This is a genomic window from Allocatelliglobosispora scoriae, from assembly GCF_014204945.1.
Lineage (GTDB): Bacteria > Actinomycetota > Actinomycetes > Mycobacteriales > Micromonosporaceae > Allocatelliglobosispora > Allocatelliglobosispora scoriae.
Window position 1 is genome coordinate 627,642 of record NZ_JACHMN010000002.1, and the last position, 57,671, is coordinate 685,312.

General features: G+C 69.4%; 42 protein-coding genes (2 of these 42 cut by a window edge). 20 read left to right on the forward strand and 22 right to left on the reverse strand.

What is annotated here, in order from left to right; translation table 11 throughout:
- On the reverse strand, positions 1-2,000 hold the 5' end (the start) of the coding sequence (locus F4553_RS08660) for a GDSL-type esterase/lipase family protein (protein WP_184834279.1). Its footprint begins 2,638 nt before the window's first position; 2,000 of the gene's 4,638 nt are visible here — the first part of the coding sequence; its start codon is at positions 1,998-2,000; the stop codon falls past the left edge of the window.
- Positions 2,001-2,120: 120 nt separating this feature from the next.
- Here F4553_RS08660 and F4553_RS08665 point away from each other — a divergent pair, with 120 nt between their 5' ends.
- The 3 genes from F4553_RS08665 (at position 2,121) to F4553_RS08675 (ending at position 8,643) form a co-directional block, all read left to right on the forward strand.
- The gene (locus tag F4553_RS08665; RefSeq protein ID WP_184834281.1) at positions 2,121-2,846 is read left to right on the forward strand and encodes an AfsR/SARP family transcriptional regulator; all 726 of its coding nucleotides are present in this window, start codon (positions 2,121-2,123) and stop codon (positions 2,844-2,846) included.
- A gap of 148 nt (positions 2,847-2,994) precedes the next feature.
- Positions 2,995-5,607, forward strand: a complete 2,613-nt coding sequence (locus F4553_RS08670; protein ID WP_184834283.1) for a hypothetical protein — start codon at positions 2,995-2,997, stop codon at positions 5,605-5,607.
- A 3-nt stretch (positions 5,608-5,610) separates the two neighbouring features.
- Entirely contained in the window at positions 5,611-8,643 is a 3,033-nt protein-coding gene (locus tag F4553_RS08675) for a hypothetical protein (RefSeq protein ID WP_184834285.1), read from the forward strand.
- 26 nt (positions 8,644-8,669) lie between these two features.
- Here the strand turns inward: F4553_RS08675 and F4553_RS08680 are convergent, their stop codons facing one another.
- From F4553_RS08680 to F4553_RS08715, 8 genes are all read right to left on the reverse strand, one after another.
- Positions 8,670-10,031 (reverse strand): erythromycin esterase family protein, encoded by a 1,362-nt coding sequence (locus F4553_RS08680; protein ID WP_184834287.1) that lies wholly within the window; start codon positions 10,029-10,031, stop codon positions 8,670-8,672.
- Positions 10,032-10,135: 104 nt separating this feature from the next.
- On the reverse strand, positions 10,136-11,614 hold the full coding sequence (locus F4553_RS08685) for a glycoside hydrolase family 99 protein (RefSeq protein WP_221469823.1): 1,479 nt from the start codon (positions 11,612-11,614) through the stop codon (positions 10,136-10,138).
- Positions 11,615-11,628: 14 nt separating this feature from the next.
- Positions 11,629-14,433: a PQQ-dependent sugar dehydrogenase gene (locus F4553_RS08690; RefSeq protein ID WP_246466243.1), complete on the reverse strand. Its 2,805-nt coding sequence runs from the start codon at positions 14,431-14,433 to the stop codon at positions 11,629-11,631.
- A gap of 89 nt (positions 14,434-14,522) precedes the next feature.
- A complete protein-coding gene (locus tag F4553_RS08695) occupies positions 14,523-16,640 on the reverse strand; it encodes a ThuA domain-containing protein (RefSeq protein WP_184834298.1) in 2,118 nt (705 codons plus the stop codon).
- A gap of 103 nt (positions 16,641-16,743) precedes the next feature.
- Positions 16,744-19,611: a ricin-type beta-trefoil lectin domain protein gene (locus tag F4553_RS08700; RefSeq protein WP_184834300.1), complete on the reverse strand. Its 2,868-nt coding sequence runs from the start codon at positions 19,609-19,611 to the stop codon at positions 16,744-16,746.
- Between the two features lie 377 nt (positions 19,612-19,988).
- Entirely contained in the window at positions 19,989-23,069 is a 3,081-nt protein-coding gene (locus tag F4553_RS08705; RefSeq protein ID WP_246466685.1) for a glycosyl hydrolase family 95 catalytic domain-containing protein, read from the reverse strand.
- A 231-nt stretch (positions 23,070-23,300) separates the two neighbouring features.
- On the reverse strand, positions 23,301-24,410 hold the full coding sequence (locus F4553_RS08710) for a sensor histidine kinase (protein WP_184834302.1): 1,110 nt from the start codon (positions 24,408-24,410) through the stop codon (positions 23,301-23,303).
- Entirely contained in the window at positions 24,407-25,063 is a 657-nt protein-coding gene (locus F4553_RS08715; RefSeq protein ID WP_184834304.1) for a response regulator transcription factor, read from the reverse strand. The genes F4553_RS08710 and F4553_RS08715 overlap by 4 nt, the downstream gene beginning before the upstream one ends.
- 117 nt (positions 25,064-25,180) lie before the next feature.
- On the opposite strand from F4553_RS08715, the gene F4553_RS08720 reads away from it, so the two are divergent.
- On the forward strand, positions 25,181-26,425 hold the full coding sequence (locus F4553_RS08720; RefSeq protein ID WP_184834306.1) for a serine hydrolase domain-containing protein: 1,245 nt from the start codon (positions 25,181-25,183) through the stop codon (positions 26,423-26,425).
- A gap of 53 nt (positions 26,426-26,478) precedes the next feature.
- On the opposite strand, the gene ligA is transcribed toward F4553_RS08720, so the two are convergent.
- Complete coding sequence (gene ligA, locus F4553_RS08725) at positions 26,479-28,617, reverse strand: NAD-dependent DNA ligase LigA (protein WP_184834308.1); 2,139 nt, start codon at positions 28,615-28,617, stop codon at positions 26,479-26,481.
- Positions 28,618-28,853: 236 nt separating this feature from the next.
- Between ligA and F4553_RS08730 the strand changes: the two genes are divergently transcribed.
- The 3 genes from F4553_RS08730 (at position 28,854) to F4553_RS08740 (ending at position 33,368) form a co-directional block, all read left to right on the forward strand.
- On the forward strand, positions 28,854-30,044 hold the full coding sequence (locus tag F4553_RS08730) for an acyl-CoA dehydrogenase family protein (RefSeq protein WP_184834310.1): 1,191 nt from the start codon (positions 28,854-28,856) through the stop codon (positions 30,042-30,044).
- Positions 30,045-30,067: 23 nt separating this feature from the next.
- A complete protein-coding gene (locus F4553_RS08735) occupies positions 30,068-31,651 on the forward strand; it encodes a GMC family oxidoreductase (protein ID WP_184834312.1) in 1,584 nt (527 codons plus the stop codon).
- A 193-nt stretch (positions 31,652-31,844) separates the two neighbouring features.
- Positions 31,845-33,368 (forward strand): cellulose binding domain-containing protein, encoded by a 1,524-nt coding sequence (locus F4553_RS08740; RefSeq protein ID WP_184834314.1) that lies wholly within the window; start codon positions 31,845-31,847, stop codon positions 33,366-33,368.
- Between the two features lie 261 nt (positions 33,369-33,629).
- Here F4553_RS08740 and F4553_RS08745 read toward each other — a convergent pair whose 3' ends face one another.
- Together F4553_RS08745 and F4553_RS08750 are read right to left on the reverse strand one after the other, a co-directional pair.
- Positions 33,630-34,073 carry a lamin tail domain-containing protein gene (locus F4553_RS08745; protein ID WP_184834316.1) on the reverse strand — a complete coding sequence of 148 codons (444 nt, stop codon included), beginning with the start codon at positions 34,071-34,073 and terminating at the stop codon, positions 33,630-33,632.
- Positions 34,074-34,210: 137 nt separating this feature from the next.
- Positions 34,211-34,996 carry a GNAT family N-acetyltransferase gene (locus F4553_RS08750; protein ID WP_184834318.1) on the reverse strand — a complete coding sequence of 262 codons (786 nt, stop codon included), beginning with the start codon at positions 34,994-34,996 and terminating at the stop codon, positions 34,211-34,213.
- Positions 34,997-35,090: 94 nt separating this feature from the next.
- On the opposite strand from F4553_RS08750, the gene F4553_RS08755 reads away from it, so the two are divergent.
- On the forward strand, positions 35,091-36,125 hold the full coding sequence (locus F4553_RS08755) for an ABC transporter permease (RefSeq protein ID WP_184834320.1): 1,035 nt from the start codon (positions 35,091-35,093) through the stop codon (positions 36,123-36,125).
- Between the two features lie 42 nt (positions 36,126-36,167).
- The gene (locus tag F4553_RS08760) at positions 36,168-36,884 is read left to right on the forward strand and encodes a hypothetical protein (protein WP_184834322.1); all 717 of its coding nucleotides are present in this window, start codon (positions 36,168-36,170) and stop codon (positions 36,882-36,884) included.
- 12 nt (positions 36,885-36,896) lie between these two features.
- Here the strand turns inward: F4553_RS08760 and F4553_RS08765 are convergent, their stop codons facing one another.
- Positions 36,897-37,193: a hypothetical protein gene (locus F4553_RS08765; RefSeq protein ID WP_184834324.1), complete on the reverse strand. Its 297-nt coding sequence runs from the start codon at positions 37,191-37,193 to the stop codon at positions 36,897-36,899.
- 165 nt (positions 37,194-37,358) lie between these two features.
- Here F4553_RS08765 and F4553_RS08770 point away from each other — a divergent pair, with 165 nt between their 5' ends.
- The gene (locus tag F4553_RS08770) at positions 37,359-38,213 is read left to right on the forward strand and encodes a helix-turn-helix domain-containing protein (protein ID WP_184834326.1); all 855 of its coding nucleotides are present in this window, start codon (positions 37,359-37,361) and stop codon (positions 38,211-38,213) included.
- A gap of 22 nt (positions 38,214-38,235) precedes the next feature.
- Positions 38,236-38,442, forward strand: a complete 207-nt coding sequence (locus F4553_RS08775) for a DUF397 domain-containing protein (protein WP_184834328.1) — start codon at positions 38,236-38,238, stop codon at positions 38,440-38,442.
- Positions 38,443-38,800: 358 nt separating this feature from the next.
- On the opposite strand, the gene F4553_RS08780 is transcribed toward F4553_RS08775, so the two are convergent.
- Positions 38,801-40,978, reverse strand: coding sequence for a discoidin domain-containing protein (locus tag F4553_RS08780; RefSeq protein WP_184834330.1), 2,178 nt, complete (start codon positions 40,976-40,978; stop codon positions 38,801-38,803).
- A gap of 185 nt (positions 40,979-41,163) precedes the next feature.
- Positions 41,164-41,985 (reverse strand): DUF1996 domain-containing protein, encoded by an 822-nt coding sequence (locus F4553_RS08785; protein ID WP_184834332.1) that lies wholly within the window; start codon positions 41,983-41,985, stop codon positions 41,164-41,166.
- A gap of 731 nt (positions 41,986-42,716) precedes the next feature.
- Between F4553_RS08785 and F4553_RS08790 the strand changes: the two genes are divergently transcribed.
- From F4553_RS08790 to F4553_RS08815, 6 genes are all read left to right on the forward strand, one after another.
- The gene (locus F4553_RS08790; RefSeq protein ID WP_221469825.1) at positions 42,717-43,295 is read left to right on the forward strand and encodes a nucleotidyltransferase domain-containing protein; all 579 of its coding nucleotides are present in this window, start codon (positions 42,717-42,719) and stop codon (positions 43,293-43,295) included.
- A gap of 123 nt (positions 43,296-43,418) precedes the next feature.
- Positions 43,419-43,769: a YciI family protein gene (locus F4553_RS08795; protein WP_184834336.1), complete on the forward strand. Its 351-nt coding sequence runs from the start codon at positions 43,419-43,421 to the stop codon at positions 43,767-43,769.
- 156 nt (positions 43,770-43,925) lie between these two features.
- Positions 43,926-45,812: a CASTOR/POLLUX-related putative ion channel gene (locus tag F4553_RS08800; RefSeq protein WP_184834338.1), complete on the forward strand. Its 1,887-nt coding sequence runs from the start codon at positions 43,926-43,928 to the stop codon at positions 45,810-45,812.
- Positions 45,813-45,888: 76 nt separating this feature from the next.
- Complete coding sequence (locus F4553_RS08805; RefSeq protein WP_184834340.1) at positions 45,889-46,254, forward strand: hypothetical protein; 366 nt, start codon at positions 45,889-45,891, stop codon at positions 46,252-46,254.
- Positions 46,206-46,886 (forward strand): hypothetical protein, encoded by a 681-nt coding sequence (locus tag F4553_RS08810; protein ID WP_184834342.1) that lies wholly within the window; start codon positions 46,206-46,208, stop codon positions 46,884-46,886. Before F4553_RS08805 ends, F4553_RS08810 begins: the two co-directional genes overlap by 49 nt.
- A gap of 261 nt (positions 46,887-47,147) precedes the next feature.
- Complete coding sequence (locus F4553_RS08815; protein WP_184834344.1) at positions 47,148-48,032, forward strand: aminoglycoside phosphotransferase family protein; 885 nt, start codon at positions 47,148-47,150, stop codon at positions 48,030-48,032.
- 124 nt (positions 48,033-48,156) lie between these two features.
- Here F4553_RS08815 and F4553_RS08820 read toward each other — a convergent pair whose 3' ends face one another.
- Both F4553_RS08820 and F4553_RS08825 read right to left on the reverse strand, forming a co-directional pair.
- A complete protein-coding gene (locus F4553_RS08820) occupies positions 48,157-49,479 on the reverse strand; it encodes a VldE C-terminal domain-containing protein (protein ID WP_184834346.1) in 1,323 nt (440 codons plus the stop codon).
- A 521-nt stretch (positions 49,480-50,000) separates the two neighbouring features.
- The gene (locus F4553_RS08825) at positions 50,001-50,783 is read right to left on the reverse strand and encodes a DUF6193 family natural product biosynthesis protein (protein WP_184834348.1); all 783 of its coding nucleotides are present in this window, start codon (positions 50,781-50,783) and stop codon (positions 50,001-50,003) included.
- A gap of 110 nt (positions 50,784-50,893) precedes the next feature.
- Between F4553_RS08825 and F4553_RS08830 the strand changes: the two genes are divergently transcribed.
- Positions 50,894-51,556: a DUF6308 family protein gene (locus F4553_RS08830; protein WP_184834350.1), complete on the forward strand. Its 663-nt coding sequence runs from the start codon at positions 50,894-50,896 to the stop codon at positions 51,554-51,556.
- Positions 51,557-52,119: 563 nt separating this feature from the next.
- Positions 52,120-52,974: a hypothetical protein gene (locus tag F4553_RS08835; protein WP_184834351.1), complete on the forward strand. Its 855-nt coding sequence runs from the start codon at positions 52,120-52,122 to the stop codon at positions 52,972-52,974.
- A 188-nt stretch (positions 52,975-53,162) separates the two neighbouring features.
- On the opposite strand, the gene F4553_RS08840 is transcribed toward F4553_RS08835, so the two are convergent.
- From F4553_RS08840 to F4553_RS08855, 4 genes are all read right to left on the reverse strand, one after another.
- Positions 53,163-54,446: a tetratricopeptide repeat protein gene (locus tag F4553_RS08840; RefSeq protein ID WP_312875140.1), complete on the reverse strand. Its 1,284-nt coding sequence runs from the start codon at positions 54,444-54,446 to the stop codon at positions 53,163-53,165.
- Between the two features lie 306 nt (positions 54,447-54,752).
- Positions 54,753-55,253 (reverse strand): hypothetical protein, encoded by a 501-nt coding sequence (locus F4553_RS08845; protein WP_184834353.1) that lies wholly within the window; start codon positions 55,251-55,253, stop codon positions 54,753-54,755.
- 80 nt (positions 55,254-55,333) lie between these two features.
- Positions 55,334-56,620 (reverse strand): MFS transporter, encoded by a 1,287-nt coding sequence (locus F4553_RS08850; RefSeq protein WP_246466249.1) that lies wholly within the window; start codon positions 56,618-56,620, stop codon positions 55,334-55,336.
- A gap of 156 nt (positions 56,621-56,776) precedes the next feature.
- Positions 56,777-57,073, reverse strand: a complete 297-nt coding sequence (locus F4553_RS08855; RefSeq protein WP_184834355.1) for a hypothetical protein — start codon at positions 57,071-57,073, stop codon at positions 56,777-56,779.
- Between the two features lie 7 nt (positions 57,074-57,080).
- Between F4553_RS08855 and F4553_RS08860 the strand changes: the two genes are divergently transcribed.
- Positions 57,081-57,467 (forward strand): hypothetical protein, encoded by a 387-nt coding sequence (locus F4553_RS08860; protein ID WP_184834357.1) that lies wholly within the window; start codon positions 57,081-57,083, stop codon positions 57,465-57,467.
- A 59-nt stretch (positions 57,468-57,526) separates the two neighbouring features.
- Here F4553_RS08860 and F4553_RS08865 read toward each other — a convergent pair whose 3' ends face one another.
- Positions 57,527-57,671 carry the 3' portion of a TetR/AcrR family transcriptional regulator gene (locus F4553_RS08865; protein ID WP_376776198.1) on the reverse strand. The gene runs 344 nt beyond the window's last position, so 145 of the gene's 489 nt are visible here — the last part of the coding sequence; its start codon lies off the right edge, out of view — the gene reads right to left on this strand; its stop codon occupies positions 57,527-57,529.

The following is a 57,671-nucleotide window of genomic DNA, read 5'->3' on the forward strand; positions in this document are numbered from 1 at the left end:
TAGGGCCAGTCCTGCGGGTGCGCCGCGTCGGCCATCGTGGTGTCCAGGAACGAGCTGCGGTTCGCGGGGTAGTTCGGGTTCGCGGGGTTGTTCAGCCAGCCCACCCCCCACGCGGAGCCGTCGCCCTGGTCGGCGTGGAATCCCGAGTTGTACGCCCAGATGGCGAAGAACCAGTTCTCCAGGTACTTCGGATCGCCGTTGTTCACGGTGAGCCCGGCACCCCGGGTCTGGTTCCACTTCTGCTGCAGCAGCTGCAGCCCGGCGGCCACGTTCGTGGCGAAGTCCAGCGCCACGGCCCGCTGCTTGTCGTAGGGCAGCGCCGTCTCGCCCGGCCGCTCCCGGCCGGCCAGCCGCATTCCATCGGTGAACTGCATGATGCCGTAGCCGCAGTCGGCGCCGGACCAGTGGATGTCCCAGTCGTTGCCGGGGTCGGCGTCGTAGATCTCGCGCCCGTAGAAGTTGCCCACCAGCGGATTGCCCGTCATCCCGGGCAGAGCGCGGCCGGTGGCCTGCCACAGGTTGGACTCCTGGGCGGCGATGCCCAGCATGACCTGGGCCGGGACGTAGCCTCCGCCGCTCAGCCCGACCGGCGGGAACAGGCCCTGCGGCGTGTACGCCGGCATGCCCAGGTTCTTCCAGTTGGCCGGGCGCGCGACCGTCAGCACGTTGCGCACGGCCTGGTCCACCGCCCACTCCACCTGGCGCGGCTTGGGCTGCATCACCTGGTTCCACGCGTCGTTGCGGGGCACGGAGCAGGTGCGCTCGGCCTCGACCGGGTTCGACGGCGATCCGACCAGCGTCGGGGCGGCGCCGGATCGCGTACCGGACCGGCTGCTGCCCGCGCCGGGTGCCGCCGGTCGAGTGCCTGGGCGGACCTCGAACCTCGCCGACCGGCCGGTGGCCGAGGAGCGCAGCTGGATGCCGGTGGTGCGAACGTGCTGGGGATCGGCGTCGGGGACGCGCGGGTCGCCGCGCTCGGTCCACGTGAGGACCTGGCCGAGGGTCGACGCCAGCGCGCCCTTGGGAGCGCCCGAGAGCACGACCGCCCCGGCTCCCGCGGCGCGGGTCCCCTCGCCGGTGACGATCGGTCGACCAGCAGCGTCCCTGGTCAGGTCGATCTCGGTCAGGGCGCCGGTGGCCACCGTGGACAGGACGGCGGATCGGGCGTCGGCCAGGCGACGGACGAGGGCCGTGTCGCCGTCGCGGTCGAGGAACGCGAGGCTGCCGTCGGCCGCAGCCGTGATCTTGAATGGGACGGCGTTCGTCCGCGCGACGACACTGCGGCGTCCGGTGGCGTCGACGCGCACCAGACGTGCCGAGTCGGCGGCGACGATCGCCCCGGCCACCGGAACAGCGGAGGTCACCTGGCCGTCGAGGTCGATCGGCGGCGCCGGCTTGGCCGTCGCCGTGTTCACCCTGATCAGACGCGTACGCAGCGCGTGGTCGCCGGCGGTCTGCGTGAACACGGCGGCCTCACCCTCACCGCAACCGGGACTGTAGTAGGCCAGCGTGGCGGTGAACGGCAGTTTGGCGACCTCGCCGCTGATCAGGTCCACGATCGCGGTGAAGGCGCCCCGGGCCTGGAGGACACTGTCGTTGGTGAAGAGCCGCGGTGCGTAGGCCACGGCGAGCCGGCGTCCGGAGGCCGTGACACAGGCGTTGCCGATCCACATGTCGTCGCCGAATCCGGGCTCCGCCAGCGTCGCAGCTGTCCGCCAGGCGTACCCCTCGGCTGCCGCCGCGACGAGGACATGCAGCCCGGCGGCGTCGCCGTCGACCCGCCAGGCCCGGTCGGCCGAGCTAGCCCAGCCGGTGCCGAGGATCTCCGCCCGGTCGGAGGCCCGGATGCGGGTGGTGTCGGCGGCGTCGCGGGCCGGGACGGATGCGGAGGCTGCGGAGGGCATGACGGCGGCAGCGGATGCTTCAGCCACCACGACCTGCGTCACGGCGACCATGAGGACGGTGAGGAGACTGAGGGTGCTACGCGAGAACAGGCGCATGGCAGCAGTCTCGGTACGACCTTCACGGCGAACCTATGCATCCGCCATGCACACCGACCCGAACGATCCCGAACACCGCGGACTGTTCAACGGCAGCGATCCCACGGCCATGATCGGTCCATGACCTTCCACATCCTGGGGCCGGTCGAGGTACGCCGTGACGGTGCACCGCTGCCGCTGGGCGGGCGCAAGCAACGCACCATCCTCGCCGTACTGCTGCTGAACCGGGCCCGCACGGTGTCCACGGAGACGCTGATGAGCCTGTTGTGGGGCGATGATCCCCCTCGATCGGTGCAGGCCCAGCTCCACAACCTGGTCTCCCGCATACGCCGCGCGGCCGGGCCGTCCGGCCGTATCCACCGCCGCTACGACGGCTACCAGCTGGACGCCGACGACGCCGATCTGGATCTGGCCCGCTTCGACGCATACACGGCCCTGGGACGCGCCGCCCTCGCCGACCGGCAGCCACGACGGGCCGCGGACGCATTCCAGCTCGCTTTGGGACAGTGGGGAGGCCCAGCCCTGCACGGAGTAACGGAGCAGCTCGCCGACCGGGAGCGCCACCGGCTGGAAGAGCGGCGCCTGGCCGTCCTGGCCGACCGGTTCGAGGCCGAGTTGGAGCTCGGCGCCGTCGAGCGGCTGATCCCGGAGCTGACCGGAACCGTGCGGGCGTGGCCCTTCCACGACCGGTTCCGGGGACAGCTGATGCGTGCGCTGCACGGATCCGGTCGCCGAGCAGAGGCCCTGGCCTGCTACGCCGACGGCGACGCCCGTTACCGTCAGGAGCTGGGAATCTCCCTCGGCCACGACCTCGCCCAGTTGCACGGGCGGATCCTGCGGGCCTGAGCCGTCTCAGTCGTACCTCGCGTATCCGCACGACCAACATCACCAGGCCCGGCACACCCGGCGCCCTGTCGGTGATCGGACCAGGATCGATCTTGCCGACCGACCCCTCGTGCCAGATCCTTGATCGGTCGACAGGAGGGCAACGCCCGTGGAGAAACCGCCGCAGCACCCGGAGACCCGGTCCACGTTCTCGTGCGTCTACGCACCCCGTGCCACCGCCGACCCGGCCGACCAGTCGCCGCCGAAGGGCGTCGCCGTGCTGGAACAGCAGGTGCTGGTGAAACAGTTCATGCTGGCCACCGTCTTCGCCGACCCGGCCACTGCGGCAGCCGTCATCGACCACGTCCGGCAGTCCCCGCACGACGCACCCGAACTCGCTCGCGCCGTGACAGCCATGCACGCGGGCGACGTGCGGACGGTCTCATCCGCGCTCGCCTCGGTGCCGATCGAGCGGGTCGCCGCCTTCGCCGACGCCGCTCTCACCGCCGAACGCGACCTCATCGCCGCAGGAACGGTCGCCGTCGCGGGCCTGCTGCCCGGCACCGTGCCGACAGCGGTGACCGTGGACCATCCGTCCCTCGCCGACGCGGCGGCGGCGGCGGCGGCGAAGATCGCGCACCTTCCCGGCTTGGCCCAGCCGACCGCCGCGGCGCCGGTGATCAAGCCGTCGTCAGCGGTACCCGTGGCGACGCCGATCGCGGTGGAGCTGGCCAAGCAGATCAATCCGGCCGTGCGCTACCTGCAGGCCACCGGCGTGGTGGAGACGGTCGACGGCACCGCGACCACGCTGCCCGTCGCGCTCGCACCGGGCTGGTCGCAGTACCTCGACGCGCGCCAGCGCCGAGTCGTCGAGCGGCGTCAGGCCCTCGACGCGCTGCGCGGCGCGGCCCGCCAGGACCGGATCGGATTCCTCTACCTGGAGCGGCTCGACTTCGCGCCCATGCGGTATCTGCGCGGCGATCTGGTCCACTCGGTCACGTTGCTGCCCGGCGAGACCGTACGCCTCCAGCACCGGGAGTGGTCGCGAACGGAGAAGGAGTTCGCGTCGCTCGTCGCGACCACCACCGAGACCGAGCGGGAGGAGGCGCTGGCGGAGAAGTCGGAGCTGGCCCACTCCTCCACCACCCAGCAGACGCATCAGATCGCGCTGTCGGCGGCGGTCTCCGCCGGCTCGAACTTCGGCGTCTTCAACGTGCAGGCCAACGCGGGGTTCACCTTCAGCGACCAGAAGACGCGCACCGAGACCGAGTCCGAGAAGCACCAGCGGGAGCTGACCAAGCGAGCCGCCTCGCGGGCGAAACAGGAACACAAGGTCACCTTCCGCAGCGTCTCCCAGTGGGAGACGGAAGAGATCAGCAGCCGTGAGCTGACCAATACCGCCACCGAGGCGATCCGGTGGGACTTCCACCGCATGGTCCGCGAGTGGCGGGTCGGGCTCTACCGCTACGGCGCCCGAATGGCCTACGACCTGACCATCCCGGAGCCCGGCTCCTACCTGCTACGGGTCTATCGGGAGCTGGCGGACCTGCGCGTCCGGATGGAGGCGCCCGCCCCGGTCCTGACCCCCTCGGCGGGGCTCACCACGGCAGGTGCGGCCCGGCAGGCGGCGGCGCTGGGAGTCACCGTCGACGCCGCACCCGAACCGCAGCAGGTCGCGTCCTCGCGGACCGTCACCTACGCCGGACGCAAGGTGGGCGGCTCGGCCACGGTGGATCTGCCGATCCCGGAGGGCTATCGCCTGGTACGCGAGTCGGTCAGCGTGGAGGGCGCGGAGGCGACCCGCCGTGACGCCCCCGAACAGCCACGGCGGATCACCAGCCGGATCGATCCCAAGCGCGGCGAGAACACCAACCTCATCGGCGACGGCGCGTTCACCGGGACCTATCCATGGATCTTCGGGTACGAGTGGTTCAACGACACCGAGGACGGCGCCACGCTCACCCTGCACGTGCGGGCCACCGTGACCCCGCTGGCGCCGACGACGGAGGTGTGGCGATCGCGTACCCACGCGATCCTCGCCGAAGCGCAGGCGACCCGGCACCAGCAGCAGGTCGACGCCGCGCGGCAGCGGCACGACGCGCTGCTCGACCAGCTCGCAGCCGTGGACACCCTGCAGCTGCGGCAGCTGGAACGCGAGGAGGTCATCAAGGGCGCCCTGCGGTGGATGCTCGGCCCGACCTTCAATTTCTATCCCCCGTCGCTGCCGCACTCACAGCAGGGAGCAGCCGGCGACCTCGACGACCCCCGCGTCGACGAGGTGATCCGCGGGATCTACTCCGGCGACCGGGGCACGGTGTCCGACGACGCCACCTGGCAGGCGACCCTGGGCCACGGGCAGCTCATCACCTTTCTCCACACCGCGATCGAGTGGGAGAACGTCAACTTCGTCCTCTACCCCTACTTCTGGACCGACCACGAGCGCTGGGACTTCAAGCAGCGTCTCACCCACGCCGACAGCGACCACCTGCAGTTCCTCCGCTCCGGTGCGGCCCGGATCGTGCTGACGATCCGTCCCGGCTTCGAGGAGTCGTGGCTGCACTTCGTCGACACCGGGCAGCTGCCCGGGTCGGACCTGCGCGGATCGGCCTACCAGGCGATCGCCGACCAGGTCCGGGCCGCCGCCGACACGTACGCCGCCTACCGGCCCAGCGCCAACGAACCGACCGGCGAGCTGATCGCCCAGTGGACGGAGTGGACGCCGACCGGCGCCCTCGACGTGGCGCGGGGCGAGCCGCTGGCGGTGGCGGGCGCCGATGAGTGACCGATGACGGTCCCCACCGGACGCCAGGACGACCCGATCGTCCTGACCGGCACGGCGGGCCGGCTCACCTGGGCCGATGATCCTTCGCCGCAGCCACCCGGTGGCCTGGACCCGGCACAGCGGGCCTTCGTGGCGGATCTGTTGCGACTCGGCCGGGACCGGGCGGCTGTCTACGCCCAGCCGCCGCCCACCCGGCCCCCGGCCCTCACTCCCGGCACACCGCGCCCGGCGCAGTCCCAGGGCACCGCGGCACCGGACGGTTACCAGGCGTCGATGCGGACGCTGCGGCGTGACCGAACGGCACTGATCACCCGGTGGCGGGCGCTGACCGGCGCCGCCGGACCAGCCGCCACCACGGGCGGACCAGCCACCGGTGGATCGGCCGCCGCGACCGGCGGGTCGGCTTCCACCGCCGATGGACCGGTCGGCACCGGCAATTCCATCAGCGGCTCGGCGGTATCCGGCACGCGAGCGGCGATGCTGCCGCCCACCCCCGCCGAGCTGATCCAGTACGCCCTCTACCAGGGCACCGGGTTGCCCGGCGAGGTGCCGCTGCGCAGCCGCCTCGACGATTGCGAACGGCTCTACGCCCAGGCATGGTCGGCCTACGAACGGTCGTGCCTGCTCGCAGCCGTCTGGCACTGGGGCCGGGAGCGGCTCAACTGCACCCGGCGGCGCGGTGTGCCCGCCCACCCGGTCGGGCCGATGGACGACCGGCTGCTGGCCCGCCACGCCGACGGCGCCGGCGGCATCTGGCTGCCGCTGCTGCGGGCCGCCGGAGCCGCCTTCCGCGACGCACACCGGCCCGGCGCGGCCCCTCCGCCGCGGGTGTCCGCGAGCCAGGCCGCCTCGGTCGTCGCGTGGACCTGCGCGCAGCACCCGCCACTGGTCCCGACCGCCGCGCAGCGGCGGCTGCGAGCGGTGCTGCGCGGCATGCACGGCGCGGTCAACGAATCGCTGCGGGTGCTGGAGGACGCACGCGCGTTGCGGATCTTCACCGAGGCCGAACGCCGGGCCACCGACCCGGCCCGCACCGACCGGGCCGTGAACTGCTGGCCGGACCTGCTCCCGGCGCCCCGGATGCACGGGCACGACCGTCGCTGGCAGGCCGCCCTCGACGACGCCCTGACCCGCACCCTGCGCTGGACCGTCCCCGGCGATCACGGCGACCTCGCCGGACAGCGCTCTGCGGCATGCCGCCGGTGGCGAGGCAGGCGCAACGTCTTCCTCACCGCGCGCCTGACCGAGCTCGGCCTGCTGTCGCTGCTGCCGCCCGAGGAGCAGCGGCTGCTCGGCACCGACGACCCCGCCGACCTCACCGGCACCCGGTCCGACGGCATCCGCCGCCCCTGCGGCCCGCGCGGCGCCGGGCGCACCGACGCGGCTGTCCAGGCGGGACTGGACCGGCTCTACTGCCTCTTCCAGGAGCTGCGCTACCACGGCTACCTGGTGCCGAATCAGCGATCCCGCGGCCGCGACGCGGTACGGACGGCGGAGAACGTGTGGAGCGGGCTCGTCGGCACCCTGTCGGCGATCGGGGCCGGGTTCCAGACCGCCGGGTTCGGCGAGCCGGCGGACGCCCGGGTCGGCGTGAGCACCTACAACGGGCACTCACCGTCGGCCTGGGACGTCATCATGCGGGTGGACCGGCCGCTGCGTCCGGCTCAACCGACCCTGCTCTACCTGGGCGAGGACATCCTCGGCGACGACCCGGGCACGCCGACCGGCTGGTACGCCGCCGACGGCTGGCGGACCCGGGACATCGCCCGCAGCTCGCCGCCGGTGGACCTGTTCACGAAGCTCGTCGAGGGCTACTTCGACGGCGACCACGGGTTCGCCAACCGGTGGCGGCGCCGCTGCGCTGACCTCCTCGCCGATCCGGCCACCGCATCGGCGGTCCGGGCCGCCCTGGCGCCCGTCGCCGACCGGACGCCGCTGCAGCAGTACCGGCACGTCTACGAGCAGTCGACGCTGGCCGCGGGTGTGCGTACCCGGCTGATGCGGTCGAGCGGCGCGGACCCGGACTCGCCCCGGCATCCGCGCGTGGACCGGTTCCTCGCGGCGCTCTTCTTCCGGGAAGTCGTCACGGGCGCGGCGGGCGAGGAGGCGGCGATGGACCGGATGCGCGCGGCGATCGGCGCGGCGATGTTCACCGCCCTGCGCGACGACTGGGCGACGCGGCGACCGGCCGGGTGGAGCGCTGCGGCCTGGACCGAGCTGCTGCGGCAGCTCTGCACCTCCCGCGACCCGGTCCGCAGCAGCGCGGGCGAGACCGCGTACGCCACCGGGATGTCCGGCCCCTACCAGCAGGCGCTCGTCGCCGGGGTACAGCAGCGGCTGGGGTCCAGCGGCGAGATCCCGCCGGAGCTGGCGGCCTTCGCCGGCGGAGCACCCGGCGCTCCGGTCGCCGCCGCGCGGGCCGCGATCACCGCGGCAGCCGCCACCTTCACCGCCCGGGTCGCCGCGCTGCTCACCCGGGGCGACCAGCCGCCCTCCTCGCCTGACGGCGGCTTCCACCATGCGGTGATCGGCGCCCTGGTGACCCTCGCCGCACCTGGCTTCACGCCGGTCGCACCCCCCGATGACGATCAGGAGACCGACCCGGAGACGTTCGGCGGGTTCAGTGTGGACGGTCCCCGCGCGGGCGGCGCGCAGACCTCGGTCGTCTACGCCTACCGGCTGCTCCAGGCCGACAACCCGCAGGCGGCGGCCGGGACCGAGCTGTGGGTGCAGCTCGACTACCGGCACCTGCGCTCGGTCGACGCGTCCGCGCCCAGCGGCGACACCACGTATCCCGACCAGGGGTTCAGCTCGGTGGCGCCCCGGGTGGTCGGGCGCAGCGGTGTCTCCGGCAACCCGTCGTCGCCGCATACCCACGTCGAGCTGCTGCTGTGGCTGCGCGAGACCGACGCCACCTTCACCAGGCCCATCGGGGTGCTGTCCATGTTCGACTTCCTGCAGCCGTTGCCGCATCAGCGGTTCGGCCTCGCCGGGGACCGGCTGCGGCCGCCACCGCTGAGGGCCGCGCCTCACTGACGATGTGTCGGCGCGCCCTGCGAGCCTCAGCCGTCCCGACGCCCCCAGTCGGCGGAGTGGTGCCACGGCGACACCTGGTCCACGTAGACCACCGCGTCGAAAGCCGCGAGCGCGTCCACCGGCGTGGCCTGGCCGCCGGTCATCATCGAGGTGGTCGCGGCGAACCGCCGCGCCACCGGGCCCTCCGCCGGGACACGGCGCAGGTCGAGCAGGTAGTGCGGCATCCCGGCACCGGCGAGCAGCTCATCGAGGCTCGCCGGGTCGAGCAGGCGCAGCTCCTCGGTGAAGAGTCGGCTGTGGCCGGGCGGATCATCCGGGTGCGGCCGGTGCAGCAGCAGCTCCCCGCCGCCGAAGGCGGTCGCGATCGAGACGTAGCGCTCGCCGTGGGCCGCCGCGAGGTGTGCCCCGAGCATGGTCAGTTCGGTGGTGATGATCGGCGGCGCCGACCAGGGCGTGCGCTGCAGGTGCCCGTTGGCGGCGAGGACGACGATGCGCTCCTCGCGGTCGAGGATCCACTCGATGTTCTCGGCCATGGCCGCGTCGCGATAGTTGGCCCCCTGATAGCCGCGGGTCGCGCCGTCGGGAAAGCCGGTGAGGAAGGCGTCGGTGTGCCTCGCCGTCGCAGCGCACCGGTAGGCGAACTCGAACGACTCCCGATCAGATCGTCCGATGTAGATGATTCGCATCGCCGCGAGCCGCTCCGGCAGGTCGCTGATGCGCGCGGTCAGCTCGTGGCGGACCGCCTGCTCCAACGCCATGTACGCGTGCAGGGTCGGTGCCACCCAGGCGATGCCGCTCCGGTCCGTGGGCAGGTAGTCGAAGAGCGGCAGCAGGTCCGACCGGACCGCCTCCGCGTACGCCGGATCGACCCGGTCCAGGTAGGCGAGCACCTCCCGGACGGCCGGCAGCGCCGAACCGCTGGAGTCCGACAGGTCCATGCCGTAGAAGCGCACCCGCCGATCGGCAGCGGCGTTGACGGCACGCAGCCATTCGATCTGGGTCCGCAGCTCCGCGCACCGGCCGAAGCTGTAGGTGATCCCGTCGCGCAGCACCACCGACGGCTCGCCCGGACCGCCGCCGATCCACTCGTCGACCAGCCGTCCTTCGCCGAACCCCGACTCCAGGACGACCGCGGTGAAGCCGAGCTCGGCGACGAGGAAGCGGCTCAGCCGGTCACGGACCTGGTAGAACTCGTGGATCCGGTGGGTGCTCTCCCCGAGACCGACGATCCGGGCGTCGCCGACGAGTTCCCGCAGCGGTTCCAGGTCGCCGAAGTCGTCGTCCTCGGCGGGCGTGATCGTGCGCAGCAGGCTTCCGTTGGCCCGCAGCCAGGCCCCGATCTCGACGTCACTCGTCGGCACTCCAGCGACGCTTCCGCTCGTGTCCATGCCCGCGACCGTACAGCCATGCTCGACGGCACCGGCCTCGACACGGACGGCGACGGGCCCGGCCGGCGCCGCTCGCGCCTGCCGGGCCCGCCTGTCCGTGGAGGTCAGCCCGTGATCAGGTCGAACCTCTCCCAGCCGCCGATCGCCGTCCGGTTGGCGATGAGCGGGTTGGCGCCCGCGTTCTCCGCCGTGACATACCGGTTGTTGCCGACGGCCCGCAGGCTCACGCTGCCGTCGGCGTTGCTGATCAGCTGGAACGTCTGCCACGTGCCGACCGTGCTGCTGCTCGCGATGAGCGGCCCGGCCCCGTTGCTGCTCGCCGTGACGATCAGCCCGTTGGCCCGCGAGCGCAGCGCGATGTTGCCGCCGCCCGCGTCGAGCCGGTCGAACTGCTCCCACGGCCCGATCGCCGTCCGGTTGGCGATCAGCGGGCTCGCACCCGCGTTGTCGGCCGTCACGTAGCGGCTGTTGACCCTGGCACGCAGGCTCACGGCCGTCGCGGGTGCCGGTGGGTTGAACCGATCAACCCAATATCTGGTACGCGTCAGGTACGCCGACTCCGCCGCCGCCCCGGTCAGCCCGTAGGCACCGGAGTAGGTCTGGTAGCCGAAGCCGCCCGGCGGGTTGGAGCTGGCCGGCTCGATCGACGACCCCTCGTGCCACTCGTTGAACGAGGTGATCGAGACCCATGGCGGCGGACCGCCGAGGGCCGGGTTGAGGACGTTGCCCCACTCCCGGTCATAGGTGGCGCCGTTGTCGCGGGCCAGCGTCGGCGTGGTGTTGCCCGGCACCGCCCGGTCGTCGATGTAGCCGGGTCCGATCGAGGGCGCCCAGACCAGGCCGTTGGCCTTGCAGTAGGCGGCCGCGTTGGCCCAGCCCGGTGCGGTGGCACCGGCGATCGCGTCGTAGGTGTACATCCCGCCGAAGTGCGCCACCTTCGAGGTGTCGGTGGTCTGCGCGAGCACGATCGCGGTGCTGCGTACCTGGTCGAGCGGGGTCCAGTCGGTGATCCGCAGGCTCTCGAAGACGTAGTACGCCGACCGGTTGCCGTGGGCCGCGTCCCGGTAGAAGGCGGGAGACGATCCGTAGCGGTTCTGGATGTAGGTGATGTCGGCGACGGTCGACGCCGCCGTCCGCCCGGAGTAGGGCTCCAGGTGCCAGGCGACCTTGATCCCGGCTGCGGCGGCGGCGGACAGGACCCCGGCGGCCCGCTGGTCCTCGAACGAGTTCTGCCCCCACCAGGAGTAGACGATGACGCCCACCCCGGCCTGGGCGATCCAGGACATGTGCTGGGTCACGGTCCCGGCGAAGTCGCCGGAGTCGTAGGCACCGCGGACCGGATAGAGGTTGGCCCCGACGTCGTTCGGCGGCGTGTGCCCGCCCTGCGGCCAGTGCCGGTAGCTGCCGGAGAAGGACGGGTTGCCGTACCAGGAGTAGTAGAAGAGGTGGACGTTGGCGGCGAGCGGAGCGGCGGCAGCGGCGGCACGTGCCGAGGCCGGGCTGGCCGGGGAACCGGCCAGCCCGATCGTCAACAACGATGCCGCGACCGCCCACCGGCAGAGCCGGTGCAGCAGTTGCTTCATGGTCGTCCTGCCTCTCAGACGTTGACCAGGGTGAACTTCTCCCACGGCCCGATCGCCGCCCGGTTGGCGATCAGCGGCTCGGCCCCGGCGTTCTCCGCCGTGACGTACATGCTGTTCACCGTGGCCCGGATGCTGACGGTGCCGTCGGAGTTGTTGACGAGGGTGAAGGTCTCCCACGAGCCCGCCGAGGCGCGGTTGGCGATGAGCGGGTTGGCGCCGCCGTTCTCCGCGCAGACGAACATGTTGTTGACCCTCGCCCGAAGGCCGATGTTGCCGCCGCTGAGGGTGACCACCTCGAACTGCTGCGCGGTGCCGATCGTGGTGGCGCTGGCGATCAGCGCCGCCGTCCCGGCGGTGACGTACTTGGCGTTGGCTCCGGCCCGCAGCGCCACGGCTGTCGGGGTCGGGGTGCTCCCGGTGACGAAGGTGAAGGAGTCCACGTCGAAGAGGTAGCCGGCGCCGCCCTTGAAGACGAGGAAGAGCGGGACGGTCCCGGCGGGCAGGTTGGTGAGGTTGGCGGAGACGGTCGCGAACGTCTCCCAGCTGCCGGTCGGCGCCACGGTCGCGGTGCCGTGCAGGGTGCCGGTCGCCGAGCCGCTGCGGATCTCCAGGGTGCCGCCCGCGCCTGCCGAGGAGACCCTCGCCGTGAACTGGGTGGCGTTGTTGATGCGGTAGGGGGTGTAGGAGATCCAGTCGCCGTTCTCGATGAATCCGGCGGTGTTGCCGCCCTCGGCCGCCGCGTGCGGAGCGACCTGGACGCCGGACTGGCCGCCGAAGTGCTCACCCTGGCGCTTCTTGGGCTGCAGCGTGCGGACGGTCCGCGTGGTGAGGCCGCCGTTGTCGGTGTAGGACGCGTCGATGACACCGAAGATGTTCGCCGCCGCGTCGTGCTCGCCGTCGACCGGGATCGTGATCGTGCCGGTGCAGCCGGTCTTGGAGGTGATCTGGTGCGCGTGGCTGTCGTGGCCCAGCGAGTAGGTCACGGTCACCCGCGAGCAGTTGATCGTGCCGTCCTCCGGGTCGGTGACGCTGACGGTGAACGGGATCGTGTCGCCGAAGGTGAAGAGCTGGCCGTCGGCGGGGGCCGAGACGTTCACCACCGGCGCGCTGTTGCCGACGGTGACGACCAGGCTCGCCGTGCCGGTCAGGCCCTGCGGGTCGGTCACCCTCAGCGTCGGGTTATAGGTGCCGTTCGCCGTGTACGTCTTCGTCGGGTTGGCCGCGGTCGAGGTGGTGCCGTCGCCGAACGTCCACAGGTAGCTCAGTGCGCCGCCTTCGGGGTCCGAGCTGCCCGCCGACGAGAAGTTGATCGCCAGCGGTGCCGGGCCGGAGGTCTTGTTCGCCGACGCCACCGCGACCGGGTTGCGGTTGGTCCCGGTGCCGATGTATTCGATCCGGAAGAGGGCCTGGTTGCCCGAGCCGGTGCCGTAGTCCAGGACGTAGAGCGCGCCGTCGGGGCCGAACGCCATGTCCATGACCTGCGTGCCGGTCCACGGGAACGCCGAGATCTCGCCGTAGGTGCCGTCGCCGTTGACGGTGATCGCCTTGATCCAGCGGCGGCCGTACTCACCGGCGAAGTAGCGGCCGTCGAGCGACTGCGGGAACTTGACCGATGAGGTCGAGGCGGCGTTGTAGCGGTAGACCGGGCCGCCCATCGGCGACTCGGAGCCGCCGCCGAACTCCGGCGGGGTGCCGGCGTCGCCGCCGTAGCGGATCCAGCTCGCCTTCGCCGCGGGCAGCGTGGTGATGCCGGTGTTGCGGAAGGAGTTGTTCGTCGCGCCGCCGGTGCAGTTGTACTTGGCCTGCGACGGGCCGGACGGGAACGTGTACTCGTTGTAGGTCTCGGTGGTGGTGTTCGTGCCGGTGCAGTAGGGCCAGCCGTAGAAGCCCGGTGCGGTGATCCGGTCGAACTCGACCTGGCCGTTGGGGCCCCGGTTGGGATCGGTGGCGCCGGAGTCGGGGCCGTAGTCGCCGAGGTAGACGTTGCCGGTGGGCTTGTCGACGCTCATCCGGAACGGGTTGCGGAAGCCCATCGCGTAGATCTCGGGGCGGGTCTTCGCCGTACCGGGCGCGAACATGTTGCCCGACGGGATCGTGTAGCCGCCTGCGGCCGTCGGCGTGATCCGCAGGACCTTGCCCCGCAGGTCGTTGCTGTTGGCCGAGGAGCGCTGCGCGTCGAACTGCGGGTTGCGGTCGGTGCGCTCGTCGATCGGGGTGAACGAGTTGGACTCGAACGGGTTGGTGTCGTCGCCGGTGGTCAGGTAGAGGTTGCCCGCCGCGTCGAAGTCGATGTCACCGCCGACGTGGCAGCACTGGCCCCGGTCGTTGTCGACCGTGAGCACGATCTTCTCGCTGCCCATGTTGAGCGTGTCGTCGGTGTTGAGGGTGAAGCGCGACAGGTTGAGGTGGCCCTTCCACGGTGCGAAGTCCGCCGCGGTGCCGCTCGTGGGTGCATCGCCGCCCGGAGTGGTGAGGGTCGGGGAGTAGTAGAGCCAGACGTAGCGGTTGCTGGCGAAGTTGGGGTCCACGGCGACGCCCTGGAGCCCTTCCTCGTCGTGGGTGTAGACGGGGATGTTGCCCGCGACCTTCGTGTTCCCGGCGGCGTCGGTGACCCGGACGGTCCCGTTGCGGGCGGTGTGGATCACCGAACGGTTCGGCATGACGGCCAGCGACATCGCCTCGCCGAGCTCGGCGCTGCCGGAGGCGAGGGAGATCTGCTGGTAGTCGGCGGCCGGGACAGGGGCCGCCTGGGCGCCGGACCCGGAGCTCAGCGCGGTGAGGAAGGTCGCGGAGACGGCGGCGACGACGAGCGCTCGCATCCGTCTTCCAGAGGAGCGGGACATGGCGGGGTCCTCTCAAGGGGTGTGGAGGGGTGCCCCGGCACCCGGGCAGGTGCCGGGGCGGGGTGCTAGAGGCCGAAGACCTCGAGCTCCCAGAGGGAGTAGCCGTACTGGGTGAGGGCTCGCTGCGTGCCGTAGACGCGCACGTAGCGGGCGGTGCCGGTGACGGTGAGGTCGTCGATGCCGCCGTCACCGGCCGTGGTGGAGTAGGCGCTGGTCCAGGTGGCGTTGTCGGGCGAGAACTGGATCTGGTAGGCCTTGCCGTACGCGGCCTCCCAGTTCAGGCGCACCCGGCTGATCGAGCGGGACTGCCCGAGGTCCACCGAGATCCACTGCGGGTCGGCGTACGCGCTGCCCCACCGGGTGCCGGTGTTGCCGTCGACCGCCAGGTTCGCGGTCAGCGTGCTGCCGGTCTGCACGCTGGAGGCCGCCGTGGGCTTGCCCTGCGAGAGCAGGACGGGCGTGCTGGTCGCGGGGGTGCCGTAGACGTTGAGGTCCCACAGCGAGTAGCCCCACTGCGTGGCCCGCTGCGTGCCGTAGACCCGGACGTAGCGGCCGGTGCCGGTGAGCGTCAGATCGTCGACGCCGCCGTCACCGGTGGTGGTGGAGTAGATGCTGGTCCAGGTCGCGTTGTCGGGCGAGACCTGCACCTGGTATGCCCTGCCGTAGGCGGTCTCCCAGTTGAGGCGCACCCGGCTGAGGTTGTAGGACGAGCCGAGGTCCACGGTGATCCACTGTGGATCGGTGTAGAGGCTGCCCCAGCGGGTGCCGGAGTTGCCGTCGACGGCGTTGGCGGCGACGTGTGGGCTGCCGGACTCCACACTGGACGCGGTGGCGGGCTTGCCCTGGGCGATGTCGGTGGCGGGCGGCTGGGTGCCGCCGGCCTTGATGCGGATGTTGCGGTAGGAGATGTGCGCGGCGTCGCCGTCGTTCTGCACGCCGATGTACCCGTTGCTGATCGCCCGCGTACTCGTGTAGTCGTTGATCTTCACGCCGTTGAGCCAGATCTCGACCCGCTGGCCGTGTACGCCGACCTCGTAGGTGTTCCACGAGCCCGGGGGCAGCAGCGCCGCCGCCCGAGCGGTCAGGTCCGGCGCCTTGAAGCTGTAGACGCTGCCCGTGGTCCGGGTGACGTCGGCGTCGGTGGCGTCGATCTGGATCTCGTGCCCGGCGTTGACCGGACCCCACGGGTCGCCGAGCGGATCGGGGAAGCCGATGAAGACGCCGCCGTTGTCGTCGCCCGGCATCATCCAGTCGAGCTTGAGCGAGTAGTCGGCGAAGGTGCGCACGGGGTACCAGAGCAGCCCCATGCCGCCGAAGGAGCTGATCGTGCCGTTGGCGAGCGTGAAGCCGCCGGGACCCGCCTGGCGCCACGCGTTGAGGCTGGTCTGCGTACCGTCGAAGAGGCTCGTGTAACCCGTCTCCGGGCGGCAGTCCGCGGCCTTGCTCCCCGCGGCGATCTGGATGCCGCCGAGCAGCATCTTCGTGAAGTTGGCGTCGGTGTAGGACTCCTCGGTGTGGCCGAGGCCCGTGTACCAGGAGCGGCCGCCGCCGTAGTTCTGGCACCAGGTGATCGGGTGGTCCCCGGCCATCGTGCCGCCGCTGTAGGACGACTCGTCGAGGCTGGCGAGGACCTTCGCGACCGAGCGGGGATTGGTGCGGTAGTTGTACCACTCGTCGGTGCGCGTCCAGGTCGGCGCGAGGTGCGAGGTGGAGACGTTGCCCCGGTCTTCGACCTTGATCGTCGCCTGCTGCTGTGCCGGGTGCGAGCTGAACCAGGCGCCGACGAGGCCTCCGTACCACGGCCAGTCGTACTCGGTGTCAGCCGCCGCGTGCACGCCGACGTAGCCGCCACCGGCGGCGATGTAGGACTGGAAGGCGGTCTGCTGGGTGGCGTCGAGGACGTCGCCGGTGGTGGAGAGCCAGATGACGGCCTGGTATTGCGCGAGGTTGGCGGTGGTGAACTGGGCGGCGTCCTCGGTCGCGGTGACCGAGAAGCCGTTGGCCGCGCCGAGCGCCTGGACGGCGGCGATGCCGTTGGGGATCGACGAGTGGCGGAAGCCCGCGGTCTTGCTGAAGACCAGGACCTTCGTCAGCGGAGCTGCGGTGGCCGAGACCGCGGGCACCGCGACCGAACCGGCCAGGAGGGCCAGTCCGGCCAGCAGCCCGATTGTTCTTCTGAGCATGTCGTTCTCCTAGGAGCGAGGGGGTGACGTGGCGCCCGGCACCGACCGGGCACCACGTCGCGAACGGGCCGGGCGGCGCGCAGGGACCGCGCCGCCCGGCGGATCAGGGCAGGGTCCAGTTCTGCGCACCGGTGCCGTTGCAGTCATAGATCTGCAACTGGCGGCCGTTGCTGGGGTTGGAGGCGGGGATGTCGAGGCAGCGGTTGGACTGCGGGTTGCGCAGGCTGCCGTTGGCCCCGGCCACCCACTGCTGGGCGCCGGTGCCGTTGCAGGTCCACAGGTGGATCAGGGTGCCGTTGGCGGTGCCGCTGGCCTGCACGTCCATGCACTTGCCGAGCGACCGGATCGTGCCGTCGCCCTGCACCGTCCAGACCTGGTTGGTCTGCCCGTTGCAGTCCCACATCTGGATCTTGGTGCCGTCGGCGGTGGCACCGCCGTTGACCTCGGCGCACTTCGCCATGCCCTTGATCGGACCGGTCCGCGGACCGGTGCCGCCCGGCACGCCGACGCCCGCACCGGTGAAGGTGTAGCTGTCGATGTCGAAGATGGCGCCGCCGGCCGCACCGGTGAAGACCAGGTAGAGGTCGTGGGTGTTGTCGTCGGGCTTGGTGACCGGCGCGGTGACGGTGGTGTAGTTGTCCCAGCCGCCGGTGTTGGCGACGGTCACCCGTGCCACCTCGGGGCCGGTCGGCGAGTCGAAGCGGAAGGAGATCGTGCCGCCGGCACCCGCCGAGGAGACGCGGGCGCTGACGCCGGTGATCCCCTTGAGGCTGACGCCGTGGTGGCGGACGTACTCCCCGGTCTGGATGTCACCGAGCCGCTTGCCGCCCTCGGCTGCGGCCTGCGTGATGACCTGCGGGCCGTTGAGCGTCACGTAGTGCTCGGCCTGCCACTGCTTGGGCCACAGCGTGAGCTGCTTCTCCCCCGTCAGCGGGACGGTACCCGCAGCGCCGGAGTCGGCGTAGCTGCCGCGCAGCACGAAGAAGAGCACCGAGTCGGGCCCGGCGTGGACGGGTCCGGTGTTGACGGTGAAGCCGCAGCCGGTCCCCTGCCCCTCCTCGTGGGCGTGCTCCTGGTGTCCGAGCGCCGCTCGGACCACGACGTTGGCGCAGGCGATCGTCCCGTCCTGCGCGTCGGTCGCGGCCGCGGTCGACGTCAGGTTGTCGTTCCAGTCGAAGAGCCCGCCGTCGGGTACGCCGCCCATCGTCACCACCGGCCGGTTGTTGCCGACGACGATCGCGATGGTGGTGGTCCCGGACCGCCCGGTGCCGTCGTTGACGGTCAGCCGCGCCCGCTTGTCCCCCACGGTGGTGTAGGTGAACGACGGGTTCGCCGCGGTGGAGTCGGTGGTCCCGTTGTTGTCGAAGTCCCACGCGTAGGTCAGCGGATCGCCGTCCGGGTCGGTGCTGCCGGCACTGGAGAAGGCGACCGCCAGCGGTGCCAGGCCGTTGTCCCGGTTGGCGGTGGCGACGGCGGTCGGCGAGCGCCCGCCGGCGACGTAGTTGATTTTGTAGAGCCCGGCCGCGACGTCGCCGGAGAAGTAGCCGTTGCCGTACTCCAGGACGTAGAGCGACCCGTCGGGCCCGAACTCCATGTCGATCGGGTGCACGAGCTGCATTCCGCTCACGACCGGCTCGATGACGGTCGGGTTGCCGGTGACCGGGTTGCCGTTGTCGAACTGGATCTCCTTGATCCAGTTGCGGCAGTACTCGGTGATGAGCAGCTTGTTGTCGTAGTACGCCGGCCACTTGACCTGGGAGTTCAGGTTGGGGTTGTAGTGGTAGACCTCGGCGTGGTTGGGCGATCCGCAGCCGCCCGGGTTGTCGAGGGCGGGCCACTCGCGGCTGCCGCCGTGCTGCTCCCACACGAGCGAGGGCTTGGTCGGCGGGAGCTGCTGCAGACCGGTGTTGCGCGGCGAGTTGTTGACCGGTCCGGTCGTGCCGCCGCAGGGGAACCAGCCGCGCGGGGCGTTGGCGGCGAAGTCCCAGTCGTTGTAGGCGACGTTGGGGCCGCCGCAGTAGGGCCAGCCGTAGTTGCCCGGCCCGGTCGCCCGGTTGAACTCGTCGTAGGCGGCCGGTCCCCGGTTGGCGATCGTGGCACCGGCATCCGGCCCCACCTCACCCCAGTAGAGGGTGTTGTTCGCCTGCTTGTCGACCCAGATCCGGTAGGGGTTGCGGTCGCCCATGATGTAGACCTCGGGCCGGGTCAGCGCGGTGCCGACCGGGAAGAGGTTGCCCGCCGGGATCGTGTAGGTCCCGTTGCTCTCCGGGTGGATCCGGTTGATCTTGCCACGCAGGTCGTTGGTGTTGCCCGCGGTGCGCTGCGCGTCGTACTGGGCGTCGCGGGCGGTCCGCTCGTCGATCGGGGCCATGCCCGCCGAGTCGCCGCCGGAGTTGGTGTTGTCGCCGACCGCGAAGTAGAGGTTGTTGTTGCTGTCCCACGTCATCGACCCGGCCGAGTGGCAGCACAGGCGCCGCTCGGTGGGCCACTCGATCAGCTTCGCCTCGCTCGCCGGGTCGAGGACGAGCGTGGTGGCGTTGAAGGTGAACCGGGAGATCCGGTTGACCAGCGGCGTCACGGCCGGGGAGTAGAAGAGGTAGACCCACCGGTTGCTCGCGAACTGCGGGTGCAGCGTGATGCCGATGAGCCCGTCCTCGAACCGGGCGTCGAGCTGCAGCGTCAGCGCCACGGTGGTGATGTTGGTGGCCGGGTTGTAGAGCCGGACCTGGCCGCCGGCGGCACTGGTGCCCCGGTTGATGTAGAGGACCTTGCCGTCGGGCAGGACGGAGAGCTCGATCGGCTCGCCCATCGACAGGCCGCCGTCGAGCTTGACCTTCTCGAACGAGCTGGTGGGCGGTGGTGCGGCGGCAGCCGGGTCGGGCTGCGCGGTGACCACGATGCCGGTCGCCACGAGGGCGAGCGCGAGCATCGCGGCGCCTGCGGACAATCGCAGGCGCGAGGTCTGTGCCATGGCACACTCCTGACAAAATTCATGAAAGGGACGGGGTGCGGGCAGGCGTCACCGGCCTGCGTCGCGGAATGCGGTGCGGGCGTTACGCGAAGCCGCGCGTCAGCGGCGGGACTGCCGCGTCAGGCGGCGGGAGGCACGCCGGGGCTACCCGGTCCGGCAAGGCCGACGGAAGGGTGCGGGCGTGGGGTGAGCAGGCCTGGCGCGGGAGCGCGGGCCCTGCTGGGTCGGCGACAGCATGTCGATTCCTGGTGAGGTGGGGTACGCGACCAGCGCGAACCCGGGGCGGCTCGGAGGAGAACCAGGCCGCCGAAGCCCGGTTCTTGGTGCCGTGGTGCCTTGTGGGGGCCGGGTCACCAGGCCCAGCCCCCGCCGAACGGTTAAGGATTGACCAGTGTGAACTTCTCCCACGGGCCGATCGCAGTGCGATTGGCGACCAGGGCCGCCGCTCCACCGTTCTCGGCAACAACGTATCTGTTGTTGATCCGCGCCAACAGACTCACGGTGCCATCAGAATTACTGACGAGTCCGAATGTTTCCGCGGTGCCGATCGCCGTAGCGCTCGCGATCAGCGGGTTCGCCCCGTTGTTGGGAGCGGTCACATAGAGGCCGTTGACCCGGGCCCGCAGTGCCACATTGCCGCTGCCGAGATCGAAGACGTCGAACTGCTCCCAGGCGCCGATCGAGGCCCGGTTGGCGATCAGCGCCGCCGCACCGCCGTTCTCGGCACAGACGTACAAGCTGTTGACCTGCGCGCGGATACCCTTGATCGTCGAGCCCGGCGGCGTGCCGCCGGTGGTGATCCGCAGCGCGTCCACCATGCCGACCGCGGTCGCCTTGTTGACGATGCGGATCGTGTGCTGCCCGTTGGACAGGCCGGTCCTGGCGTAGACGACCGCCTGGGCCTGCCGGGCCGTCGCGACGTAGAGGTTCACGTTGGCCTGGAAGACGTTGTCGAGGTAGACGTCCACGTTGCCCATGTCACCGTTGCGCTCCGAGAGGTACTCGACCCCGGTGCCGGTGAACGTGTAGGAGGCCTCGGCGCCCACGGTGTTGGTGTGGTGCGTGTCGTCGTTGTAGTCGCCGTAGCCCCGGCCCGTGGTGTGGTACCAGTTGGCGCTGTAGGTCAGCTCGGTGTCGTTGACGAGCCCGCCACCGCCGCCGGCCCCCGCGAGGCCCAGCGTGGACGCCGTACCGGAAAGGGATTTCGGCCCCTGGTTGGCGGTGCCGGACAGCTGCACCGACGTGTAGCCGGTCAGCGGCTTGGCGACGCGCTCCAGCACGTAGACCGTGTTGGCGGCGGTGGCGAAGGTGACCTCGGCCGCCGTGCTCGTCGTGATGATCGCGTTGTCACCGGTACGCCGCACCCGGACCTGCTGGGTGCCCCACGGGTTCACGACGCGCGCGTCCTTGCCGTAGAGGCTCTTGAGACCGACGTACTTGATCTCGCCGGCCTCGCGCTCGGAACTGACGACGAAGCCGTCCTTCGCGAGCAGGGTGAACTTGCCGACGAAGCTCGAGTCCCCGGGCACCGCCGGGAAGACCCGGATCTTGTCGTTGTAGCTCTGCATCAGCGATTCGTTGAGCGCGGTCAGGTGCACGCCCAGGTATTCGAAGACGCCGTTGGTGTTGTTGGTCATGCCGTTGGGGTAGTTCTGGTAGCGCTGCAGCATCAGCTTCATGCCGCTGAGCGCCTGGTCGCCGAGGCCCAGCCGGGCCGCCTGCACCGCGTCGTTGGCCCAGACGTTGCTGTAGGGGTTGGGCCGCACGTTCCAGGTGTTGAGGGCGGTCTGGAAGTCCGACGCACCGATGCCGGTCCGGTCGTAGGGCCAGATCAGCTCCGCCGACACGTTCTCGCCGTTGCGGGTCGGCGACGTCGGCGGGTCGTGCGGCAGCCAGGCGCCGTTGCTCACCTGGTAGGGGTAGAGGTTGTCGAGCATCGACTGCCAGCCCGCGCGCAGCCCGCTGTCGAGGCCGAGCTGGGTGCTCACCTGGATCGTCAGCGGGAAGAGCAGCCGTACGGCGGCGAGGTCGGTGATGGCGTTGCGCACGTCCCAGTAGGTCTCGTGCGCGTTGGAGTTGACCATCACCCACTTGCCGCTGCCGCTGTCGAGGGTGAACTTGCGCTGGTAGAACTTCACCACCTCCCGCATGTACGGGTAGACGGTGTTCTGCAGGTAGGCGGTGTCGTTCGAGTACCGGTACTGCAGGTACATGTTGTAGGCGGCCTCGGTGCCGGTGGAGTAGATGTCGTTGACGTAGTCGCTGCCCACCGTTCCCCGGGCGTTGCCGTCCCAGCCCATCGTCTCGGGCACCCACAGCCCGTCGATCGCGTAGCGGGTCTGCGTATAGGCCTTCAGCGCGTTGTAGTTGCGGCTGTAGAGCCGGTTGAAGACCGCCAGCATGTCGACGTGATTGGACGCCAGGAAGGAGTTGTAGACATCGCGCTGGTTCCAGTACCAGTAGCCGTTGCTCCACTTCGTCGCGTCGCCGGTGGCCCGGAAGACGCCGTTGATGAAGTGGTAGGGGTAGTTGCCGAAGCCTCCGGCCGCGATCATGTAGGTGGACAGGTAGTAGACGTTCTCCAGGTAGTCCGCGTCGCCGGACGAGTTGGAGTACTGGACGAACGACCGCTCCCAGAACGCGTGCCACCAGTTGCGGTAGTTGTTGAGCGTGGTGGCGTAGCCGGTTGCCTTGACCGCCGAGAGCTGGTTGCGGGCCTGGGTCACCGAGTTGGCCCCCGGCGAGTTGACCCGGCTCGCAGCGGTGAACCAGATCGTGTAGCTGCTGGTCGGCGTGATGTTGAGCCGGACGCGGGTCCCGTTGACGACCTGGGTGGTGAAGGAAGCGCCCTCCACCGTCGCCGCGAGGGTGTAACCGAAGCCGTTGGCATCGCTCTGGCCCCGGCTGAAGCCGGCCGCCGTCGCATCGGCGAAGGTCGAGACCGTCCGCCAGGTGTTGATGTCGGGCACGTCGCCGGAGTTGGAGACCGAGTTCGGGTCCCACATGCTCAGGTCGAGCGCGATCGACGAGACCCCGGCACGGGAGTCGTCGACGTGGATGCCCATCACCTCGGAGTTGGGCGACCCCATGATGGTGACGGTGCGGTTGCTGTCGTACTTCGTGGTCAGGATGCCGTCGTAGAGCGACAGCCGCTGCTGGTAGGTGGTGTAGCCGGAGTCCATCGCCGGGCTCGTGGTGAGCCCGACGTTGCCGGCCGCGAAGGCCGACTGCTGGGATAGGTCCACTCCGGACACCTGCATCGTCAGGCCGTTCTGGCCCCACGCCATGGCACCGGTCTTGCCGTTGCCGACGGTCAACCCGTAGAGGGGGTTCGTGTTGACCTTGTTGTAGACGATGTCGTGCTTGGAGAGGTAACCGGCGTAGTTGACGTTGAGAGCGCCGCTGGTGGAGTTGAAGGCGGCGTCGGTGGGCGACGCGACCGCCGGGGCGAGCGGCATGGTCGCAGCCAGGCCGACGACGAGGGCAGTCGCCGTCACCCGGCACAGCATGCGTCTTGTAGTGATACTGCGCAAACTCATGGGACAGACCTCCCGGAGGGGATGGGACGTGGTCTTGTTACCAGGGTCACAAGTTTGGAATATCCTATAGGATAGATGAGGGTCAGGGAAGGCGTCGCCGACACACGTTGGAAATAACCGGATAACACATTGCAAGACTCCGCGTGGGCGTCACTCAGGAGCCGGGGCCGGGTTCTGCGGCAGGTGTACGGCGATGTCCATGCCGCCGGTCGTCCGGGCGGTACTGGACAGGACGCCGTCGTGCGCGGTGACGACCGCCAGGACGATGGACAGACCGAGCCCGGCTCCGCGGATGCCGGTGGCTGGGCCTCGGACGAACGGCTCGAGCATCCGTCGCTGCTCGTCCGGCGTGACCAGCGGACCGGTGTTGACGACCCGCAGGAACGCCTCTCCGTTCGCCGTGCCGGAGGCCACGGTGACGTGTCCGCCGGCGTGGTTGTAGCGCAGCGCGTTCTCCAGCAGGTTGCCGGCCATCCGTTCCAGCAGCACCGGTTCGCCGCCGACCAGCGCCGGCAGCAGGTCGGCCCGCACGGTGACGGCGGCGGTCGCCGCCCGATCGGCGGCATCGGCGACTGCCGCAGCCGCGACCTCAGCCAGGTCCACCGGCATCCGGTCGAGTGGACCGGCCTGGCTGCGAGCCAGGACCAGGAGCCCGTCGAGGGTCCGCTGGGCGGTGCCGACGGCGGTGGCGACGTCGGCCGCCATCGCGATGAGTTCGGCCCGGTCAGGTGTGCCGTCGAGGGTGACGTCGACGGCGGTACGCATGGTGGTGAGCGGGGTACGCAGTTCGTGCGCCGCGTTGGCGACGAACAGGCGCTGGCTGCTCAGCGCCCGATCGCGTTCGGCCACGCCGTGCTGGATGCGATCCAGCATGCCGTTGATCGTGGCGGCCAGCGCGGCGAGTTCGTCGGCGGGCCGGCCGACGGGTACGCGTTCGGACAGGTTCTCAGCGGACAGCCGGTTCGCCGTACCGGATATCGTCCGGATCGGCCGCAGGATCCGCCCGGCCACGAGCCAACCGGTCAGCGTCGCCAGCACGGTCACCACCAGCAGCGGCACCGCGGCCCGGGTCAGCAGATCGGAGATCGCCTCCGCGCGCAGTCGCCCGCCGGTGTCGCCGTCCGGCGTCGGAGGAGGCAGCCGCAGGCCGCCCCGCAACAGCATCAGGTAGGTCAGTGCCAGGAGCAGAACCCCGGTGGCGAGCACCAGGCAGGTGTAGACGAGGGTGAGCCGGCTGCGGGCGGTCAGCCGCCGGATCATGGCACGATCCGGTACCCGACGCCGGTCACGGTTTCGATCAGCGGCGGAACACCGAGCTTGCGGCGCAGGGTGCTGACGGTGATCCGCACCGCGTTGGTGAACGGGTCCGCGTGCTCGTCCCAGACCTTGTCCAGCAGGGTCTCCGCACTCACCACGGCACCGTCGGCGGCGAGCAGCCGATGCAGCACCCCGAACTCCTTCGGAGTCAGCGACAGCGACCGGCCGTCCCGTTCGGCGGTACGCCGGGACGGATCGAGTTCGACATCCCGCGTGTGCAGCACCGGCGGGACGGCGGGTGTGCTGCGCCGGGCCAACGCATGCACCCGGGCGACCAGTTCGGCGAAGGCGAACGGCTTGCCCAGGTAGTCGTCGGCGCCCAGGGCCAGCCCGTGCACCCGGTCGGACACCGCACCGGAGGCGGTGAGCATCAGCACTCGGGCGGCGCCGCGCTGCGCCAACAGCCGGCACACGGTGTCGCCGTGCACGACCGGCAGGTCACGATCCAGGACCACCACGTCGTACGGAACGACGTCGCACCTGTCCAGTGCCTGCTGCCCGTCGTACGCGACGTCCACGGCGCAGCCGTGCTTGCGCAGGCCGGCCGCGATGTAGGTGGCCAGCGGCTGTTCGTCCTCGACCAGCAGCACCCGCATCCGCCCAGTATCCCCCGCACCGCATATGGGCGACGTATGGTCCGGCGATCGGTCGCCGATAGGCGGTCGCCGGTAGACCTGAACCGGTCCGATCGTCGATCAGGAGGGACCGTAGTCATGGATGCGGATTCGTTGCGTGGGATCGGCCGGAGGCGGCTGGTCGGATGGGGCGGGGCGGCGGCCGCCGGTGTGGTGGCGGCCGGCGTGCCGCTGGCGAGCGCCGGGATCGGCCACGCCGCCTCGAACGCGGCCGGCGCGGCCGGGCATGAGCGGATCCCACCGGACGCCCGGCCCGGCGGGGCCTATGACCGGTACGTGGCGCAGTTGGCCGCCCAGGACAGGTTCTCCGGCGTGGTGCTGTTGTCGCACCGCGGCCGTACGGTGCTGTCGCGCAGCTACGGCATGGCCGACCGGGAGAAGGGCGTCCGCAACCATGAGGGCACCGCGTTCAGCCTCAGCTCGGCGGGCAAGCCGTTCCACGCGGTGGCCCTCCTGCAGTTGGCGCAGCAGGGCAGACTGACGCTGACGGACACGGTGGGCGCGCACCTCACCGGCTTCGCCGACGACATCGCCACCCAGGTGACCATTCACCACCTGCTCTCCAACACCTCCGGGCTGAACACCCCGGACGAGGACGTGCGACGCGTCTTCCAGAATCGGGCGGAGGTGCGCGAGTTCTACCAGCAGTGGGCCCGGCAGTCGCGGCTGGCCGCCCCCGTCGGCACCCCCACCGCTCACGCCGGTGCCGAGGTCGCCATCCCGGCGATGATCGTCGAGGCCGTGACCGGCACTACGTACTGGGAATACGTCGAGGAGAACGTCTTCCGCCGCTGCGGCATGACCGGCTCGGCGTTCCGCACCAGGCCGCAGTGGCTCACGGACAGGCACATCGCGCACCCGTACATGATGCTGGCCGACGGGAGCCGGGTGGACGCACTCCGCAACCTGGACAAGGACAGCCCGTATGTGCTCGGCAAGAACCCGGGCCGCGCCTTCATCGACGCCCCCGGGGACGGCGGATTCGCCACCGCACCGGATCTGGTCCGGTTCGCCCACGCTCTGGGCGACGGGACGGCGCTGGAGCGCCCGTGGGCCGACGTGCTGACCGCCGCCAAGGTCCCGCACGGACCCACGTCGTTCGGCGCCTACGGGATCCCGGTCCGCATCGTCAACGGCCAGTGGGCGTTCGGGCGCGCCGGCGCCAATCCAGGCATCGGCGCCGCCTGGACCATCTACCCGGACACCGGTTGGGTCGGCGTCATCCTCAGCAACAGCGACGGTGCGCCGCTGCAGGAGATGAGCCGGCGGGAGACACAAGCCGTCACCGGCGCTCTGCCCAGCGGACCGGGCGGGGGCGGCTGACCCCTCGGTCGGGGGCAACACCCGCCGTGCTCGGCGGGAGCTGCCCCCGACCCCTACTTCGCGGGCAGCGCCGCGGCGAGCAGATCCGCGGCCGCCTGGCTGTCGCCGGCGTTGTGAGCGGCGAGCAGTGCCGCGAACGTCTCGGCCGGCATGACCGGCACGCCGAGTTCTGCGGCCTTGTCAGCCTTCGAGCCCGCGCCTTCGCCGACCACGACCAGGTCGGTCTTCTTCGACACCGACCCCGACGACTTCCCGCCGAGTCGCTCGACGGCCTCGTTGCCCTCGTTGCGGCTCAGGCCGGGCACCGAGCCGGTGACCACGACGGTCATCGCGGTGCCGTCGGCACGCCGAAGGGGCAGCCCGGTGTGGTCGTCAGCGGCGTCGGCCGAGGTACCGGCAGGGGCGGCGGCGCGGACGCCGGGTTCGGTCATCGTGACCCCGTGCGCGACCAGTTTCGCGATGGTCGGGGCGGCCTCCAGCACCTCGGCGACGACGACGGCAGCCCGGCCCGGCCCGATGCCCTCGACCTGCTCCCAGTCCTGAACACCGGCGGCCTGGACCGCCTCCATGGTGTGGAAGTGCCGGGCGATCCGCCTCGACAGGGAACGGCCGGTCATGCGCAGACCGAGCCCGATCAGGACCCGCGACAGCGGCTGGGCCTTGGATGCTTCGATGTTGGAGACGAGCTTGGCCGCCGAGATCTGGCCCATCCGGTCCAGGCCCAGGAGCTGCTCCACGGTGAGGTCGTAGAGGTCGGCGGGGTCGGTGACGAGCCCAGCTGCGATCAACGCGACGATGATCTTGTCACCGAGGCCCTCGATGTCCATCGCGTCCCGGCTGGCGTAGTAGCTCAGTGCCTCCTTCGCCCCGCACGCACGGCCTCGGACGCACCGCCACCGCTTCTGTGACGTGTCGATCTCGCCCTCGCAGCGGGGGCACACGGTCGGCGGCTCGAACGCGACGGCGTCGGCGGGGCGCTGGTCGAGCTTGGCACCGGTGATCTCGGGGATGACCTCGCCAGCCCGGCGGACGAAGACGACGTCGCCGACCCGGACATCCCTGAGCACGAGGTCGGCGAAGTTGTGCAGCGTCGCCGACGTGACCACGACACCGCCGACCTGGACGGGTTCGAGGCGTGCGACGGGTGTGATGACGCCGGTCCGGCCGACCTGCACGTCGATGCCGAGCAGCGTCGTAGTGCGGGTGTCGGCGGGGAACTTGTAGGCGATGCCCCAGCGCGGCGCCCGGCTGGAGAACCCGGCGGCGTCGCGGTCGGCGGCGGCGTTCGCCTTGATCACGACGCCGTCGACGCCGAACCCGAGGTCGCCGCGGCCGGCACCGAGCGCGGTGACGGCGTCGTAGACCTCGTCGATGCCGGTGCAGATCGTCAGTCCCGCCGGCGACTGGGCGGTGGTGGCGACACCGAGGCCGGCCACGTACTCCATCGTCGCGGAATGGGTGTCTGCGTGGTCGTCGGGCACGCCGTGGGCGGCGTAGCTGTAGAACGACAGCGGGACATCGTAGACGCGCTGCGCGCGCAGGGATCCGGCGGCGGCCGACCGCGGGTTGGCGAAGGCCTGCTCGCCGTGCGAGGTCCGCATCTCGTTGGCCCGGGCGTAGTCGTCGTCGGTCATGAACACCTCGCCGCGGACCTCGACGGTGACCGGCGCGGCGAGCTGCGGCGGCAGGCCCGCGACCAGGCGCGCCTGGGAGGTGACGTCCTCACCGGCGCGGCCGTCGCCGCGGGTGGCGACCATCGTCAGGCGGCCGTCGACGTAGGTGGCGGCGATGGCGAGGCCGTCGATCTTCGGTTCCACGGTGTACTGGGCCGGCTCGTGCCCGATCTGCTTGACCAGGCGGGCCGCCCACGTCCGCAGGGTCTCCTCGTCGAAGACGTTGTCCAGGCTCAGCATCGGCTGGCTGTGCACGACGTCGCCGACGACGGCCATCCCGGCCGCGACGGTGCTGGTGGGCGAGTCGTCCGACTGCCATTCCGGCCGGTGGGCCTCGGTGGCGGCGATCCGGGCGATCAACGAGTCGTAGTCGGCGTCGTCGAGGACGAGGTCGGTGCCCTCGAAGTAGGCGGCGGCAGCAGCCCGGACCTGCGCGATGGCGTCGAGGTACTCGCCCTCGGTGCGGAACTGCTCAGCCTGCGCGGGGTCGACGACGGGAGCGGCGGGGGTGGCGTGCATCGGTTCTCCTTCGTGCCCGGCCCCTGGCAAGCCGGTACCCGCACCATAGCCGCCGCCTATGACAAAAAGCCCGATGACCTGCCATGTGTCGCGCAGCCGCGAGGCGGGGGCCCTCACATTCACGTTCCACATTGCGCCGCGCAGCGCACCCGGGGAGATGCGATAGATCTTGCTCGATGGCATGGTCACTGAGGCAGGTTTTGACGTTCCCACCACGCCACATCATTGGAGGAACAATGACCAGCAGTATTTCCACGGGACCGACCCGTGAGGAGCTCGTACGGCGGGCGGCGAACCTGGTCCCGCTCTTGCGCAAGCACGCCGGCTGGGCGGAGCAGAACCGGCGCCTTCACGACGAGGTCATCGAAGGGATCGCCGACGCCGGCATCCTGCGGATGCGCACTCCCATCCGGTACGGCGGCTACGAGTCCGACATGCAGACGCAGAAGGACGTCATGGCCGAACTGGGCCGGGGCGACGGGTCGGCGGGATGGGTCGCCACGGTATGGACCATCCCCGGCTGGATGGTCGGCATGTTCCCGGACGGGGTCCAGGACGAGATCTACGCGACTCCCGACGTGCGGGTGTGCGGCACCCTCTCTCCCAGCGCGGTCGGCACGCCGGCGCCCGGAGGCATGGTGCTCAACGGCGCGTGGTCCTTCGTCACCGGTGCGCTGCACAGCCACTGGCAGGAGGTCCTCGCCATGGCGCCGTCGCCGGACGGTGCCACCGCCTGGCCGGTGATGGCGATGGTCCCGATGAGCGATCTGCAGATCATCGACGACTGGCACACCTCGGGCATGGAGGGATCGGGCAGCGTCACCACCGTCGCCAAGGATCTGTTCGTGCCGCAGGAGCGCATCGTGCCGCTGGCGGATGTGCTCGCCGCGCAGCCCGCCTCGCCGCGCAACGCCGAACTGCCGATGTACCGCACGCCCCTGGTCGCCGTCGGCAACGCCTCGGGCGTCGGAGTGGTCGTCGGCATGGCGAGAGCCGCGTGGGAGACCTTCTTCGAGCGGCTCGGCGACCGCAAGATCACCTACACGTCGTACGAACGCCAGGCGGACGCCCCCGTCACCCACATCAAGGTGGCCCAGGTGGCGCAGAAGATCGACCAGGCGGAATTCCACGCCGACCGGCTCACCAGACTCGTCGACGCCAAGGCCGCCAGCGGCGAGCCGTGGACCCAGCTGGAGCGCACCCGCAGCCGGGCCGACGTCGGCTCCGTCTGCGAGCTCACCCAGTCCGCGGTGGATCTGCTGAGCATGGCCAGCGGCGGCTCGTCGATCTACCGCTCCCACCCGATCCAGCGGATAGCCCGTGACGTCCGCGCGGTCAACCTGCACGCCCTCAACGCACCGGAGACGAATTTCGAACTCTACGGACGGATCCTCTGCGGTCTGGAGCCCAATTCCCTCTACGTCTGAAGCCATTCTTGAAGGAGAAGCGAATGTACGACTATGTGATCGTCGGCGCTGGTTCCGCCGGTTCCGTACTGGCCGCACGGCTGAGCGAAGACCCCCGCATCACGGTGTGCGTGGTGGAGGCGGGCCCGGCCGACGACGCCGAGAACATCCGGATCCCGGCCGCGTTCGGCACCCTGTTCCGCTCGCGGATCGACTGGGACTACGACTCCCACGAGGAGCCGATGCTGCATCGGCGCCGCATCTACCTGCCGCGGGGGAAGACGCTGGGCGGCAGCAGCTCCATCAACGCGGGACTGTACCTGCGTGGCAACCCCTCCGATTTCGACAGTTGGGGCCAGCCCGGGTGGACCTTCGCCGACCTCCTGCCGTATTTCAAGCGCTCCGAGGACAACGAGCGCGGCGAATCGGCCTTCCACGGCGCCGGCGGCCCGATGTCGGTGTCGGAGGGCCGGTCGAACAATGTCATGGCCAAGGCCTTCGTCGACGCCGCGCTCGAGGCCGGGCATCCCTACAACACCGACTTCAACGACGGTGACCGCCAGGACGGCTTCGGCTATTTCCAGATGATGCAACGCGACGGCCGGCGGTGGAGCTCCGCCGACGCGTACCTGCGCCCCGCGTTGGGCAGGCCGAACCTCACGCTCGAGACCAACCTGCAGATCCACCGGATCCTCATCGAGAACGGCCGGGCGGTCGGTGTCACCGGGTACCGGCTCGACGAGCAGATCACCCTGCGGGCAAGCCGCGAGGTCATCCTGTGCAGCGGCTCGTACAACACGCCGTTCCTGTTGATGCACTCCGGTGTCGGCCCGGCGAAGGTGCTCTCGGCCGTCGACATCCCGGTGCTCCTGGACCACCCGGATGTCGGGCAGAACCTGCACGACCAGCCGATCGTGCCCATGGTGTTCCCGCACGACCACCCCGTGAGCACCCTCATCGCCCACCAGCCGGAGTACGTCAGGGAGTTCCAGGAGCACGGCACCGGCCCGCTGACATCCAACGGACCGGAGTCGGGCGGCTACATCCGCACACGCGCCGGGCTCGCCGCACCCGATGTGCTGTTCTACTCCGGTCCGCTGATGTTCGCCGACAGCGGCCTGGGACTGCCCTCCGGACACGGCATCACCTTCGGCCCGGTGGTGCTGAACCCGCAGAGCACCGGCGACGTGTCGCTGGACTCCGATGACCCGACCACCAAACCGAAGATCGTGCACAACTACTTCACCGCACCGGACGACCTGCTCTCGGCGGTCGGAGGGGTGCGCGCCGGTCTGGAGATCGCCCGGCAGAAGTCCTTGCAGCCCTACACCGGCACGATGCTCCGGGCGCCCGCGTCGGGCTCCGAGAAGGACCTGGTCGAGTACATCCGGCTGCACGCGCACTCCATCTTCCACGCGACGTCCACGTGCATGATCGGCAAGGTCGTCGATGCCGAGCTGCGCGTCAAGGGGATCGAGGGGCTGCGCGTCGCCGACGCTTCGATCATGCCCCGCCCCGGTCGCGGCGCCCCGAACTCCACCGTGATCGCGATCGGCGAGAAGGCGGCCGACCTGATCCTGGGCAGGCCGGCACCCCGTCCACTGATCGCCACCGCGACGAAGGAATAGCGCCGCACCGGCTCTCATCCGCGGGAAGGGCTGCACGGGATTGGACGCGCGGGGCGATCAGCCGATCGATGCGGCGGGCGGTGGCGACCGGCTGTCACCGCCCGCTCATAGGAGCGTGCCACCACCTCAGAACAGTCATTGCGCAGTGCCGATGGGTCGATCAGACTGTTAACTTTCCTAAAGGAGACAGTTGATGCGTACACATCGGATCGTCATCGCGGCGACTGCCGCAGGCCTGGTCGCGGCCGCGCTTCCCGCCCTGCTCGCCTCCCCCGCGCAGGCCGCGGCGCCCCAGCTCACCGCGACCGTCGTGCAGGTCAGCGCGTGGGGAACCGGCTATGAGGCGCGGGCCACCGTGACCAACAGCGGCGACGCGGCAGCCACCGGCTGGACCGTCGAGTTCGACCTGCCGACCGGCACCACCGTCGCCTCATCGTGGGACGCGACGCGCACCCAGACCGGCCAGCACTACCGTTTCACCAACCTGAGCTGGAACGGCACCGTCAACCCCGGCGCGGCACAGTCCTTCGGCTTCAACGCCGCCGGCACCGGCCTCCCCCTCAACTGCACCCTCAACGGCGCGCCCTGCGCGGGCGGCCCGGCCTCACCCTCCCCCAGCGTCTCCCCAACGCGCTCGGTGTCGGCGTCACCCTCGCCGTCGCGCTCCGCATCGCCCTCCCCGTCACCCTCGCGCTCGGCGACCCCGTCGCCCTCGCCCTCCGCGTCGAGCTCGCCGCCGACCGGCCCCGTCGTCGACGTCGCCACCGCGGCTCAGCTCGTGAGCGCGCTCAACGCGGCCACCGCCGGGCAGACGATCCGGCTCGCGCCGGGCACCTACCGGGGCGCGTTCTCGACAACCCGGGTGGGTACGCCGTCCGCGCCCATCACCCTCACCGGCCCCCGCACGGCGGTCCTCGTCAACGACGGCCCCAGCGGCACCGCGCCCTCGTGCCCCGCACCCACGGCCGGCTGGGACTCGGGCTACGGCCTGTGGCTCGCCAGCGCCCCCTACTGGAACCTCACCGGCTTCACGGTCGCGGAGTCGAAGAAGGGGATCGTGCTGGACGACTCGCCGCACGTCACGATCGACGGCGTCTGGGTCCACCACATCGAGGAGGAGGGCGTGCACTTCCGGCGCAGCTCCGCCGACGGCGTCATCCGCAACTCCATCGTGGAGTACACGGGCCTGGTGCAGCCGATGTACGGCGAGGGCGTCTACCTCGGCTCAGCCGGCTCCAACTGGGCCTGCCACGGCAACAGCGGCGGTGTCGACCGCTCCGACCGGGTGCAGGTGCTCAACAACCGCATCGGCCCCTATGTCGCCGGTGAGTCCATCGACATCAAGGAGGGCACCTTCAACGGCGTGATCAGGGGAAACACCTTCGACGGGCGCGGCATATCCGGTCAGAACTCCGCCGACTCGTGGATCGACGCCAAGGGCATCGGCTACCTGATCGAGAACAACACGGGAACGTTCGCCCTGCCGGGGACCTTCGCCAACGGCTACGAGACCCACAACCCGGTCACGACGCCGTCGTTCCTCAACGGCTGCGGCAACGTCTGGCGCGGCAACACCTCCGACCTGGGCGGGGTCGGCGCCTACGCCATAAAGATCATCTCAACGTCGAAGTGCCTGGGCAACCTCAACGTCGTCCACGCCTCCAACACGGTCACGAACGCCGTCACGGGCCTGACCAACATCGCGCTCACGCCCTGAGCACCTGACGGCCGTCACGCACCGTGATGGCCCGGTCGGAGGAGTCCGGGAGTGCGCGTGCGACGCTTTGCTCTGCTTACACCCACACATCACCGGGAATGTCCGGACCTAGTGGCCGATGCGTCGGTGTAAGCAGAGCAAAGCACCCAGCCGTTCCCGGGTACCCCACCGGGTAGGGCATGACCGTGCGTGACCGCAGTTCCGCAGCGACACGGCGGGCCCGGCACCCCCTCGGTGACCGGGCCCGCCGCGTACCCGGATTCAGCAAAGCTTGTAGCTCGCCACCGCGCCCCAGGTGCAGGTGTCGAAGTTCGCGCCGGACGGGGTCCGCAGGTAGGCGGTGTCACCGGCGTTGTTCCACACATAGCCGCCGAGTCCCCAGAAGCGGTTGCCGCCGGTGTTCGTCCCCGACCCGGTGTGGACGCTGATGAACCTCCCGGGCAGCAGGTTGAAGTTGCCGGTGAAGGTGTAGACGTGGTTCGCCTTGTCGCGGATCGTCCATCGGTAGAGGTTGATCGTCGCCGCAGTCGTGTTCTTCAGGGTGATGTACTCCCCGTTGAGACTGGCGTTGCTGCCGGTGTCGGCACCCGGCGAGTTGGCGTAGACCTTCACGATCATGACCGCGGGGTTGGCCGCGTGGGCCGCGGTGGCGGGAAGCAGTGCCGCGCAGAACGCGAGCGCGGCGACGGTGGCGATCCGGCGCATGGCGATGCCTTTCAGGGTGGGGGTTCGCAGCCATTCGAAGTCGAACGGTCACGCTGCGTTCAACCTAGCGAGCGCGCGAGCCGCCCGGCAATGGACCATCACCCGTCTGAGCAGGGGCTTCACCCGACCGGGCTGCGCTAGGGCGACCGGGTGAACGAGTGCTGGCGCAGGGCCTCGGTGAAGCCGAGCCTGGCGTACCAGCCGTGTGGCCAGTCGTCGACGTCGGCCACGATGAAGACGAGTTCGGCTCCCGCCGCCCCGGCCCGCCGCAGCGCCTCGGCGATCAGGGCGCCGGCGTAGCCGCGGCGGCCGAAGCCGGGCTCGGTGAGCAGGTCCTCGATCTGCGCGACCCACCCGGTCCGGTAGAGGTCGACATAGGCGCGCACCCCGCCCTCGGCCCGCACCACCAGGAAGGCCACCTCGTCCGCTCCGCGCAGGCGGGCCGACCGCCGATGGGCGAGCTGCCACACGACGTCGTCGGGGACCTCCGGCGGTAGGGTCGCGCGCCAGTCCCGGAACACCAGCAGGTCCAGGTCGCGCCGGTCCAGCGCTTCTTCGACGGGTACGCCGACCGCCGCTTCCCCGCCGCCGGGCGCGCGCCGCAGGACGACCTCTCGACCGTGCTCATAGCCCGCGGCGACGAACGCGGGCGCCAGGTGCTCGCCGAGCGCGTCGTCCTCGACCAGCACCTGCCGGTGCCGGTGGCCGGCCTCGGTGAAGACCTCCTCGACGATCCCGAGCAGTGCCTGCGGGTCTTCGAGCTCGCGCCCGGTCCCGGTCACGACGGCACGGTTGTGCTCGTAGGAGTCCGGGTAGTCGTCGTTGTGCACGGCGAAGCCGCCCGGGAACTCGACGACCCGCGTCGCCTGCCGCCGCGCGAAGTCGTGCTGGAATCCTCGAATTCTGATCGTGTCCGTCGTCACGCCGCTCATCGTAGGAGCAGGTCAACGCCGCAGCTCGGTAATTTCCGCTTCCTCGCGGATGCGCCGGATGATCCGGGGCGCCACTATGGTCGGCATGACTAACCCCGCACCGGATGCATACGCCGATCCCTTCGCCACGCCAACGGCGCCGCCGCCCCCGGTCGTGCCCGCCACACCACCGCCGCGCCAGGGTATTGCGGGCCGCGAGCTGATCGTCCACATCGGATGGGAGGCGCTGCTCGCCATCGCCACGCTCGGCGCCATCGTGCTGCTGCTCAACACCTCGTCGCGGGCCGGGCTCGACACGCTGCTGTCGCAGGTCGCGCCGCTGGGCCTGATCGGCGCCGCGATGGCGCTGTCGCTGCGTACGGGCACCCCGAACCTCGCCGTCGGCGCGCTCGCCGTCGGCGCGGGCACGATCGGCGCGGAGCTCACCACCGAGCAGATGCCGCTCGTCGGTGCGATGGCGATCGGTGTCGCCTCAGCCGTCATCGCCGCCCTCTTCATCGGCCTGATCACCGCGGTCCTGTCCGTGCCGACCTGGGCCGTCACCCTGGGAGCCGCCGCGCTCATCGAGGCGGGGCTGCTCGCCGCATTCCACTCGAAGACGATCGTGATCCTCACCGAGGCCGGCGGCAAGCAGCCCCTCTGGTTCGTCGCCTTCGCCGTGCTCACCCTCGCCGGCGGCGCGATCTGGCTCATCCCGGGCCTGCGCCGCACGCTGAGCCACAGCCGGGGCGCCGTCGCCGCCGGACCGTGGGCGGGCTTCCGCCCCGGCATCGGGGCGATCGTCGGGCTCACCGGCTCGGCGTTCCTCGCCGGGCTCGGCGGCGTCGCGTTCACGCTGCGCCTGCACGCCAGCCCGCCGCCCGGGATCAGCGGCACGCTGACCCTGACCGCGCTCGCGATCGCGCTGCTCGGCGGGGTGAGCGTCTTCGGCCGCCGGGCCGGGGTGACCGGCACCCTGTTCGCCGCGGTGCTCATCGGCACGATCACCCAGCTCCTGGCGCTGGAGGGTTTCGCCTCCTGGTCCAACTTCCTGGTCGCGGGCGGCGCCATCCTCATCGGCCTCGTCGTCAGCCGCATCATCGAGAGCGCCTCCGGGCCGACGGTGCCCGCGCAGGTCTAATCCCCTCGACCCTGCGCCGACCCCGCATGGCAGGCTTCGGGGATGTTCCACAACGCGCATCGACTGCTGCTCGCCGCGCTCTCGGCCTGGTTGCTCGGGAGTGCGGCGAGCACCGTGCTCGTCCCCTACCACGTCTACATCTGGCTCTTCGCCGCCGTGATCATCATTCCCGGCGTGGTGGTGACCTGGCGCGAGCGCGGCCCGGTGGACCGGGCGGTCCCGCCGATCCTGGCGCTGACCGGGCTGGTCCCGGTGCTGCGCTGGTGGTCCGTGCCGTTGCTGGCGGTGGTCGGCGCCCTGTACACCTACCCCTGGCAGCCCTTCTCCCCCCGGCCGCTGACCTACCGCAAGGGGTGGATGGTCGCCGCGCTGCTCGCCGCGATCGTCTCCGGGATCATGACGATGTTCAACGGCGGCCTCGGCACGATGGTGCTGGCTCTCCAGGGCGACCGCGTGCACGGCCTGCTCAGCGGCACGACGGAGAACGGGGAGCTGCGCCGCAAGGGTGCGGACGTGGAGTGCCACTACGCCCGCGCCGACGGTACGGTGATCCCGGGCAGCGTGCCGCTCATCGTCGGGGCGGAGTGCGCGGCGGAGGTGGACCTGATCGCCGATCCGCGCGGGGTGTTCGACCCGGTGCCGGTCGCGGGCGTCGACGACTCGATCTCCGAGCAGGGAGTGCTCTTCGGCGGCACGGTGGTGCTGTGTCTGATAGCGGCTGTCCCCCGCCGCCGGGAGCTCACTCCGACCGGCGCGTGACGGCCTCGCCCGTCAGATTCCCTCGCCCCACGACAGCGAGCCCAGGCCCGGGCCGCTGTGGAAGCCGGGGTGCCGGTGGACGTCGGTGCAGAGCTCGCCCTCCGGCCCCTCCTGTCCGCAGAAGGTCGGCTCGGTCCGGTGCCAGACCTCCGCCGGGGACAGTCGGGTGTCCAGCAGCGAGACCTCCGGCCGGAGCAGGCAGAGCGCTTCGGCGTACATCACTGCGCGATCGCGGGCCTCGGTCACGTCCCGGGCTTCGAAGGTGATGTGGACGGTGTATCCGCGGCAGAGGTCATCGTCGCTCGGCACTTCCGCTCCCCGGGTATGGCTGAGTCTTCCCAGCGTGAGGCCCCATGTCCCCGTTCCGGCGATAGACACACGGACATGTACTCATCCTGATTGGTCGGGTACCATTTGGCAATATTCCATTCAGCAATTGACGCTTAGGTGCATGACCGATCTGGAGGCGGGCACGTGGCGAGCGCCAACAGTCCCACGGTTCGCAAGCGCCGCCTGTGCAGCGAGCTCCGCCGACTCCGTGAGGCGGCGCGGCTCACCTGTGACGAGGTGGGCCAGCAGATCGGGTGCACGGGTTCGCGGATCAGCCGCATCGAGAGCGGGCGGCTGGGCATTCGGCCGGGCGACGTCCGGGAGCTGCTGGATGTCTACGGGGTGACCGGAGCGGAGGCGGACGCCCTGGTCCTGCTGGCTCGCGAGGCGAGGCAGCGCGGCTGGTGGCAGGCGTACAACGATGTGATGAGCCACGCCTTCAAGACGTTCGTCGGATTGGAGACCGAAGCCTCGGCCATCCTCAGCTACGAGAGCCACTACGTTCCCGGCCTGCTGCAGACGCCGGACTACGCACGCGAGCTCTTCCTCGCCGTGCGCCCCAGTTATGAGGCGGGGAAGGTGGAGCGCCATACGGCGCTGCGGATGGCCCGCCAGAGCGTGCTCACCAGTGACAGCCCGCCGGACTTCTGGGTCGTCATGGACGAGGCGGTGCTGCGCCGCACGGTCGGTGGACCGGACATCATGAGGGCTCAACTCGAACGGCTGACAGCCGCCGGCGAGATGCCCAACGTGACACTCCAGGTCATGCCGTTCACCTCCGGTGCCCACGGCGGAATGGGCAGTGGTTTCATGGTCTTCGAGTTCCCGGACGAGATCGATTCACGTGTTGTCTACGCCGAAAACATCGCCGGTGCCACGTTCCTTGAAGAGCCTTCGGAGATCACACGGTGTACTGTGGCGTTCAATCACCTACGCAGTGCCGCCCTGCCGGACGTGCAGTCCCTGGCGCTGATCTCGCAGGTGGCGAAGAGTCTGTAGGCCCAGGTCAGGAAGGCCCGCCGTGCGTGAACTCCCCAATGTGGAATGGCGCAAGAGCACCCGCAGCGACGGCCAGAACGCGTGCGTTGAAGTCGCCCTGGCGGGTGACACCGTCGGCGTACGAGACTCCAAGCAACCGGACGGCGCTGCGCTGGCATTCACGGCGGCGGCCTGGTCGGACTTCGTCGCCGGAGTGAAGGGCGACGAGTTCCGCCGACCACGCGTTTAGCGGTCGCCGGCCTGGTCTCAGCAATCCCCCGTCGCCGCGAGGCCGGCCTGAACAACGGGGCTTCGAGGGCATCGGCGCGAGCCCGCTGGCGGCTCCGTGCGGCCGAGAGGTCAGCTTCTCCGTGTGGGCCAGCTGGCAGCACTGGCGGCCGACAGGGCAGCAACGTCAATGCCGAGGTGGCTTCGGCGGCGCACGCGGTGCAGACCGCTCTGATGTGGTTCGACCTGTCGACCCGGCGCCGACGTGAGCCGGGGGTGCGTCGGCAACACGACCGAGTGGCGTGTTGCCGACGCACCGGACCATGCGGAGTCGACGAGCCCTCACCTGGCCGTTCAGCCGGCGAGGGCCGCCCCGGCTGCTAAGGGAAGCTGACGATGTTGACCGGCTTGACGGTGGTCCCGGTGGACGCACCGGTGTTGTTGATGACGTGCTCGATCGATCCCTTGCCGAACGAGATCGTCAGGATGCTGTGGAACTTGACGTTCGGGTTGACCGGCGCTTCGAAGCCTCGTTCGGCCACGATGCTCGGGTCCGCGGTGAACACGCAGTAGCTGCCCAGGCCCCATGCCTCATGCGAGGTGACCGAATCCGCCACCTTGTACGCGGCGTACCCGCGGGCGTCGCTGCGCCAGGCGGACTGGCTCGGCGGGTCGTAGGGCATCTCGTTCTGGAAGAAGATCGTGCGGCCGCCCTGCCCGTTCCAGATGACCTGGTACTTGTTGAAGTGCTCCACGAACAGGCCGTAGGCGGAGACGTTGGCGCCGTTGACGATCAGACCGGTGTCGGACGGGTTGACGGTCCACCCGACGCCGGTGCCGTGGTCCGCGCGCCATGCCCAGATGTGATCGATGATGGTGTTGGCGCTGTTGACGATCATCGCCGTGGTGGCCTTGCCCGGTCCGGCTCCGCCGATGCGCAGGAACACGTCCTGCACGGTGGTCGGGTTGGCGGCGTGGCTCGCGGCCGCGCCGGTCGGCCCGACCTGCAGCAGGTACGGCGAGTTGACCGGGCCCGCGTCGAGCAGCATCCCGGCGAGCTTGACCCCGTCGACGTCGGCCACCGTGATCGCGGCGTTGCCGTTGTCCGGGATGAGGGTCGGGTAGCCGATGCCCAGCACCACGGTGTTGGGCCGAGTCACGTTCAGCGCCTGGCTCAGGTGGTAGATGCCCGGGGTGAACAGCAGGTCCAACCCGCAGGCCAGGGCGTTGTTGAGGGTGGCGGCCGAATCCGACGGCCGGGCGACGTAGAACTGGGTCAGCGGCAGCGACGTGCCCGGGGTGGACCCGCCGGACCAGGTGGTGCCGGCGGCGTTGGTGCGCAGATTGGGCACGAACACGTTGTAGTTGGCACCGTTGAGGTAGAGGTAGGGCTTCTCCCGGATGACCGGGGTGGTCGGCAGGGTGGTGTAGGTCGGCGACGGGAAGCTGTTGGCCGGGGCGCCGGTGACGCCGGAGAAGACCATGTTCCACACGGCGTTGCCCCAGCTGCCGATCTGGCTGTCGCGGGTGTACCACTGCTGCTGCGAGTACGGCCCGACCTTGCCGTCGATCTTGCTGTCGGCGATGTAGCCGCCGCTGGCCCAGCCGTAGCCGTTGGGGGCGAGGTTGAGACCGCCGCGGATGTGCACCCGGCGCATCGGCGCCGCCTGCGACACCGCCCACCGGTTGTCGGTGTGGCTCGGCACGATCGACAGGTTCTCGATCGACCGCCAGAAGTTCTGCGTGGCGTTGCCGCCGAACCAGCCGGCGTCGACGGTCACGTCGCCGTTGATGGTGACGTCGTCGGGATTGCGGCCCAGCCCCATCACGGAGGTGTAGAAGCCGGTGTTGGCGTTGATGCCGCTGTAGGTGCCCGGCTTGAAGGCCACCGCGTACCGGTAGGTGCCGAACTGGGCGCTCTCGGTCTCGGCGAAGATCGCGTCGAGCCGGCTCTGGATCGACGAGCTGGACATCGACGGGTCGAACACGACCACGTTGGGTCCGAGGTCCTGCGCCGCCGGCGGGGGCGTCTGGCAACCGCCGCCGCCTCCGTCGCCGCGGTAGACGCTCAGCTCCTTGATCGAGTACCCGTAGCCGTTGGCCCGCTGCGTGCCGTAGACGCGCAGGTAGCGGCCGGTGCCGGTGGCGTTGATCGTCTGCACGCCGCCCGTGCTGGTGGTGGTGGAGTAGATCGAGGTCCAGGTCGCGCCGTCGTCGGACAGCTCGAGCCGGAACGCCTTGGCGTACGACGTCTGCCAGTTGATGACCACCTGGCAGACCGGGGTGCCGGCGCCGAGGTCGATCTGGATCCACTGCGGATCGCTGAACTGGCTCGACCACCGGGTGCCGGCGTCGCCGTCGACGGCCTTGCCCGGCAGGTAGCTGTTGCCCTGGACCGAGGAGGCCGTCGCGGGCTTGTTCAGGGCGATGTTGGCCGCGGTGTCGCAGCCGGCGGCGAGGGCGGCGGGGGCATTGGCGGTGACCACCACGGCGGTGGCGGCCAGCGCCAGGGCGGAGAGGGCGACCGTGAGCCGCCGACTTCTGAGCAGGACACGCATTAGGTTCTCCCGATGCAGGGACGGACATCACCGAGGGCGACGGCGATGCGGGGAACGGAGGCGGCGCCCGGGCCCAGGCGCCGCCACTAAGGCCGCATGCGGTGTGTCGGGAAATCTAGGACCGGCATCGATGCATGGCAATCGTTTGCCAAAATTTGCCAGTCAGTTGGCAAATTTGCCAGCTACTACGGCTTGTGGGGATCGATGCCGTAGCCGTTGCACTGGCGCCCGCCGTTGATGCAGTGGCCCACCAGGTAGACCTGGCGTGCGTTGTTCCACCCGTTCATGAAGTCGTAGTGGAACGAGTAGCTGGCGCCCGAGGAGTAGGACAGCCCGCCGGTGACTCCGCCGGGCAGCGGGTACGGGATCTTCACCTGCAGCTGGGGCAGCGGGACCGGGTGCGATGCCGGGCACACGCCGTTGACCGGCCAGGTCATGTGGGACTTGTGGTCGGCGGGGTCCAGGTCGACGCCGTTCCAGCAGCTCGGCGCCTTCATGCGGATGACCAGCGAGGAACCGCTCGGGCACGACGCGGGGATCTCCTTGCCCTTGTAGCCGGGGCACTGCCAGTCACCGGTGAAGTGCGCCGCGTCCGGCGTACGCACATCCCCGACGACGAGCCGGAAGCCCGGCGGGAAGGGCCGCACCGTGCGGTAGTCCTTCACGTCGGACTTGTAGTAGACCGTCGGCTTGTCCGGCAGCCGCACCACGCCGTTCTGCAGCAGCGTCGGGAACCAGTAGCCCGACGCGTCGAGGGTGTCCTCGCAGGACGTCGCCCCGCCGACCAGCGACTGCGGCGTGGAGTTCGCGTTCGTCGCCGGGTTGCCGACGAACGTGTGGTTGTGCGAGGCGCCGACCAGGCCCGGGAAGACGATCGGGTCGTCGTTGAGCCGATGGGTGACGGTGCAGTTCGCGTGCATTTCCTGGTAGGGTGCGAACGGCGGATCGTCGGCGGCGCCGGCTGGCTGCTGACCGGTCAGGGTCAGCACGAGGGTTGCCACAGCCATCGCTGCAGCATAGGAACGGAATCTGGGCAGGGTGGATCGAATGCTCATGACGCCTCCTTGGCGAATGATTGAGCACCGACAATGTGTGAAATCGGACTGTAGCAACGCAGACATGTGCTGTTAACCGATTGCCAAAAATTGCCGCGCGTGGATCTTTTCGATCAAGAGTGTGCCGGCCAGCCCCAGGTGATCAAGGTCGCGGACCTCATCGTCCGTCGGCCAGGCCTCAGGACACAGCGGAGCGACGGCTGCGGCGATGGAATTCGAACGCCTGTCTTCCGTGGGGTCGTGTCGCCGTGTTCTCCTATTCCCCACTCCATATGAATAGGCTGAGAAGGGGAAGGGAAAAGCGCCCCCAGCAGAAATCTGGATTGCTGTCGGCTCTGCCCGCACCATTCGCTCACATGGCTCGCCCGAACCGGATCACATAGCAGGTCCCACCCCTCGCCGATGGTCACGATTCAACCTCTGACCTGGAGTACCCGACCCAGCGCCGCCCACCGGACGCGACCGTCCGGGCGCCGTTCCCCAAGCATCCCGACGAGCTTGTCCGCGATGTTTCGTGAAGCTGTCATACCCAGGTGCTCTCATGTATCGACAAGCGAGTCGCGGGAGGCGCTGTGGATGGGGTATCGGTGCGTTGCGAGCGGCACGACGACGACCGGGTGAGCGAGTTCCGCATCGTCGATGCATCCGGGGAACTGGTGCCTGCCGTGCTTCAGGCGGGCTTCGTGGAACACGATGGCCATTGGGCCAAGGCCTTTCCCGCCGACACTCCGCACCTGGACCGAGCCTGGGACAACTTCCAGCGGCTCCTCGAACCCTGGCTGCGCCAGGCTGCCGGGCTGGCCCCGGTTCCGTGGCAGTCTGCCCTGACCGTCGTCTGCCAGCGCCTGAACGATGCGGACGTGGACTGGTGGCTGACCGGCAGCGCCGCGCTCGCCGTGCGGGGCATCCCGATCCAGCCGCATGACCTGGACCTCGTCGTATCCGACGCGCATGCGCTCCTGGTCGGCGAGTTGCTGCTCGACGGCCTGGTGGAGCCGGTGGCACCGGCGAACTGGTTCTGCGCCTGGTGGGGGCGGGCCGTTCTGGGCGCCCGGGTGGAGTGGGTCGGCGGCGTCGGTCCCACCGCCGACGAACCGCAGCCGACCGACTTCGGCCTGGTCGCCGCCGCACGCCTGGAGCGGGTCGGGTGGCAGGGGTGGGAGCTGCGCGTGCCGCCGCTGTCGCTGCAACGGGCGACCAGCCGACGTCGTGGGCTCGAGGATCGTGTCCGGCTCATCGACGACCACTCCGCCGCCGGGTGAACACCGGTCGGCCCGACGCGCCACGCCCTGAAGTTTTTCCGGCGGAGGGTGTCGGATCTGCCGGACGCCGTTCGTAGCGTAGGTGGAGGCGGACGCCGGGTCCGGCCGAGCAGAGGAGCAAACATGCCCGAGTACCTCATCTACTTCAACCAGCAGTGGGTGGGTGACCACAGCGAGGAGTGGTTCCGCGGGCGCGGACCACTCGCCAGGGCGGTCGTTGACGAGATCAAGGCCGCCGGGGCGTACGTCTTCGCCGGAGGCCTGGAGGAGGAGGACGGCCCGGTCTTCAACGCCGACGCCACGAGCGGCGCGCTGCTGTTCACCGATGGTCCCTACATCGAGAGCAAGGAGTTCCTGGGTGGGCTGACCATCGTGGACGTGGCCGACGAGGAGACGGCCCGGATGTGGGCCGGCAAGATCGCGGAAGCGTGCGGCTGGCCCCAGGAGGTCCGACGGTTCAAGCCGCGGCTTTAAGACGCTCTGACCGGAGCGGGCACGTTCGGCCTGGCCGCGGACCCAGGGGTTCGCGACCAGGCCTGATATGAACTGTTCGCGGATGGATACGCCGTTAACGTGCGATATGCACCTAAGATCATCGCGGTGGGAACGTCCCGAGGCAAGAGGCGACACATGCGGCATACGAGCAAGCGCTTGCGCTACTGGTTCGACAACACGATGACCAGGGGCACCCCTGCGCTGATCGGGTGGCTGTTCGCGGTGTCGCTGGTCCTGATCGTCGCCATCAGCACGCTGATCGTGTTCGCGACGCCCCAGAGTGAGAAGGCCACCACCGTCGGCAACACGGTGCGGGAGATCTGGGTCAACACCGTCAGCACGTTCCGGCTGGGAACCGGCGCGGAGACCCGGGTGCAGCTCGTGGTGCTCCAGGTCCTGCTGTCCGCCACCGGGATCTTCTTCGCCAGCACCTTGATCGGCCTGCTCGCCTCCGGGGTGAACAAGCGGATCCAGGAACTGCGCAAGGGCCACTCCATGGTCCTGGAGAAAGACCACACAGTGATCATCGGCTGGTCGGACGAGATCATCACCGTGCTGTCAGGGCTCGTGGAAGCCAACCGCGCCGCCCGACGCAGGTCGGCCGTGGCGATCGTGGCGAACATGGACCGCACCGAGATGGACGAGCTCATCCGGCGCAGGATCAAGGACCTCGGCAACACCCGCGTCATCTGCCGGTCCGGCAGCCCGGTCGACCCCGCCGACATCGACATCGCCAACCTCGCGCAGGCGCGTTCGGTCATCGTGCTCCGACCGCCCGGCGACAACGCCGATCAGCAGGTGCTCAAGACGCTGCTCGCCGTCACCAGCCGACTGGACCCGGGCACCGCACGATTCCACGTCACCGTGCCCGTCTCCGGCGGCAAGAGCCTGGCGGCGGTGAAGCTCGCCGGCGGCGGTGTCGTGGAGGCGCTGGACGTGGACGACATCGTGGCCAGGCTCCTGGTCCAGTCCAGCCTGCAGCCCGGCCTTTCCAGCGTCTACTCCTACCTGCTCGACTTCGCCGGCGACGAGATCTACATCCGGCCCGAACCGCGCCTGATCGGCAGCACGTTCGCCGCGGCGCTGCACCGGTACGAGACCTCGGCGCTGATCGGGCTCCGGTACGCCGACGGCACCGTCGACCTCAGCCCGGGAACCGACCAGCTGATCGCCACCGGCGACGAGGTCATCGTGATCTCACGCGATGCCGGAACCATCGAGCTCGTCGACGGCGAGCACCAGATCGACCACGCCGCGATCGCCGTCGCGCCACCCACGACCCGGCCGGTAAAACACGCGGTGCTCCTCGGATGGAACCGCCGAGCCCCGGCCGTCATCCGGGAGTTCGACCAGTACGTGGGGACCGGCTCACGGCTGCACGTCGTCACCGCCAGCACCGAGCACAAGGTCGCCGTCGAGGCCGCCGCCGCGCGCGTACCCGGACTGGATGTCAGCACCGCGCAGGCCGACACCACCGACCGCGACGAACTCGAACTGGCCGACATCCACCAGTACGGCCACGTGATCGTCCTGTCCGACGACGACGCCGACCCGCAGGACGCGGACACGGCCACCCTGATCACTCTGCTGCAGCTGCGCGACATGCAGGCACAGCACGGCTGGCGGCACACCGTCGTCAGCGAGATGGCGGATTCGCGCAACTGCCGGCTCGCCGCGGCCGCACACGTCGACGACTTCGTCGTCAGCGAGCACCTCATCAGCATGCTGATCTGCCAGATCTCGCAGGACCGCAACATCGCCAGGGTCTACCGGACGCTCCTGGACAGTGCCGGAGGCGAGATCTACCTTCGACCGGTGCCCGAGTACCTCGCCCCCGGGCACGACGTCGACTTCCACACGGTCATCGAGGCCGCCCGGCGTCGCGGCGAGATCGCCATCGGCTACCGGCGCACCTCAGCCGCCGCCCAGTCGCACTCCTCTGGGGTGGTCATCAATCCCGACAAGACCGTGAAAATGCGGCTCGACGCCTGCGACAAGCTCATCGTGATCGCGCGGGAATGACTGCGCCCTTGATCGCTACGGCCGAGCCGCGATGTCCCACTATCGGTCGACAATCCTTTTCGCCGGGATCAGGGCCGTGATCTATTGGGTCATGACGTTTCGCACCGGTATCACTCAGGGCGGCGGGGTGTCCGCGCTGCAGACCAAGTTCCCCCACGCGACCATGTGCCGACTGTTCATCAGCGGCGAGCGCGATCCCCAGTCGCTGACCAAGCCCACCCAGGCGCTGACCGAGGCCTACTGGGCGAAAGGCATCGTGCCGGTCGTCAGCTTCAAGCCCAAAGCGGCTGCTGTCGCCGCCGGGCAATGGGACCAGTACCTGAAGAACTCGCCAAGTTCCTGGCCGGGCAGCACGAGACCTGGATCATCCCCTGGCACGAACCGGAAGGCGACATGGACGGCAAGGTGTACGCCGCGTTGTTCGACCGTGTCTACGACGTGATGAAGGCCGCGGCGTCCTCGGTGAAGGTCGGCACCGCGGCGATGGGGTACCAGTGGGCTCCGAAGAAGAACGACCCGAACCACTCCATCGCCGGGCACACCGACCACCCCGACGACTGGCATGTCAAGACCGCCGACTTCCTCGGTGTCGACGCCTACTCCGGCCAGTCCTTCCCGCTCGCGACGATCCTCCCCGAACATCCCGGTGTCACCCGTTGGCTCCAGCACATCGTCCCCGCCCACGGCGAATACGCACTCATCGAGCGCGGTTTCAAAGCCACCGGATCCACCGAACGGCTCGAACGGGCGAAGCAGATCGCCCGGGAAGCCGACTGGCTACTCACCACGGAGGGCCGGCGCTGCACCACCTACATCTACTGGGACACCCCCGGTCAGGAGAGCGACGCCGCCCTCGTCCTCGGCGACGTCGGCGAGGCCGCCCTCGCCGACCTGCAGATCAGGATGCTCCACGCCACCAGCACGCCGACCATCCCCCAGCAGCCGACTCAGCCGACCAAGCCCAACGCCGACTACCAGCGCGGGTACGCCGAAGGCTACGCCGCCGGACTCGCCAAAGTGGACAAACTCGTCACCGACCTGATGAAGGCGCCCGTTCCCGTCGGCACCGCCTGAACAGGAGCCGACAGGACCATCCTTGGCGGACCGATCCCGCAGTCTTCCGTCTGGTGAACTCATGTCGGCGCGGTGCCGACATGAGTGCGGCCGTGACGTCCCGGGCCAGTTCGCCAGCCCACCCGCATCGTCGACCCGACGGAACAACGCGCACCGCCATAGGTTCAACGCCCAGGTTTGTCGGACCTCGGCCCGACCTCGTGGTCCTTGTGATCGCAATCCCGGTTGACGGGATGATCGAGCGGATTCTACGGTCGCGCGATGCGCCCAGGGGAGATCGTCGTTTCTGTTGAGCAGGTACACGCCCTGATCGACAAACAGTTCCCCCAGTGGTCGGGCTTGCCGGTCGTTGCGCAGCCGTTGAACGGCACCGACAACGCACTGTTCCGGCTCGGTGATTCGTTGACGGCGCGGCTACCGCGGGCGCCGTGGGCGGTCGAACAGGTGGCGACCGATGCGGCCTGGCTGCCGCGGCTGGCGCCGCACCTGCCCGTGCCGGTGCCGGTGCCGGTCGCGGTCGGTCAGCCGGCCGGGGACTATCCGTGGCCGTGGACGGTGGTCCCGTGGCTGGACGGATGCAATCCGCAGGCCGGGCAGGACCTCGTCGATCTCGCCGTCGACCTGGCCGGTTTCGTGCGCGCGATGATCGCGATCGACCCGATGGACGGGCCGCTCAAGGAGGGGATCCAGCGCGGCGTACCGCTAGTGCAACGCGACCAGCTGACCCGCCGATCGATCGCGGCGCTGGGCAACCGGATCGACGGCCGGGCGGTGACCGCGGCTTGGGACGAGGCGATGACGGCGGATGAGTGGCCCGGACCGCCGGTATGGCTGCATGGTGATCTCTTGGAAGGCAACCTGCTAATCGATGGGGGCCGACTCATCGGGGTGATCGACTTCGGCGGTCTCGGCCGCGGCGACCCGGCAGTCGAGGTGTGGCCGGGCTGGAGCCTGTTCGACTCCCGCGCACGGGCCGCCTACCGGGAGGCGCTCGGGTTCGACGATGCGACCTGGGTACGCGGATGGGCCTGGCCGCTGTCGGGCTCGCTCTACTGGCTGGCGGACCTGTGGGACTCGATCAGCGAGGAGGACCGAGACGACACGGTCCGCCACATCGACTACATCGTGCGCCACCGCCACAGCTGACCATCCGGCGCCTCCGACCCTGGTCAGAGGCGCCGGATAACGCGCCTCGACTCCGCGCTTTGCGGAGCGTCGCCGGCAGCCAGCACGGGTCCGGCCGCTTCGGCGAAGCGGCCGGACTCGTGATTCACAGCGTGTAGAGGATCTTTACGCCGCCGAGGACCAGGGCGTTCACTCTGCTGCCGGGGATGCCGGTGGACAGGTTGCGCCACCCATTTGCGCTGTGCGCCTCATGGACGACGCCGCCGGCCGCGGTGTAGATGTACTTGACACCACCGAGGCTCATGGCCGAAATTGCCGAGCCGCTGACGCCGTTGATGCCGGTCCACAGGTTCTGCCAGCCGGCATTGCTCGCGGCCTCGAAGACCTGCCCGCCGTTGACGCTGTAGATGATTTTCACGTTGTTAAGGGTGGTCGCGGCGACGGCCGATGCCGGGATGCCGGTGGACAGGTTGCGCCACCCATTGGCGCTGTGTGCCTCATGAACGATGCCGTTGACCACGGTGTAGATGTACTTGACACCGCCGAGGCTGATCACGGAGATGGTGGAGCTGCTGACTCCGGTGATTCCGGTCGGCAGGTTGCGCCATCCGTTCGCGCTGTTCGCCTCATAGACACCACCGTTGATGATCGTATAGATGTACTTGACGCCCTGGTGGCTCATCGCGGCGACCGCCCCGCCGTCGACACCGTTGATGCCGGTCCACAGGTTCTGCCAGCCCGCATTGCTCGCCGCCTCGAAGACCTGGCCTCCCCGCACGGTGTAGATGTACTTGACACCACTGGTGGCGAAGGCGGCGACAGCACTGCCGCTGACCGCGCCCGCGCTCCCGCTGACCGGCAACGGCCGCCAGCCGGCGTTGCTCGCCGCCTCGAAGACCTGCGCCGATCCGCTCCACCAGCTTGTCTGCCGCAGGGCACCCGCCCAGCTGAAGCTGAAGTGGATGTGGTTGGTGTGGCAGTCGCTGGGGTCTCCGCTGCAGGCATAGGGCTGCCAACCGGCGGAGGGATTGGACGCGTACCAGATCTGCCGGTTCCAGATCATGTACATGATGCCCAGTCGTCGGGCGTTGGCGTTGGCGTTGGCGTAGCGGTCGGTGGTGAGAAGCCAGTTGAAGATGTCGTTGGCGACGGCCCGCTGTCCTGCGTCGTTGTAGTTGAGAACGTAGTCGAGGGCGCGGCCCTCCTTGTGCTCGCTCTGCCCGCCGTCGTTGCAGGCGCGTCCGATGCCGTAGTTGTGCGGGCCATAGGTGGTGTTGAGGATGTCCCGGAACCCGACGACACCGGGCTTCTCGCTGGCTTCGCAGGTGTCCTGCCCGTCGTATGCGGCGTACGCGTCGATGGACGGACCGAAGTCCGGCGTCGCCGGCGCCGCCGACGCGGGAGAGGGCACGATGATCGCGGAGGCGAACAACGCGCTGACGATCAGGGCTCTGAGGGGTGATCTCACAGTGGCACTCCTGCTGTCGTCCGAGGACCGGCCGCAGGGGCTGATGCGGCCGGATGCTGATGCGGCGCAACCGGGTACATGTGGAGCTGCGGCCCGACTGCCCACTCGCCCAATCCTCCGGGCTTCGCCCACCCGAAATCCCATACGCATCCTCACCCGGGATGGGTCGACGGGCTGAGTCGTCAGAGCACGACATACGGCCCGGCCTCCGCACGTCGGCATGAGCGCGCGGACAGTGGCTACTTGTTTACTGGGTTTACGACCGCGGCCCGGCCAGGCATGGTCGAGGTGGTTGGCGGGTCGCTCTCATCTGCGGCTGTCCACAGCGGGATCGTGTGACTCTGGGTCGACGGGGGACGGGAGGACAGGAGCCGGAAGGTACGCGGCGGCGTTGTGGATCGGCCAGGACGATCGCCGGGGTGGTCGGCCTGGTGGGTACTGGGGGCGATCGGCTGCCGCGCCACTGCGTGGCTTGCCCTCGAACCGGACAGCTGACCTAGCGGGATGCACGGCCACACGCATTAATCCTCATACAGATACGGCCCTGCGATCGCAGCGCCCAAGCCCGGAGGGGGGAGATCTGCCGCGATCAGCACCGCTTCCTCGGCCGTGGCCGCCGTGCCGATGGTGGGCCCCATCCAGTTCTCGCGAACTGTAAACGTTGAGTCCTCCGACGCGGTAAGGCAAACGATGTCGGGCGAGAACGGGTAGCCCGTGGTGGTTGAAAAGCGCAGCATCCAATGGCTGGTGTACGGGTAGAGCTGCCGCAACCTCGGCTCGGCATAAGCAGCCATGATGAGTGCCCGGTACTCGGGCCAATTCGCCTCGTCCGCTTCCCGCAAGAGCCGATCCCACTCCCCGGTCACGATGTATTCCGGTCCCAGTTCAGCGGCTTCACCCCGCCGGGTCACCTCAACGAACGGGGCGGCCAGCTGAATGTCGCGCAACGGCGCCCCACCGCTCCAGGCTTGCGCAGCCTTGACGACCTCGGCCAGATCTGTCGTGCTACCGGATATCGACGAAATGCCCTGGCTCCAACCACTGATGATCCAGACACGTTCGACAGCGCCAGCGGTGATACCGAGGCCCTTACGCAGCGGCGTTGCGCTGGGCACGGTGGCGCTATGCAGCGGCTGTCGCTCACTGGCCACGACATCAAGAGAGATCCCAGCCGCGCTGGCGACCGCCTGAAGCGCAGCGCCGAGGCTTCCGTAAGCCGCTACGTCGGCGTAGAGCTGGGTTGGGTCAAGCGGTGCATCCATACGTTGAGTCTGCCGCACCTTGCCGATCAGGCGTCTAGGCACGGGGTCTCCTAGCGTGGACGTGCGAACTCCAGTACGACCGCGTTGGGCGCGGACGATTCCGGACCGAACGTGATCCGCTGACGCAACCTCCGATGTGGCATGCTCTCGCGGTGCATTCAGAGGATCTATTACGCGTCCGGATCCGCGATGTGCTCGCAGTTCCCGACATCGAACGTCTCGTCGCCGCCTACTTCGATCCCAACAAGCCATTCGCCGGCACCTCGTTTGACCTGCTGGGTGAGAATCCGCCCGATATGTTCACCCTCGACGACCTGCTTGCGACCACATTGCTGGACATCTCCTGGCGCCCTCTCGCTATCCGCACTCTCCTCGCGGGCGGCGGTCACCTCACCGCTGGGCTCGCTACTCTCCCCACCGACCTAGACCTTTGGAACGCCAGTCCCGATATCCTGCGGTCAGCGGGGGTCTTGCATCAGTGGCTCGACAAGCTACCTGGGGTCGGCCCAGTGATCGCGAGCAAGCTCCTGGCCCGCAAACGACCTCGGCTTGTGCCCATCCATGACAGTGTCGTGCTTCGCGTGCTCGCTCCGCCGGAGAACCAGTTCTGGACAACGCTGGCAACAGCGCTGACCGAGTCCACGCTCCGCAGTGAGATCGAGGCGCTTCGCCCATCCGGCGTCGACTCGCCCAGTCTATTGCGACTGCTCGACGTCGCAATCTGGACATGTCATAGCCGTGCGCGAAACGCCCGTAAAGCACGTGGTGCGGTCGGGATAACCGAACCTGGCCCGGTTCCGCCCGTGAAGTCGTGACGCCAGGCTAACTGCACCCCGCCCGCAGCGGCAGGTCCGTGCCTTCTGGGGAGCCCGCAGCGCCGAAGGTTGGTTCGGGGCAGTCGGGGCGAACTCCGTACCGGTCTGCAGTAAAGGCTGTGATGTGTCGGATCAGCCGGACTCGCAGCGCCAGCGGCCACCGTGGCTGCCTGCATATCGCGTGAGCGGTATCGACTTGCGTGAGGCAGAAGGGGCCGCGAGCAGCAGCAGGCAGGCAGGCGACATCGGGACCGATCGTGCTGGTGGGGTCCTGCGCCCGGCGTGACGGAGGTGGTGATTCGGTCAAATGTGGCCGTTCGCCGTTCGAAGAAGCCATTGCTGCGTCCACCTACCGTCGTGAAGAGACCGACAGCAGGGACCTCGGAGGGCTGGCATGAACTGGTGGGACGTGGCGGCCGGAGCCGTCGCCGGGCTGGTGCTTCAGAACGTTACCTACCCTTCGGCCGTGAAGCGGTATCAGAGGTGGCGAAAGCGCCGACACTTTCGAGCCGCCGAACTCGCCAGTCGGATAATGGAAGACCGTTTCGGTTAACGACACTCGCGTGACGGTCATTCGGGACCGACACAGGCCACGGTGGCTATCCGAAGGCTTCGAAAACGGGCAACAGGTCGGGATCGCCACCCTGCGCATCAGCCGAGTCAACGACCGTCCCGAGGACGACCGGGCGGGTCGAAGCCACCGCATCGTCTGTCAGATGCACACTTACGACTACTTCAGCTTTTTGGCCACCCACCGTCTCCTGCTCACCGGCGATGTGCAGGAACGGAAAATTCTGACCGAGATTGCTGGCGAGCCGAAGTGCGGGGAGCCAATAGACGGATTCCCGAATCCCTTCAGCGTCGGTCTCTCGGTATTCTGCGAGGACGGTGACTACCTCGTGCTCACCCGGCGAACCACCAGCGTCGCGGCTGGCGGTCATTGGCACGGCGGCAAGGTCTACAACGCAGTCGGAGAGAACGCTGCGCTCCGCGACTTCAGTCCCGGGCTCGACGGCGTAGTGCGATCGACCCCGTATCTCATTGCCCAGCGCGGGTTATGGGAGGAATTGGGTTTGCCCGTAGTCGAGATCGATGCGAGCGAGATCCGGCTCCACAGTCTGGCCTATGCCATGGATTTGCGCGACCACAAGGTCTTCGGCTACGTGCTTACCGGTCTATCCCGGGACGAGCTGCAGAACGCCTGGCGCCAAGCACCCGACCGATCGGAGTCGGCGAGCAGCGGCCTGGACTTTCACTCCGTCCAGACCAAGGCGGATACTCGGCGATTGTTGCAAAGAATCGTCGATGAAACGGAGGACTGGGCGCCGGAGGCCGTGTTCTGCACGATTCGTTCTGTGCTGGTCCGGCGCCTGCTCCTTCCCTCCGAGGTGAGCAGCATCCTGGCGTCAGGGAAGTGAACCTCACCGGCGGCGTTCGCCCCGTTTCATGGACAAAACCAGTACCCAATCTCCGCCGATCTTGCCAAGCAGTGCACTCACATCAGCAGAGTCGGACGTCACGATGACGTTGTTCGCATGTGCGCCTCGCGGCAGGTTCGGACGTCGATCAACGCGGTGCTGGTGACGTCGCCGGGTGGCGGGATGGTTCAGGTCTCGTCGAGGTGTTGTGCTCGTTCGCTGCGGAGCTGTTCGAGGGTGGCGGTGTCGGCTGTGAGGTCTGGGTGTTCGACTTGACGGTCGAGTTCGACGACGATTTCGAGTTCACTGACGGCCTGGTCGAGGTTGCCGCCCGCCCAGTGGATCATCGCAATGTTAAACCGGGTCACGGCTTCCCCGGCCCGGTCCCCGACCTCCCGCCGGATCGGCAGCGCCTGCTCGTAGTAGGCCAGTGCCTGCCGCCGGTCACCCAACCCGTCGTACGCCATGCCGATGTTGTTCAGCGTGGTCGCTTCCCCGGCCCGGTCGCCGACCTCCCGCGTGATCGGCAGCGACTGCTCGAAATAGGTCAGTGCCTGCCGCAGGTCACCCAGCCCGTTGTACACGGCGCCGATGTTGCTCAGCGTGGTCGCTTCCCCGGCCCGGTTACCGACCTCCCGCGTGATCGGAAGCGACTGCTCGTAGTAGGCCAGCGCCTGCCGCCGATCACCCAACCCGTTGTACGCCAAGCCGATGTTGTTCAGCGTGGTCGCTTCCCCGGCCCGGTCGCCGACCTCCCGCCGGATCGGCAACGCCTGCTCGTAGTAGGCCAGCGCCTGCCGCCGATCACCCAGCCCGACGTACACCCCTCCGATATTGTTCAGCGTGGTCGCTTCCCCGGCCCGGTCGCCGACCTCCCGCCGGATCGGCAACGCCTGCTCGTAGTAGGCCAGCGCCTGCCGCCGATCACCCAACCCGTCGTACACCAAGCCCATGTTGCTCAGCGTGGTCGCTTCCCCGGCCCGGTCACAGACCTCCCGCAGGATCGGCAACGACTGCTCGAAATAGGCCAGCGCCTGCCGCCGATCACCCAGCCCCGCGTACGCGGCGCCGATGTTGCTCAGCGTGGCCGCTTCCCCGTCCTGGTCGCGGACCTCCCGCATGATCGGCAGCGCCTGCCCGTAGTAGGCCAGTGCCTGCCGCCGGTCACCCAGCCCGTTGTACACCATGCCGATGTTGCTCAGCGTGGCCGCTTCCCCGGCCCGGTCACAGACCTCCCGCCAGATCGGCAGCGCCTGCATATAGCAGTCCAACGCCTGCCGTGGGCTGCCGGTGGACGACAGCGCCCAGCCCAGGTGGTGCAGAGCGCTAGCGTCCGGGCCCAACGCCAGCGTCGCTTGTGCCATCGACGCCACGTCGGCGAACCGGGACCGGCTCAGCCACACCCCGGCCACCCGGCGCCCGGCGTCGCGAGCGATCTCCGGCTCCCGACCCGCCACCGCCAGCCGATGCACCTCCGCCCACCGCGCAACCCTCACACCAGGCTCACCACCAGCCAACCGTCCCGCCTCCCCACCGTTAGTGGCCGAGGCCGACACATCCACCAACCCCAACCCCTCCCGCGACAGCCGCCAACACCCCACACCATGCAACCCCGACCCGAACAGGCAGCCCCACAAGCCCGGCATGAAACCCAAGATCCGAATAGGACGGAACCACCAAATCATCCCGCAAACCCGAACACCACCACAGCCACCGACCAGACACCTGCAACATCCGCTCATCGGCATGAGCGAGCGGGGTCGTCACTGTCTGCGGCTTCAGATGTAGCCGATCGGGCAGTCATGGCGCAGTGAGTGCTCGGCTGCCTGCCGGTAGACCGCGACGTAGAAGGTGACCGGGTCGTCGATGCTGTTGCTCAGCGCGAGTGCGCCGCGCGGCAGGTCGGCAGGCAGGCCGATCTCGGCGGCCATCGGCACGACCGCGTCCCGTAGCCGATGGGAGCTGAAGACCCGAGTGTGTTCGTCGTCGTACGCGTTGCCTATCGGCAGCGTGATCAAGCCGTCGAACAGCACCGGGACGAACAGAGCAGCATCGAGCAGTTCCTCGGCCCCGTGCCGGGCACACAGCTCGGCGAAGCCGTCCATCACCGGCGCGATCTTCTCTTCGAAACTCTCCGCTGGCGGCACCTCGTGTGGTGGCCCTGGGTAAGGCCTTAGGCCACGCTCGACGAGAGCGCGGTCCAGCAGCGAGCGGATGCCGGACGTGATCTCGTCCTGGGCCCAGCTGTCAGGCCCGATGTCGACCAGGTAGATACCCACGCGGATACGCTACCGACCCGAAAAGATGAGCGATCATTCCCTTCTGGCAGTCGTGACTTCGGAGCTGACGGGTACGCCGGTCAGGCAGAGACAAGCGCATCGGCAGGGTGGCTGCCCGTTGCCGGACTCTTCCAGTCGGAGGCACTTCGCAGCGCCGCCTCGACGCGGCGGTTGCCGGTCATGGTCGCCGTGACGGCGGTCATGGCGAGGAGGAGGCCGGCCGCGGCGTAGAGCGGGGTGCGCACGTCGTACGTGGTGGCCAGCCAGCCGCCGAGGAAGGCGCCGAAGGGGGCGGCGCACATGGCGAGCATGCGCGAGGTGGAGGCGACCCGGCCCATCAGGTGGGGTGGGACGATCGCCTGCCGGAGCGAGGGGGCGAGCACCATCGTGGCGCCCATGCCTGCCCCGCAGACGGCGAGCGCGAGCCCGGCCGCGTACGGATTCGGGGCGGCGGCAAGCCCCAGAATGGCAAGCCCTTCGACCATGGCCGTGCTGGTCAGTGCAGTGCCGGTGCCGAGTCGTCGACCGAGGAAGGAGGCGATGCCCGCGCCGAGCAGTCCGCCCGTGGCCTCCGCCGTCAGGAGCAGACCGAAGCCGAGAGTGCCGATGCCGAGACGGTCGTGCGCGAAGAGGGCGAGTACGGTCTCCACGGCGAGGAAGGCGACGTTGCCGACCGCCGGACGGAGCGCGAGCCCGAGCAGCAATCGATCACGGAAGACGTACGAGGCCCCTGCCTGTGCCTGCCGAAGCAGTGACTCGCGGGCCTGAGGTGCGGGGCGAGGTATGGCGGGCAGCGACCGGATGAGTACGGCGGAGAGCGCGAACGACACCGCGTCGGCGAGCAGCGGGACCGCCCGCCCGAGGACGAGCAGCGCACTGCCCGCCGGAGGCCCCGCGAAGCCGGACATCGCGGTCTGGGCTCCGCGCAGGCGGGTGTTCGCCCGTTCCAGGAACGCGGGATCGCGGCCGAGCAGCTCTGGCAGATAAGCCGTGGCGGCCGTGTCGAAGAAGAGGCCGCCGAGGCTGAGCAGGAAGGCGACGCCCGCGATCAGCGGAATGCTCAGCACATCGAGCGCTGCAGCGGCCGCGGGTATCACCAGGAGCAGCGCACGCGTGGTGTCGGCGATCCACATCGTGCGCCGGCGGTCCCAGCGGTCCACCAGCGCACCGCCCAGCACCCCGAAGAGCAGCCACGGCAGTGTCCCGGCGGCCACCACGACGGCGAGCGCCATCGGAGCTCGTGTCAACGTCAACGCGAGCAGCGGCAGGGCGGCGTGCATGACGCCGTCACCGAGCGAGGAGACCGTCTGTGCGGTCCACAGCCGTCCGAACCCGGTCGGCAGCTTCATGGTCAGGTCGAGGTGCATGACCTCACGCTGCCGAAGCTGCCGGACCTGATCAAGGTCGAATCTCCAACCGTGCCATAACACGGGGCTTATCAACGGGGGTAGATCGCCGCCATGAGGCGAATTCATCCTGGGCAGTCCGCAGCCGACCGGCTTCACCGGGCCGGTCGCCGAGGATTACCTGGACGCGGACGAATACATCACCGCGGCCGCGAGCAGCCTGCTGTGCCGGGCCGGAAAGGTGGTGCCGACCAGCATCAACTTCAGATCCGCATCGACGCGGCTGCCGGGCAACCTGCCCCGATGACGACGGACTCGCTCGACATCAAGGTCGAACCGCAGCTCGTCCTCTCCTGCGGGCACTGAGCAGGCGAGACCGACCGGCGGCAGCGTCGGCGGCAGCGCGTACGCGGGCAAGGGCGTGAGTGGATGCCCGGGGGCGGCGGGAGGCTCGTCCTGGCGTTCGGCGATCATGAACCTCATGGATGAGCAGCAGGCGCCGCAGTCGGCCGAGAGTGCGGCGAAGGTCATCACTCTCTGCGGCTCGACCAGGTTCGAGACTGAGTTCGCGAAGGTCAACCAGCGGCTCACGATGGAGGGTTGCGTCGTGATCAGTCTCGGAATGTTCCGCCTCCCCGATCTGCCGGGCTACGACTGGACAGCCGACAGCTCGGACCTGAAGGGGCGGCTCGGCAGGGTGCACTTCCAGAAAATTCGCATGGCGGACGAGGTGTACATCGTGGATCCGGGCGGCTACGTGGGTGAGTCGACCCGGCGGGAGATCGCCTACGCGGAGTCGCTCGGCAAGCCGGTCCGGTATCTGAGTCGCGAGCGCCCGGCTCGAACGGCAGACAGCCCCCAAGATTGAGTCCCCCTGGCCGTCCACTCATCGACGCTAGCGCGCCGCGGTCGGTGTGGATGGCTGGTTCAGGGCGTCGGTCCGAGGCCGCGCATCAGGATGTCGAGCAGGCGGTCTGCTCGGGCGGCGTGTTCGGGCGGGCGGGCCACGGTGAAGATGCCGATGAGGCTGGCGGCGACGTCCTCGGCGGTGACATCGGTGCGGATTTCGCCT

Bases quoted from the DNA above. Each gene is read 5' to 3' on its own strand.
- F4553_RS08665 (WP_184834281.1), top strand. From the start codon at position 2,121: ATGACCTTCCACATCCTGGGGCCGGTCGAGGTACGCCGTGACGGTGCA.
- F4553_RS08675 (WP_184834285.1), top strand. From the start codon at position 5,611: ATGACGGTCCCCACCGGACGCCAGGACGACCCGATCGTCCTGACCGGC.
- F4553_RS08680 (WP_184834287.1), bottom strand. From the start codon at position 10,031: ATGGACACGAGCGGAAGCGTCGCTGGAGTGCCGACGAGTGACGTCGAG.
- F4553_RS08685 (WP_221469823.1), bottom strand. From the start codon at position 11,614: ATGAAGCAACTGCTGCACCGGCTCTGCCGGTGGGCGGTCGCGGCATCG.
- F4553_RS08690 (WP_246466243.1), bottom strand. From the start codon at position 14,433: ATGCGAGCGCTCGTCGTCGCCGCCGTCTCCGCGACCTTCCTCACCGCG.
- F4553_RS08695 (WP_184834298.1), bottom strand. From the start codon at position 16,640: ATGCTCAGAAGAACAATCGGGCTGCTGGCCGGACTGGCCCTCCTGGCC.
- F4553_RS08700 (WP_184834300.1), bottom strand. From the start codon at position 19,611: ATGGCACAGACCTCGCGCCTGCGATTGTCCGCAGGCGCCGCGATGCTC.
- F4553_RS08705 (WP_246466685.1), bottom strand. From the start codon at position 23,069: ATGCCGCTCGCCCCGGCGGTCGCGTCGCCCACCGACGCCGCCTTCAAC.
- F4553_RS08710 (WP_184834302.1), bottom strand. From the start codon at position 24,410: ATGATCCGGCGGCTGACCGCCCGCAGCCGGCTCACCCTCGTCTACACC.
- F4553_RS08715 (WP_184834304.1), bottom strand. From the start codon at position 25,063: ATGCGGGTGCTGCTGGTCGAGGACGAACAGCCGCTGGCCACCTACATC.
- F4553_RS08720 (WP_184834306.1), top strand. From the start codon at position 25,181: ATGGATGCGGATTCGTTGCGTGGGATCGGCCGGAGGCGGCTGGTCGGA.
- ligA (WP_184834308.1), bottom strand. From the start codon at position 28,617: ATGCACGCCACCCCCGCCGCTCCCGTCGTCGACCCCGCGCAGGCTGAG.
- F4553_RS08730 (WP_184834310.1), top strand. From the start codon at position 28,854: ATGACCAGCAGTATTTCCACGGGACCGACCCGTGAGGAGCTCGTACGG.
- F4553_RS08735 (WP_184834312.1), top strand. From the start codon at position 30,068: ATGTACGACTATGTGATCGTCGGCGCTGGTTCCGCCGGTTCCGTACTG.
- F4553_RS08740 (WP_184834314.1), top strand. From the start codon at position 31,845: ATGCGTACACATCGGATCGTCATCGCGGCGACTGCCGCAGGCCTGGTC.
- F4553_RS08745 (WP_184834316.1), bottom strand. From the start codon at position 34,073: ATGCGCCGGATCGCCACCGTCGCCGCGCTCGCGTTCTGCGCGGCACTG.
- F4553_RS08755 (WP_184834320.1), top strand. From the start codon at position 35,091: ATGACTAACCCCGCACCGGATGCATACGCCGATCCCTTCGCCACGCCA.
- F4553_RS08760 (WP_184834322.1), top strand. From the start codon at position 36,168: ATGTTCCACAACGCGCATCGACTGCTGCTCGCCGCGCTCTCGGCCTGG.
- F4553_RS08780 (WP_184834330.1), bottom strand. From the start codon at position 40,978: ATGCGTGTCCTGCTCAGAAGTCGGCGGCTCACGGTCGCCCTCTCCGCC.
- F4553_RS08785 (WP_184834332.1), bottom strand. From the start codon at position 41,985: ATGGCTGTGGCAACCCTCGTGCTGACCCTGACCGGTCAGCAGCCAGCC.
- F4553_RS08795 (WP_184834336.1), top strand. From the start codon at position 43,419: ATGCCCGAGTACCTCATCTACTTCAACCAGCAGTGGGTGGGTGACCAC.
- F4553_RS08800 (WP_184834338.1), top strand. From the start codon at position 43,926: ATGCGGCATACGAGCAAGCGCTTGCGCTACTGGTTCGACAACACGATG.
- F4553_RS08810 (WP_184834342.1), top strand. From the start codon at position 46,206: ATGGACGGCAAGGTGTACGCCGCGTTGTTCGACCGTGTCTACGACGTG.
- F4553_RS08815 (WP_184834344.1), top strand. From the start codon at position 47,148: ATGCGCCCAGGGGAGATCGTCGTTTCTGTTGAGCAGGTACACGCCCTG.
- F4553_RS08850 (WP_246466249.1), bottom strand. From the start codon at position 56,620: ATGCACCTCGACCTGACCATGAAGCTGCCGACCGGGTTCGGACGGCTG.
- F4553_RS08855 (WP_184834355.1), bottom strand. From the start codon at position 57,073: ATGATCGCCGAACGCCAGGACGAGCCTCCCGCCGCCCCCGGGCATCCA.
- F4553_RS08860 (WP_184834357.1), top strand. From the start codon at position 57,081: ATGGATGAGCAGCAGGCGCCGCAGTCGGCCGAGAGTGCGGCGAAGGTC.